Raw genomic sequence first — 56,112 nt, forward strand, 5'->3', positions numbered from 1 at the left:
GCGGGTCTGCGCCTATCACCTCGGTCTGATCGACGAACGCGGTGAGCCGATCAGCGCGGCCAGCGGCAAGATGACCCGCGCCGCGTTGATGACGGTGACGGCGGAAGGTCTCGGGCTGCGGGCCGAGGACGTGCTGCTGCCCGCCGCGGCGTTGGAGTTGCTGCACAACTCCACCCTGATCCACGACGACATCATCGACGCCGACGACCTGCGGCGGGGCCGCCCGGCCGCGTGGAAGGTGTTCGGCGCCGGCCTCGCGATCCTCGCCGGGGACGCGGCGCAGAACCTCAGCATCGAGATCGTCGTCAACGACCCCGGCGCCGGCCGTGCGGAGATCGCCGGCGCGTTCGCCGAGGCCACCCGGCTCGTGCTCGCGGGCCAGTCCCGGGAACTCACCGTGCGGCTGGGCCCGGACACCGGACTCGCCGAGTACGACCGGATCGTCGAGGAGAAGACGTCCGCGCTGCTGGAGTGCGCTCTCGTGACGCCCGCATTGCGTGCGGGCAAAGCAGATCACGTCGTGACGGCGTTGCGCGGCGCGGGCCGGCACCTCGGCCTCGCGTTCCAGATCTCCAACGACGTCGAGGACATCTGGGGCGACCAGGCGGTGACCGGCAAGCCTGTCCGGGGCGACGTCGAACGCCGCAACCCGACCTTCCCCGTGCTGGCGGCGATGGCCTCCGAGAGCCCGGCGAGCGCACGGCTGCGCGAACTGTGGGACTCCGGCGGCACCTCTGCGGCGCACCTGCAGGAGATGGCCGACCTCACCGAGGAGACCGGTGGCCGGGACACGGCCGACAAGCGGTCCCGCGGCCACCTCGACGCAGCCCTGGAGCACCTCGGCCGGGCCGGGCTGACGTCTGCCGCGACCGCCGAGCTGACCTCCCTGTTCCACCGCATCGTCCGCCGCACGGCTTGATCCCCGGAGGTCGTCAGTGAGTACCCCGGTTCAACTGCCTCTCGAGCAGGAGAACGTGCTGGAGCTCGCGCCCGGTGTGCGCGCGCTCCAGTCCCAGGGCTCGGTCCACCGGGTGCGCACGCCCACGGGCGGTGAAGGGTGGCTGGTCACCGGGCACGCCGACGTGCGGCGGTTGCTGGACGACGGCGAGCGGCTGAGCCGCAACAACCCCGACCCTGCGGCAGCGGACGGCGGGGCGGCGTTGCTCGCGAGCCTGCTCGGCGGGTTCGCCACCGACCACGCCCGGATGCGCGCGTTGCTGGAACCGCACTTCTCCGCCGAACGGATGGCGGAACTCCGCCCGTACGTGGAGAAGCAGACCGGTCAGCTGCTGGACTCCCTTGCCGCGCAACGGCCTCCGGTCGACCTGCGCGAAGCCGTGGCCTTGTCGTTGCCGATCCAGGTGATGTGCGAGTGGCTGGGCGTGCCTCCGGAGGACAAGGACCGGTTCGGCGTCTGGACGCAGGACGCCGCGAACGTCGGCGACCCGGTGAAGTCCAAGCAGGGCCTCGGCGGGTTGTTCGGCTACTGCAAGCAACTCGTCGCGGACAAACGCCAGAACCCCGGCGACGACGCCATTTCCCGGCTCTGCGCGGCCGACGGGATCACCGACGACGAGGTGCTCGGGCTGACGGCGTTGCTGCTGTTCGGCGGCTACGAGACCACGGTCGCGCGGATCGGCACGTGCGTGTCGCTGTTGCTGTCCGAACCCGGTCAGTGGCAGGCGCTGGTGGACGACCCCGACCTCGTTCCCGCCGCGGTGGAAGAGACTCTGCGGCGGTCGATGCCGAACCCGCACAACGGCGGCATGCCCCGGTGGGCGGTGACGGACTTCGAGATCGACGGCGTGCGGATCTCCGCCGGCGACTTCGTGATGCTGAACGTCATCGCGGCCAACCACGACGAGTCGGTGTTCGCCGACGCGGGCCGGGTCGACATCGCGCGCGACACCTCCGGCAGCCTCGCGTTCGGGTACGGGGCGCACCACTGCGTGGGCGCGGCGTTGGCGCGGATGCAGTTGCAGGTGGTGCTCACCCAGCTCGTCACGCGGTTCCCGTCCTTGCGCCTGGCCGTCGGTGTGGACGAGCTGAGGTTGCGGCACGAGACGTTGATCGGCGGTCTGTTCGAACTCCCGGTGACCTGGTGATGGGGAACTGATGCTGCACAAGATATCCGCGGGCGTCGTCACGAAGAGCCCGGACTCGATCCGCTCGTACCTGCTGCTGATGCGGCTGGACAGGCCGACGGGGTACATGCTGTACCTGTTGCCCGGTCTGTGGGCCACCGTCTTCGCCTTCCAGGACTCGTCGGACCTGATCGCGGTGGTGGCGGTCGCCATCGCGGCCGTGCTGATCCGGGGTTTCGCCTGCGCCAGCAACGACGTGACCGACGTGGAGATCGACCGGCGGGTCGCCCGCACCGTCGGCAGGCCGGTCGCGGCGGGCACGATCAGCGTCCGCAACGGCGTGCTCTGGGCCGCCGCGCAGGCCGGGGCCGCGTTGCTGGTGCTGGCGGTGGCGAACTGGGAGACGGTGCTGGTCGCGCTGGCCACCTACCCGTTGATCGTCGCCTACCCGTTCATGAAGCGGTTCTTCGTCTGGCCGTCGGCGTTCCTCGGGCTGGTGATGAGCACGTACGTGTTCGTCGGCTGGACGGCGGCGACCGGCAACGCCGACTACCCGCCGCAGGTGTACGGCCTGTACGCGGCCGGGACGTTCTGGACGATGATCCACGACGCGATCTACTCCCACCAGGACAAGGAGTACGACCGCAAGATCGGGGTCAAGTCGTCGGCGCTGCTGTTCGGCAACTCCACCAAGATGTGGCTCGCGTTCTTCGGCCTGCTCAGCCTCACGGGCGTGATCTGGGCGGCGTCGCTGACGACGATCGGGTGGGCGTTCTACGTGGTCGTCGTGCTCGCCGCGGCGTACCTGGGCTACCTGATCAAGCGGGTGGACCTCGACGACCCGAAGGCGTGCTGGGACACGTTCTGCGCCAACACGAACTACGGCTGGCTCGTGCTCGCCGCCCTGATCGCCGGGCAGCTGACGTGACGGGCCATTGGCAGGGCGAGGGTGTCGACCTCGACGCATACCTTGCGCGCGTTGGGTTTGACGGTGAGGTGGCCGCCGACCTCACGACGTTGCGGGGCCTGCACACCGCGCACGTGGACGCGATCCCGTTCGACAACCTCGACGCGCTGCTCGGGCGGACCGAGGTGCCGCTGGACATCGCCCGCGTCCAGGACAAGATCGTGCGGCAGGGTCGCGGCGGCTGGTGCCTGGAGCAGGTCGTGCTGATGGCGGCCGTGCTGGACCGCATCGGGTTCACGTTCACCGCGTTCGCCGGGCGGACCCGGATCCGCACCGGCAACCCGTTCGGGCCCGCGCTGCACGTCGCTCTGGCCGTGCAGGTCGAGGGCGAAACCTGGCTCCACGACGTGAGTTTCGGTGCGCACGGGCTGCACGAGCCGATCCTGCTCGCGGAGGGCGCGCGGCTGGACGGGGACTTCTCGTTCGAGGTGGCCCGCGAGTCCTCCGGCGAGTTCGTGCTGCGGTTCCTGCGTCCGGAAGGGCCGGCGGAGCTGTACGGCTTCACCACGGATGCGCGGTACCCGTCGGACTTCGAGCTGCTGAACCACTTCTGCCTCACGCACCCGCGGTCGCCGTTCAACCACCGGATGATCCTGCAGCGCACGCGGGCGAAGGTCCGGCACCTGCTGGCCGGCACCACGTTGCTGGAGATCCGGGCGGGCGAGACCTCGTCCCGCGAACTCGACGGGGCCGAGGCGCTGGCCGTCATCGAGGAGATCTTCGGGATCACGCTGGCGCCGGACGACGTCCAGACTCTGCGGAAGACCTTGGCCGGCCCATGACGCGAACACTCCTGGTGGACAACTACGACTCCTACACCTTCAACCTGTTCCAGCTGATCGCCGAGATCAACGGCTGCGAGCCGACGGTCGTGGTCAACGACGACCCGGCGTTGCTGGACCTGAGGCTGGAGGACTTCGACAACGTCGTCGTGTCCCCCGGCCCCGGTCGCCCGCAGAACTCGCGCGACATCGGTCTCGTCGGGGAACTGTTGCGGCGCACGACGTTGCCGGTGCTCGGGGTGTGCCTCGGGCACCAGATCATCGGGCACCTGGCGGGCGCCACCGTGGCCGCCGCGCCCGAACCCCGGCACGGGCACCTCGCCAAGGTCTCGCACGAGGGCGATCCGCTGTTCGCGGGCGTGCCGCAGGAGTTCGTGGCGGTGCGGTACCACTCCTTGAGCGTGCAGGAACCTCTGCCCGCCGAGCTCGTGCCGATCGCGTGGGCGGACGACGGGGTGCTGATGGCGTTGCGGCACCGGGACCGGCCGCAGTGGGGTGTGCAGTTCCACCCCGAGTCGGTGGCGTCCGGGTACGGCCGGGAGATCCTGCGCAACTTCGCCGAGCTGACCCGGCAGGCTCAGACTCCCCCGCTGGACCTCGCCCCGGCCGCCGAGCTGGGCCTGGTCAGCGCGGTGGTTCCGGTCGCCGACGCCGAGTCGATCTTCCTGTCGCTGTTCGGCGACAGCGAGCACTGCTTCTGGCTCGACAGCAGCCGGGTCGAGCGCGGGCTGTCGCGGTTCTCGTTCCTGGGCGACACCTCCGGGCCGCTCAGCGAGGTCGTGACCTACCGCACCGGCAGCGGGGTCGTGTCGGTGCGCGACCGCGACGGGGCCCGCGAGGTACCGGGCAGCGTGTTCGACTTCCTCGAGCAACGGCTGCGTGAGCGGCGGATTCCTCCGACGTCGCTGCCGTTCGACCTGACCGGCGGGTACGTCGGCTACTTCGGCTACGAGCTGCGGGCCGAGTGCGGCGCTCCGGTCCGGCACCGGGCCGAGACACCGGACGCGGCCTGGCTGTTCGCCGACCGGATCGTCGCGGTCGACCACCAGGAGGGGCTCACCTACCTGGTGGCCGTGCACGACGTTGACGGCAAGGACGACGCTCAGGCGTGGGTGGATCGGACGGCGGCCGTCCTCAGTGGACTGCTTCCGGCCGACGAGCCTGTCGCTGTGTCCGGTGCGCCGGTGGACGCCGAGGAGTTCCTCGTCCGCGATCGGGACCAGTACCTGGCCGATATCGAGGAGTGCCAGCGGCAGCTCCGGCTGGGCGAGAGCTACGAGATCTGCCTGACGAACAAGCTGCACCTGCCGTTCCGCGACGACGACACGGACTTCTACCTCAGGCTGCGGCGAGCCAACCCGGCCCCGTACGCGGCGTTGCTGCGCCTGGGCGACGTGTCGGTGTTCTGCTCGTCGCCGGAACGGTTCCTGCGCATCGAGCGGGACCGCTCGGTGACCAGCAAGCCGATCAAGGGCACGGCTCCCCGCGACGCCGACCCGGTGCGGGACGCGGAGATCGCGGCCACGCTGGCGTCGAGCGCGAAGACGCAGGCCGAGAACCTGATGATCGTCGACCTGCTGCGCAACGACCTCGGCCGGGTGTGCGAGGTGGGCAGCATCGACGTCGACCCGTACCTCGCCGTCGAGAGCTACCAGACCGTGCACCAGCTGGTGTCCACTGTGCACGGACGGCTCAAGGACGACGTCAGCGCGATGGACTGCGTCCGGCAGTGCTTCCCCGGTGGCTCGATGACGGGTGCGCCGAAGCTGCGGACGATGGAGATCATCGACGGCCTGGAGACCGAGGCCCGTGGTGTGTACTCGGGGACTCTGGGGTACTTCGGGCTGTCCGGCGGCACGGACCTGAACATCGTGATCCGCACGGCCGTCCGGGTCGGTGACCGGCTGTCGATCGGCGCGGGTGGGGCGATCGTGCTCGGGTCGGAGGCCCAGGAGGAGTACGAGGAGATGCTGCTCAAGGCGGCGGCGTCGTTGCGGGCGTGGCGGGCGCCGGCCGTGTCGGACGTGGGTGGTCCGCCGCGATGAGCCGACGGTGGTGGGATGACGGGTGGTCGGACGCCGACGACTCCGGGGTGGTGCGGGTCATCGACTCGTGGCTGGTGGAGGAAGGGCGGGTGCGGGGGTTCGACCTGCACGCCCGGCGTTTCACCGACGCGTGTTCGCGGTTCGCGATCCGGACCGACGCGTTCCTGCACGCCGTGACCGAGGCCCTGCCCACCAGCGGCCGTTGGTTTCCCCGTGTCGAACTCGTCGATTCACGCCTGCGGTTGTGGCTGCGTCCCGCTCCCCCGCGCACGACGACCGTCCGGCTGTGGAACTCGGGCCCCGACCGCCGCACCCGGCCGACGGTCAAAGGCCCCGACCTCGACCACCTGGCCGCCCTCCGCGCCTCCGCCATCGCAGCCGACGCGGACGAGGCGCTCCTGCTGTCCTCGGAGGGACACGTGCTCGAAGGTTCCACGACGAGCATCGTCTGGTGGCGCGGCGACACGCTCTGCGGACCGCCTCTGGACGCTGTGCTGCCCGGCGTGACCCGCGCCCTGCTCGGCCCGGTCGCGGAAGAACTCGCCACCCCCGCCGATCTCGCGGACGTTCCCGTGTGGACGGTCAACGCCCTGCACGGCATCAGGCCGGTGACCGCGGGCCTCGGCGGCGAACCGGACCTGGCACTGGCGCGGCAGTGGCAGGACCGTCTCGAAGCACTCGTCTCCGTGCCGATCTCGTGAAGGAGGTTCCACCCGATGTCCGCTGACTTCGAGCGCGACCTGCTGGTCCAGTTGACCGAGCGCTGGGGCAAGCGGGTGGCCGTCAAGAAGGACGAGCTCGACCTGGACGGGCACTTCGACCCAAGCCTGCCGGACTTCCCCGAACACCTCGTGCCGGTGCTCGCGTTGCCCGGTGCGGAGAAGCTCGACCGCGACGCCCGCGAGCGGATCCTGTCCGCCGCGTGGATCGCCTACAACGCCAAGACTGCGGCCATCGAGGACGAGATCATCCTGCCCGCGTGCCGGTTGATGCTCCAGGAACGGATCCCGGTGCGCCGGGACGACGTCGCCGTGGACGCGCTGCACCAGACGATCATCGACGAGCACTACCACATTCTGATGTGCCACAACGCTGTCGGCGTGACGCGGCGGAGGCGGGACATGGCCGACGTGCGGTTCTCACCGGGAGTCTGGTCGGTGGTGCAGGGGCGGGAAGCGGCGCGGGCCGGGCTGTCCGGGTTCGATCGTGACGTCGTCGACATCGCGTTCTCGCTGGCGGCGGAGACGACGATCAGCGGGTTCCTCTCGACGTTGTCGACGGCGCAGGACATCCAGCCGATGAACCGGATCACCACCGACATGCACCGGCGGGACGAGAGCGGGCACGCGGTGGTGTTCCGCGAGTTGTGCGGGTCGCTCTACCGCAGTCTCGACGGCACGCAGAAGCAGATGTTCCGCGAGGCGCTCGTGGACGGGCTGACGGCGTTCCGGTCGGCCGACCTGGAGCCGTGGGTGACGGTGGCGGCGCAGGGCGGGTTCGAGATCGGCACCGACCAACTGCGCGAGTGGGCGGCGGCGCGGCCGGTGCCGAAGCGGGACACCGGGCCGTTGCAACTCCTGCTCGACGACCTGGGCATCAGCCACGACCTCGTCAAGACGTGAGGACCCATGAGCGACGGCACGGTCGAAACGATCCCGGACTGGCGGACGCTCGTCGCCCGGCAGCGGCCGCCGTGGCCGGACGAGGCACGACTCGGCGAGGTGGTGGCGGGTCTCGCGGCCCTGCCTCCACTCGTCACTCCTGAAGAGTGCGACGCGCTCACCTCCGACCTGGCACGGGTCGCCGCGGGCAGGGCTTTCCTGCTGCAGGGCGGTGACTGCGCCGAACGGCTCGACGACGTGTCCGTGCCCGCGATCGAACGCAAGCTCGGGCTGCTGCGGAAGATGGCCGCGATCCTCGGGCTCCCGGTCGTGACGGTGGGCCGGATCGCCGGTCAGTACGCCAAGCCGCGGTCGTGGCCGACCGAGACCGTCGACGAGCGCACGCTGCCGGTGTACCGGGGTGACGCGGTGAACGGCAGTGGGTTCAGCGAGGCCGAACGGCGGCCCGACCCGGAGCGGTTGCGGCGCGTGTACGACGCGTCCAAGTACACAGTGGACGTTCTGCGCGGCGGGATGTTCGTGAGCCACGAGGGTTTGCTGCTCGACTACGAGGAGGCGCTGACCCGGCGTGATCCGCGCACCGGCAGGCGGTACGCGGGCAGCGGGCACCTGCTGTGGATCGGTGATCGCACCCGGCAGCTCGACGGCGCGCACGTCGCCTACTTCGCGTCGATCGCGAACCCGATCGCGGTGAAGCTCGGGCCGACCGCGACGGCGGAGCACGCGCTGGCGTTGATCGACCGGCTCGACCCCGACCGCACGCCCGGCAGGCTGACGTTCGTGGTGCGCCTCGGTGCCCGCCGGGTGAGGGACCTGCTGCCGGAGCTGGTGGAGAAGGTCAACGCCTCGGGCGCGTCCGTGTGCTGGGTGAGCGATCCCATGCACGGCAACACGTTCCAGGCGCCGAGCCGGCACAAGACGCGGCGGTTCGAGGACGTGCTCGCCGAGATCGCCGGGTTCCTGGAGGTGCACCGGGCGCTCGGGACGCACGCGGGCGGCCTGCACGTGGAACTCACTGGCGAGGACGTCACCGAGTGCGTCGGCGGCGGTCTCGCGTTCGAGGACCTGCACCGCAACTACACCTCGCCCTGCGACCCTCGGCTCAACACCGGTCAGGCGCTCGAGCTGGCGTTCCTGGTCGCCGACATGCTGCGCTGAGCACGGCTCGATTTCGTCGCAACGACGTTTATCAAAAAGCCTAAACCGCGTCTCGATCGGCGTGACTGCCTCTGAGCTGCTGTTACCGTGCAGGATTACCGAAGGTGTTCTCACGCGGAGACAACATTGCGACTTGCGCAGGTAATGGCGGACGTCTTCGAACGCTTCGGCGACCGGCCCGCTCTGGGTGAGCGCGCGCGGGAGTTCGTGCCGGATCCGGCGACCGGGCGGGTGACGTCCCGGCTACTCCCCCGCTACGAGACGATCAGCTACACCGAGTTGTGGGGCCGGGTTCGCGCCGTGGCGGCCGAGTGGCCCGTCGTCGCCGGGGATCGGGTGGCGCTGCTCGGGTTCACCAGCGCCGACTACGCGACGCTCGGATTGGTGTGCGGGTATCTGGGCGCGGTCAGCGTGCCGCTGCAGACCGGGGCGTCGGTGGACGTGTTGGCCTCGATCGCCGCCGAGACCGAGCCGGTGCTGGTGTGTGCGAGCGTCGAACGGCTGGACGTGGCCCGGGAACTGGTGTGGCGCACGCCTTCGGTGCGGCGGCTGCTGGTGTTCGACTACCACCCGCGCGACTCCGATCATGCCGCGCGGTTCGCCGCCTGCGCCGACCTGGGTGTGGAAGTCGTTGCGCTGGAAGAGGTCGTGGAGCGCGGGGCCGCACTGCCCGAGGTCGCTCCGCACCTCGCGGCCGACGGCGAGGACCCGTTGGCGATGCTCCTGTACACGTCCGGCAGCACCGGCACGCCCAAGGGCGCGATCTACACCGAGCGGCTCGCCACGGTCGTGTGGGAGGACCGGGCGAAGCGGGACGGCCTGGTGAGCTTCAACTACGCGCCGCTGAGCCACATCGGCGGCCACTACACGCTGATGAACGGCCTGGCGCGCGGCGGGATGAACTGCTTCACGGCCGGGAGCGACCTGTCGACGTTCTTCGAGGACATCGCGCTGGTGCGGCCGACCGAGGTGTCGCTGGTGCCGCGCGTGTGCGAGATGCTGCACCAGCGGTACCAGAGCGAGCTGGAGCGCACCGACTCCGCCACGGCGTTGACGCGGCTGCGCACCGACCTGCTGGGCGGGCGGATCGTGTTCGCCACCTGTGGTTCCGCGCCGCTCTCGGCCGCGCTGACGTCGTTCGTCGAGTCGTTGCTCGACGTGCCGCTGTTCGACATGTACGGCTCGACCGAGGTCGCGGGCATGGCGGTCAACGGGATGTTGATGGACCCGCCGGTGCTCGACTACAAGATCGTCGACGTGCCGGAGCTGGGCTACTTCCGCACCGACACCCCGCATCCGCGCGGAGAGCTGCGGGTCAAGGCGGACTGGAGTCCCGGCTACTACCGGCAACCCGAGCTGACGGCGGAGCTCTTCGACGAGGACGGCTTCTACCGGACCGGCGACATCGTCGCGGAGCTCGGGCCGCGCCGCATCACCGTGGTGGACCGGCTCAAGAGCGTGCTGAAGCTGTCGCAGGGCGAGTTCGTGGCGCTGGCCCGGCTGGAGTCGGTGTTCGCCGCCAGTCCGCTCGTGCAGCAGATCTTCCTGTACGGCAACAGTGAGCGCTCCCACCTGGTCGCGGTCGTCGTGCCCACCGCGGAGGCGTTGGGGCGGGAGGGCCTGCCGGAGCTGCTGGCCGAGTCGTTCCGGGAGATCGCGCGGGCCGAAGGGCTCCAGTCGTACGAGGTCCCGCGCGGCCTGCTGGTCGAGCCCGAACCGTTCAGCCAGGCCAACGGTCTCCTGTCGGACCAGCGCAAGTTGTTGTCCCCCAAGCTGGTAGAACGCTACGGCCCGCGCCTGGAAGAGCTCTACGCCGAGATCGCGGACCGCGAGGCTCAGGAGCTGCTCGACGTTGCCCGCACCGGCCGCGACCGCCCGGTGGTGGAGACCGTCCAACGGGCCGTGCGCGCGTTGCTGGCGGTGGACGTGCTGCCCTCCGCGCGGTTCCGCGACCTGGGCGGCGACTCGCTGTCGGCGGTGTCGCTGTCGACCCTGCTGCACGACACGTTCGGCGTCCGCGTGCCGGTCGACGTGATCATCAGTCCGGCCAACGACTTGGCGGCGCTGGCGGGCTACGTCGAGGCCAAGGTGGGGTCGGGCGCGACGCGTCCCGCGTTCGCGTCGGTGCACGGCGCCGATGCCGTGTCGGTGAGCGCGGCGGATCTCACCCTGGACCGCTTCCTGGACACCGTCGAGGAGGTCCCTGCCGCTGCCGGTGAACCGCGCTGCGTGCTGCTGACCGGCGCGAGCGGTTACCTGGGCCGGTTCCTGACGTTGGAGTGGCTCCAGCGGCTGGCACCGCTGGGCGGCAAGGTGATCGCGGTCGTGCGGGGCCAGGACCCGGTCTCCGCCCGGCAACGCCTCGTGGACGCGTTCGGCACCGCCGACCCCGAGCTGACGCGGACGTTCGAGAAGCTGGCCGCCTCGCACCTGGAGGTGGTGGCGGGTGACATAGCCGAGCCGCGCCTGGGTCTTTCGTCGGCGATCTGGGACCGCCTGGTGTCCGAAGTGGACCTGATCGTGCACGCGGGCGCTCTGGTGAACCACGTGCTGCCGTACAGCCATCTCTTCGACGCCAACGTGCTGGGCACCGCCGAGTTGATCCGGCTGGCCCTGACCTCCCGGCTCAAGCCGGTCACGTACGTCTCCAGCGTGGCCGTCTCCCACGCGGCGGACGGCGCTCCGCTGGACGAGGACGCCGACGTGCGTTCGCTGCCCCCGCAGCCCGTGGACGCCGGGTACGCGAGCGGGTACACGACGAGCAAGTGGGCGGGCGAGGTCCTGCTGCGCGAGGCCCACGACCGGTACGGCCTGCCGGTGACGGTGTTCCGCTCGACCATGATCCTCGCGCACTCGTCGTACGCCGGTCAGCACAACGCGCAGGACATGTTCAGCCGTCTGCTGTTCAGCCTCCGGGCGTCCGGCGTGGCGCCGCGCTCGTTCTACCGCTCGCCCGGCGCCCACTACGACGGCCTTCCCGTCGACTTCACGGCGTCGTCGATCGTGCGGCTCGGCGACGGCGCGGGCTACCGGACATTCAACCTGGTCAACCCGCACGACGACGGCGTCTCGCTCGACACGTTCGTCGGCTGGCTGATCGAGGACGGCCACCCGATCGAGCTGATCGACGACTACGCGGACTGGCTGGTCCGCGTCGAGGCGGCCCTGCGCGGCCTGCCCGAGTCGCAGCGCCAGCACACGATCCTCCCACTGCTGCACGGTTTCCAGGAACCGGTTCCGTCCGGCTCCCCCGTCCCGTCCGCCCGCTTCCACGAGGCCGTCGGCGACATCCCGCACCTGACCCGATCCCTGCTCCGCCAGTACTCACGAGGTCCCGAACTTGACTGACTACGACTACATCGTCGTGGGTGGCGGCAGCGCGGGTTGCGTGGTCGCTGCCCGCCTCGCCGCGCACTCGTCCGTCCTGCTGCTGGAAGCGGGCAGCGCCACCCCGCCCACGGCCACGCCCGGCACCTGGCTGTCGCTGCTCGGTTCCTCGGCGGACTGGCAGGACACGACCCTGCCGGAACCCGAACTCGGCCGCTCTCTCGCGTGGCCCCGGGGCAAGGCCCTGGGCGGCTCGTCCGCGATCAACGGCATGATCTTCCTGCGCGGCCACCGCTCCAGCTACGACTGGGGCAAGGGCTGGGAGTTCGACGACCTGCTGCCGTTCTTCCGGCGCAGCGAACACGCCCCGACCCGCGACCCGTCCCTGCGCGGCGTCGGCGGCCCGCTCGTCGTAACCCCGGCCACGCACCAACATCCGATGGCGGCGGCGTTCCTGGACGCGGCTGTCGAAACGGGCCACACCCTCGCTTCGGACATCAGCGGCGGCCTGGAGGAGGGCGTCGGCTGGGTCGACCTGAGCATCGTCGACGGCGTCCGGCAAACCACCGCCGACGCCTATCTCACCGCCGGCCTCTCGCTGACCGTGGTGACGGACGCGCTGGTCCGGCAGGTGGTTCCCGGCCGACCGGCGAGCGTCGCGTACACCGTTGGCGGACAACAACTCCACGCCTCGGCGACCGAGGTGATCCTGTGCGCGGGCACCGTCGGCACCGCCGAGCTGATGCTGCGCAGCGGCCTGGGCCCGGCAGACCACCTGCGCTCTCACGACGTCGCCGTCGTCGCCGACCTCCCCGGCGTGGGCGAGAACCTGCACGACCACCCGCTCACGTACGCGATGTACTCCGGCGCCCAGCCGATCCCGCCCGGTTCCTACAACAACATCGAGGTCCTCGGGTTGTTCCGGAGCAACCCCGGCCTGACCGCCGGGGACCTCCAGATCGGTCTCTCCGCACCGGCCGGCGACAACCACTACGTCATGCCGCTGTCGCTGATGACTCCTCATAGCCGCGGCTCGCTCCGGCTGTCCGGTGACGGAATCTCGCTCGCCCCGCACTACCTGACCGACCCGCGCGACCTGACCGCGATGGTCGACGGCATGGACCTGCTGCGCGAGATCGCCGCGACGAACGCGTTGAAGCCTTGGCGTGGCGAGGAGGTGCTCGGGGGCGGCGAGGAGCACATCAGGGCGACCGTCGGCCCGTACTACCACTACGTCGGCACCTGCAAGCTCGGTGAGGACGAGATGTCGGTGGTGGACCGGGATCTGCGGGTGCACGGCGTCGAGGGTGTGCGGATCGCGGACGCCTCGGTGATCCCGCGGATTCCGTCGGCCAACACGTACGCGACGGTGATCGCGATCGCGGAACGGGCGGCGAGCCTCATCGGCGGGGAGTGATCGGGCGGGCTACCCGGAGATCTGCTGGAGGCAGTACAGAACGCCGTACTCCGTCATGTGATAAGTGTGCGTGACCGCCAGCCCCTCGCACGTCTTGGAGATGGCGAAGCCCATGCCGAGCACCCGCCAGACCTCCACGTCCCTGAGGTCGCAGGGAATCTCCTCGATGACCGCGTCGAGTCCTCCCTCGTGGCGCACGTTGACGCAGTCGCCGATCTCGATGCGGTCCTCCGGAGGAGTGGGCGGGAGCGGCGGCAGGGACGGAAGAGTCGCGGTCGGGACAGGAGCCATCGGCGTCGTGGTCGTTGTCATCGTCGTGGTCGTCGTGCTCACCATCGGGGCTGTCGTGCTGGTCGTCACCGGCAGGGACGAGCTCATCTCCGGCTTGGTCAGCTCGATCGCCGCCAGGACGCCGACGAGAACCACCGGCGTGAGCACCACCCCCGCACCCACCCACCACCCGCGACTCGGACTCACCGGCTGCATTCTGCGCGAGTCAGCCGGGACCGGTCCCTGCCGTGTCGACGAACACATCGCACGCGGCCGCGTCTCGTGTGACACTTTGTTCAGGAAGTGACAGTTCGTCCACACGGAGGGTTCGTCGTGTCCCACCCCAGCAACACCGCCGACGCGGTGTTCGCCGCCCTCGCCCCCGTGGTCGAGGCCATCGCGGCGACGTTCGGCCGCAGTTGCGAGGTCGTGCTGCACGACTACCGCGACCAGGAACGGTCGGTCGTCGCGGTCGCGGGTTCCGTCACGGGGCGGCAGGCCGGGGACGCGATGAGCGAGATCGGGTTGCGCGTCCTCGCCGCCGGGGACGACGCCCGCACCGAGGTCGGGTACGTGACGCGCGCGCAGGACGGGCGGGTGCTGCGGTGCACGACCGTGCCGTTGCGGGACGGCGACGGGACGTTGATCGGGGCGTTGTGCATCAACATCGACGTTTCCGCCATCAACCGGGCCACCGGGGTGCTCGCGGACCTGCTCGGGCTGGCGCCGCAGGAGAAGCCTGTCGCTTCCACCAACTTCTCCGGTGATCTGGACCAGGTCGTCGACTCGCTGATCGAACGGGCTGAGCGCGCGCACGCGGTGCCGGTGGCGTCGTTGGGGCGCGAGGAGCGGTTGAGGCTCGTCCGGGAGTTGAACGACGCCGGGGTGTTCGCGTTGCGCGGGGCTCCGGGGCGGGTGGCGCAACGGCTGGGCATCTCCCGCACCGGGCTGTACAACGACCTCGCCGAACTCAAGAAGGACGCGTCATGACCACCTTGCTGACGGAGGCCGAGACGGCCGCCCTCGTCGACGACGATCTCGCGCTCGGTGCCGCGCGGGAGGCCTTTCTGGCCGCTGCCGGTGGGTTCACGTTCCCGGTGGTGATCGGGCGTTCGTCCACACCGGACACCCGGTTCACGCTCAAGTCCGGGTCGGCGGGTGAGCTCGTGGGCGTGAAGATCGGCAGCTTCTGGCCCGGCAACGTCGAGTTGCCCCGGCACAGTTCGACGATCGTGCTGCTCGATCCCGCCACCGGACGGCTGAGCGCGGTGGTCGAGGCCGCGGCGGCGAACGCGTACCGGACGGCGGCGGCCAACGCGCTCGCCGTGCAGGCGTTGGCGCGGAAAGACTCGCGCACGCTGACTGTGATCGGGACGGGCCATCAGGCGCTGCACGAGGTTCGGGCGGTCAGCCGGGTTCGGCCGATCGAACGGGTTCTCGTCGTCGGTCGTCGTGCCGATGCCGCAACGGCTTTCGCCGCGCGGGTGACCGACGTGACCGGGTTGCCCGCCGAGACCGTCGACGTGCGGACCGGGGTGGCGGAGGCGGACGTGCTCGTGACGGCCACGACCGCGCGCGAGCCCTTGTTCGACGCCGCCTGGGTGGCGCCGGGCACGCACATCTCCGCGATGGGCGCGGACGGGCCGGGCAAGCAGGAACTGCCGGTGGAGATCTACGCGAGCGCGCTGTTGTTCTGCGACTTGCCGGACCAGTCCACCGCCATCGGCGAGTTCCAGCACGCGCGAGGAGTCACGCCGATCGCACTCGGCGCCGTGCTCGCGGGCGAGGCCGGAAGGACCTCACCGGGAGACGTGACGGTGTTCGACAGTTCCGGTTTCGCCCTGCAGGACCTCACTCTCGCCGCCGCGCTGTTGCGTCGCGCCGCTTCCGCAGGAGACTCCGAATGACCACTTTGGACACACCGGACACGCCGTTCGCCGTCGTCGACGCCGACCGGGTGGACCGCAACGCGGCGCGGTTGCGTGAACGACTGGACGGGCTCGGGGTGCCGTTGCGCTTGCACGTCAAGACGTGCAAGTCGGTCGACGTGGCCGCACGGGTGCGGGAGGGCGGGCCGATCACGGTGTCGACGCTCGCCGAGGCCGAGCACTTCGCCGACGCGGGCTACCGGGACGTCCTGTACGCGGTCGGACTCGACCCGCACAAGCTTCCGCGCGTCGCCGCCCTGACGCGCCGGGGCGTCACGCTCACGGTCCTGCTCGACAGCCTCGCCCAGGCCGAGGCGCTGCAGGGGTTCGCGGCCGAGGAGAACCTCCGCGTGCCCGCCCTGATCGAGATCGACTGCGACGGGCACCGGGGTGGTGTGCAGGTCGACGATCCCGTGCTCGTTCAGATCGGCCGGGCGCTCGGCGCCAATCTGGCGGGGGTGCTCACCCACGCCGGTGAGTCGTACTTCGCGTACACCCCGGAGGCGTTGCGACAGGCAGCGCAGCACGAGCGGGACGTCGCCGTTGCCGCTGCGGAAGCGTTGCGCACCAACGGACTCTCCTGCGGAATCGTCAGCGTCGGCTCGACGCCCACCGCGCACGCGGCGACCGATCTGAGCGGTGTCACCGAGGTCCGCGCCGGGAACTACGTCTTCTTCGACCTCGTCATGGCGGGAATCGGGGTGTGCGGCACGGACGACCTCGCGCTCTCCGTCGTCGTCACGGTGATCGGGCATCGGCCGGACCAGAACTGGGTGCTGACCGACGGCGGGTGGATGGCCACCTCGCGGGACCGGGGCACACAGGCGCAGGCCGTCGACCAGGGGTACGGGCTGGTGGCGGACGTGCACGGTGAACTCATCGCCGGCCTGCTCATGACCGGCGCGAGTCAGGAGCACGGCGTGCTGAGCACGAGGGACGGCAGCCCGGTGCCGGACCTGCCGATCGGGACCCGGTTGCGGATCCTGCCGAACCACGCCTGCGCCACGGCCGCGCAGCACGACCGGTACCAGGTCGTGCGAGGTTCGGACGAGATCGAGGCGGTCTGGCCCCGGCTGCGCGGGTGGTGAGCGCTCAGCCCGGTTCGCGGCGCAGGTCTTCCAGGCCGCCACGCACGTCGTCCATCGCGATCTGCTCAGCGGCAGCCGAATCCCCCGCCCGCAGAGCACGCACGAGCGCGCGGTGCCCGGTGTAGCGGTCGAGGCCGAACTCGTGGTTCTCGTGCACCCGTTCCAGCAGCAGGCTCCTGCGTTCGGCGCGGGTGAACACCCTGGTCTGCTCCAGCAGCCGGACCAGCACGGCGTTGCCCGCGCACGCCGCCACCGCGTCGTTGAAGCGCTGCATGGTGTCCAGCAGGGCGTTGAGGTGCTTGTCGACCGGGCGGCCCTCGGCGTCGCGCTGCTTGATGACGATCAGCAGGTCGTCCGCGTCGTCGAGCACGGCGTCCAACGCGTCGAGCTGGGCGGTGCTCGCGCGGCGGGCAGCGAAGCGGGCGATGAGTCCGCGCAACGCGATCTCCACCTCGGCGAGATCCTCCACGGCCGCGGCGCCGATGTCCGCGACGACGACGGTGCGCGGGCCGGTCCTGGTGATCAGGCCGTCCTGTTCGAGGCGGCGGATCGCCTCGCGGACCGGGGTGGGGCTCATCTCCAGGCGTTCGGCCAGGCCGCGTTCGGTGATCTTCTCGCCGGGAGCCAGCTCACCTGCGCCGATGGCCTCCTGGACCGCGCGGTAGGCGCGGCCGGCCAGCGTGTCGGACTGCGCGTCCTTGTCGACCATCACGAGCGCCGATACTACGACAAACCTCGAAGCTATTGCTTGCGCATTTTGCTATAGCATCCTAACTTGGGCACGCCGCGACGTTCCCGAGCCAACGGAGGCTTCCGATGTCGTCACTCGCCGCGCCGGCCGAAAGGCGGCTCACCAGGCGCATCACGTTCTTCGTCGCGCTCGCCGTGTTCGCGCAGGAGGCGACCTGGGACTTCTACGACGCCCAGGTACCGCCGCTACTGCGCGAACACATCGCCAGCACCGCGCTCGTCGGCCTGCTCATGGGCATGGACAACCTGCTCGGCATCTTCGTGCAGCCCTGGATCGCGCACCGCTCGGACAACACCCGCACGCGCTGGGGCCGCCGGATCCCCTACCTCGCGGTGGGCATGCCGCTCGCGGCCGTGCTGTTCACGCTCATCCCGCTGGCCACGGCGTTGCCGGCGCTGATCGCGCTGATCTTCGTGTACTCGTTGGTGGGCAACAGCTTCAAGCCGATCGCCCAGGCGTTGCTGCCGGACTTCATCGAGCCCGAACGCCGGGGCAGGGCCAACGCGGTCGTGAAGATCGCCTCCGGACTGACGGTCGTGGTGTCCGCGTTGATCAGCGCGGTGCTGGTGGACGACCACCCGAAGCTCGCGTTCACCGTGCCCGCGCTGCTCATGCTGGTGTGCACGGCGGTGCTCGTGTCGCGCGTGCGGGACAACACGTCGAGGGCGTACCAACTCGCGCTCACCGAGGACACCACGAGCGAGGCCCCGCAACGACTCCGCGACCTCGCCAAGGACATCCTGCGCGACCACGACCGCAGCCGGTTGCTCGTCGTCACGGCGGTGCTGCTGTTCGCCTCCGCGTGGTTCTCGTCGCGGTCGCTGTTCACCCCGTACGGCATGGAAACCCTGGGCCTGTCCCGGGGTGCGGCGGGCTCGCTCACGTTCCCGAGCGGCATCGCGTTCCTCGTCGCCGCCTACCCCGCCGCGCTGCTCGCCGAACGGATCGGGCGCATCCGGACGATGACGATCGGCATGACCGTGTTCGGCACCTCGCTCGCCCTCGGCACCCTCGTGCCGACGCCTACCGTCACCGTCGTTTCGTTCTGCGTCGCGGCGGCCGGAGCGTCCGGGTTCCTGATCAACGCCGCCGTCGTGCTGTGGAACCTGGCGCCGTCCGCCCGCGTGATCGGCGTCTACACCGGCCTCTACACGGTGAGCTGGGCCGCGGGCGGGTTCGTCGGGCCAGGCGTCGTCGGCGCCATGGTCGACATCACCGGCTGGCGCTACATGCTCCTCGACATCGCCGTCGTCACCGCGCTCGCCACCGCCGTGATCCTGCGGGTCGCCGTGCTGAACCGCCGCAACGCCGTCTCGCTGTAGGCCCTGTCCTGCAGGTCTGTCGGCCGCCACTGCCGCCCGACAGACCTGCAGGACAGGGCCTAGAACCGTTCCACCGGAAGGGAAAACCATGAGCGCTCCTGATGGAGCCGTGCGCGTCCTGACGCCCACCGGCATGCTCGGCGCCGGCTTCACCGAGTCCTCAGTGGACAGAGGGCTGGAGCTCGGCGCCGACGTCATCGCCGTCGACGGCGGCTCGACCGACTCGGGCCCGCACTACCTCGGTTCGGGCACCGCCAAGACCACCGCCGCGGCCGTCGCCCGCGACCTGCGGATCCTGCTGCGCGCCGCCGCCCGCGCACGCATCCCGTTGATCGTCGGGTCCTGCGGCACCAGCGGCACCGACTCCGGCGTCGCCTGGGTGGCCGGGATCGTCGAGGACATCTTGTGCGAGGAGAAGCTCGACCTGTCCGTCGCGACGATCTTCAGCGAGCAGACCGCGGACTTCGTCAAAACCCGCCTGCGCGACCGCGCGGTGCACCCGCTCGCCCCCAGCAGTGGGCTGGACGAATCCACCGTGGACGATTGCACGCACATCGTCGGCATGATGGGCCACGAACCCATCGTGGAGGCCCTGCGCGCAGGCGCCGACGTGGTGCTCGCGGGCCGGGCGACCGACACCGCGCTCGCCGCCGCCGTGCCGTTGTTGCGGGGCCTGCCCGCCGGACCTGCCTGGCACGCCGCGAAAATCGTCGAGTGCGGCGGCCAGTGCACGACGAACCCACGCGCCGGCGGTGTTCTCGCCACGATCGACCACACCGGGTTCACCATCGAACCGCTCGACCCCGAGGCCGCGTGCACGCCGATCTCCGTTGCGGCGCACATGCTCTACGAGACGGTGAACCCGTTCCGCATGCGCGAACCCGCGGGCGAACTCGACGTCACCGACGCGGTGTACACGGCCCTCGACGCCCGGCGCGTGCGCGTCGAAGGCTCCCGCTTCCACCCCGCCCGGCACACGATCAAGCTGGAGGGCGCCCGGATCACCGGCTACGAGACGATGTCGTTCACGGCCATCCGCGACGAGCACATCCTCGCGAACATCGAGGAGTGGACCGACCTGTTCGTCAAGGTCTTCACCGGCCGCGTCGCCCAGACCCTCGGCCTCGACACCGCCGACTACGCCTTCGACCTGCGTCGCTACGGCTACGACGCGATCCTCGGTTCGCTCGACCCGGCCACCCGCCCACCGCGCGAGGTGGGCGTGATGCTGCTGGTCCGCGCGGCGACCCAGGAACTGGCGACGGCCGTCGCGAAGGTCGCGAACCCGTTGATGCTGCACCTGCCGACCCCGGACATGGACTACCTGCCGAGCCTCGCGTTCGCCACCTCCCCCGCCGAGACCGAACGCGGCGCGGTCTACGAGTTCGCGCTGCACCACGTCGTCGACACCCGCACCCCCACCGAGATGTTCCGCACCGAGCACCGGAAGGCCGTCACCCATGACTGAGCAGCGCACGTTGGGCGACCTCGCCCTGGAGGTCAGGTCCAAGAACGCCGGACCGTTCTGGGTGACGATGGAACTGTTCCTGCGCGACGAGGCGGGCTACGCGCTGGCGGCGGAGATCGTCGACGAGGACCTCGTCGCGTCCCTGCACGAGGTGCGGGCGCAGGACGTGCAGATCTTCCGCATCCCGGCGCTGAACGTCGTCAAGATCTCGTTCCCGCGCCCGGCGCCGCAGGGCGGGCTGCACGACCGCGACGTGCACGCCGGACAGCACCACGTCCCGCTGGCGTCGGTACCAGCCCACCCGCGCGGCTAGCCGGGACGGAACCGCGCGGCAGCCACCGCGCGGTTCCGCCGGACCGTCAGTTGATGCCCAGCAGACCGCGGATTCGTCGCCTCGGTCCGGCACGCCGCCGACCGCGGGCCGCGCGCGATGGCGTGGCGCCTGACCGACGCGTTGCGCGGCTACTTCTGGCTCCAGACCAACGGCACCGACTGGGCGACGGCCGCCGAAGCTGGCCTGCGCGCTGCCGTGGCCCTGGACGACCCGGTGGCCCGCGTCCACATGCACCACAGCCTCGGCACCCTGCACGCGAGCTTCAGCGAACACGACCGGGCGTTGACCGAGTACCACCGCTCCCTGGCCCTGGCCCACGACCACGCGCTGCTGCCCGCCGTCGCCGCGTCCTGGAACAACATCGGCATCGTCCGCCAGGACCAGGGTTCGCCCGACCTCGCCGTGCAGGCCCACGAGAACGCCCTGACCGCCGCGCGTTCCGACGCCGCGGCCGAGGCCACGATCCGGGTCAACCTCGGCTCCGCGCACTGGGAGATGGGATCCCTGACGTGCGCCCGCGCGCTCTTCGAGTCGGCTCTGCTCGCGTTGCGCGACGTCGAGGCGCACCAGGCCCGCGTGGAGGTGCAGGACAGCCTCGCCCGCATCTGCCTGGACCTCGGCGAACTCGACCGCGCGGCCACGTACGCCGCCGCCCTCGAACTGGCCCGCCGCTCGGGCCACCCCTGCACCCTCGCCGAGGCCCACAACACCCTCGGCGCCACCTGCACGCAACGCGGCGACCTCACCTCCGCGGTCATGCACCACGAACACGCGCTGCAGCTGGCCGTCGACGTGGGACACCGCCGAGCCGAGGTCGCCTCCCTGCTCGGCCTGGCCGCCGCCACCTCCGACGCCGAGGCCGCCCTGTCCTACTGCGAACGCGCCTACTTCGTGGTGGTGGACGCCGGCCTGAGATCGCGGTTCGGACGGGTGCAGACGGCGCTCGCCCAGGTGCGGCTGCGGCTCAGGAACCACCTCGCGGCCGTCGAGGACGCGACAGCCGCGGTGGAGGCTCATCGCCTGACCGGGCACCGGCTGGGTGAGGCGCGGGCGTTGTGCGTGCTCGGGGATGCGGTGGAGGTGCTGTCCGGGGTGGAGGCGGCTCGGGCGCACCGGGAGCCGGCGTCGGAGATCTTCGCCGAACTCGGGGCGGCCGAACCACAACCGCTGAGCGTCACCTGACCTGTTTTCCACCTACCGGGGAATTCCAACACCATCGATCTAGGCACGAATTCCATTTCGTCAGTGCGCAAAACAACCGCGATTACCACCGGAAAGAGCAGCAGGACAAGAGCTTTTCCACTGACCGGAAATAGCGCCTCGTTGTCATTGTGCACCTGATCCGCTTGACTGACGTGCAAAGATGCTCACGCAACTCCGGATCAATCGCCGAATCCCGAGTCGACCACGACACCGAACGACGGAATTCATTGCGTCGTCCGGTGTGATCCGCGCGCCTCTCGGATCGGGCATCTTTCCACGCCACTTGGAGAAAGCACATGATTCGCAGGCATCGAATCGCGCGGCTCCTGGCGACCGCGTGCGTGGCCGCGGCGGTCGCCGGCTGCGGCCTGACCGGGGACGACCAGCCCACCGTCGCCGCACCGCCGCCGGTCGAGAAAGCCAGGGTCAAGATCGGGGTGCTGCCGGTCGTCGACGTCGCGCCACTGCACATCGCGATCAAGAACGGGTATTTCGAGAACGAGGGTCTGGAAGTCGAGACGGTGACCGTCCAGGGTGGCGCCGCCGCCATTCCCAGCCTGATCCAGGGCGGCCTCGACATCACGTTCGGCAACTGGGTCTCGTTCCTCGCCACGGAGTCCAAAGGAGACGCGAAGGGCGTCGGCGGGATCAAGCTGATCAACGACGGCTACCAGGCGAAGCCCGGCATGTTCCTGATCCTCGTCAAGGGGAACGGCACCATCAAGACAATGCAGGACCTGATCGGCAAGAGGATCGCGATCAACACCCTGAACAACATTTCCGAGCTGACCACGAAAGCGGTGCTGGAGGCGCACGACATCGACCCGAAGCGGGTCACGCTCCTCGCGATGCCGATGCCCGACATGGAGGCGGCGATCGAGCGCAACTCCGTCGACGCCGGGTTCATGAGCGAGCCGTTCATCTCGAAGGCGCAGCGCAACTCCGGCCAGCTCGCGATCCTCGACGCGGCGTCGGGCCCCACCGACGCCATCCCCATCGCGGGCTACGGCACGACCGGTGACTTCGCCCGGCAGCACCCGAACACGATCGCGGCGTTCCAGCGCGCGATGGCCAAGGGGCAGCGCGACGCCTCGGACCGCGCCACCGTCCAGGCCCTGCTGCCGGACTACGCGGGCGTGGACCGCGACACGGCGCGACTGGTGCACCTCGGCGAGTTCCCGACCTCGCTCGACCCCAAGCGCCTCCAGCGGGTGGCCACCCTGATGAAGACGTACGGCCTCCTGCAGGCCGACCTCGACGTCGCGCCGATGCTGGTGCGCAGCGGGGACAGGTGACGCCTGTCCCCGTCGGACCGGGCGGGCTCGGCGATCGCGGCGCCGATCACCAACGCGGTGCGCTGACGGTCAGGCGCCCGCGCCGCCGTCGACCGGCACGATCGCACCGTTCACCATCGACGCCCGGTCGCTCAGCAGCCAGGCCGCCACCTCGGCGACCTCGCGCGGCTGCGCCATCCGTCCGGCCGGGCTCGTCGACGTGATCATCGCGACGACGCCGGGGGTCGCGGCCTCCCACTGGTCGATCATCGCCGTCGCGGTGCCGCCGGGCGTGATGCCGTTGACCCTGATCCCCTGCCCGCCCCACGTGACGGCGGCGGACTCGGTGAGGCTGTTCAACGCGCGCTTCATCGCGCCGTACGCCGGGAGCACCGGGTTCGCGCGGCGGCTGCCGATGCTCGACGTGTTCACGATCGCGCCGCCACCGGAGCGGCGCATGAGAGCGGCCTCGGCGGTCATGGCGGTCCAGTGGCCGCGGAAGTTCACCGCGAACTGCTCGTCGATCTCGTCGTCGGCCGTGGTGTCGAGCGGGCCGGGCTGCTGGACGACGGCACCGTTGTTGAACGCGCCGTCGAGACGTCCGTGCAGGGCCTCGACCTGGTCCACGGCCGCCCGCACGCTCGCCCGGTCGCCGAGGTCCATCGTGATCGCGTCCGCCGTGCCCCCGGCGGCCCGGATCTCGGTGACGACCTGGGCCAGCGCGTCGGTGCCGCGGGCGGCGAGCACAACGGCCGCGCCCTCGTCGGCGAAGAGGCGGGCCGCCGCCTCGCCGATGCCCCTGCTGGCGCCGGTGACCAGCACGACCTTGCCGTTCAGAAGTCCAGAAGTGTTCATGACGACCAGCGTCGGCGGGATCGGGCACCGGAGGCAGGCACAGGCTGTACCAGGCTCGGCACCCCTCGGCCGCGCATACTCGGGGTATGGACAAGCAGCAGCTCGGAGCGTTCCTGCGCAGCCGCCGCGAACGGCTCCTCCCGCAGGACGTCGGGCTGACGGCGGGTCCGCGCCGCCGCACGTCCGGGCTGCGCCGCGAGGAGGTGGCCGTCCTCGCGCACATCTCCACCGAGTACTACGTCCGCCTCGAACAAGGGAGGGCGCCGCGGCCGTCGGCGGAGGTGCTGGCCGGGATCGCGGGCGCGCTCAAGCTCACCGACGCCGAGTCCGACCACCTGCACGTGCTCGCGGGCACGGCACCGAGCCGCACCCGGCGGCACAGCCGGGACGTCCGGCCGAGCGTTCTCGCGTTGCTGCACCGACTTCCGCAGACCGCGGGCTTCGTCACGTCCGCGATCTTCGAGGTGCTGGCGTGCAACGACCTCGCGGCCGCGTTGATGGAGGACTTCCGCGAACTGCCGCCACCGCAACGCAATCTGGCACGCCGGGCGTTCCTCGGGCCGCCGTCGCTGTACGGGGTGTCGGACGTGACGGAGTTCCGCCACCACGTCGTGATGGAACTGCGGGCCACCCTCGCGCGGTACCCGTCCGATCCCGAGGTGGCAGGCCTCGTCGAGGAACTGCGCGCCGGCAGCCCCGACTTCGCCCGGCTGTGGGAACGGCACGACGTGCAGGGCGGGACCATGCTCACCAAGACGTTCCGGCACCCGCTCGTCGGGGAGATCACCGTCGACTGCGACTCGCTCGCGCTGACCGAGAGCGACCAGCACCTGGTCCTCTACAGCGCACCGCCCGGATCGCGCGACGCCGAGGCGCTCGCGTTGCTGAGCGTGGTGGGAACACAGGGTTTCGACACCGCGGAGAGGCGTCCGGGCACATTTCGGTGATCGAGGGTTCCAGGGTGCTCTCGGGTGCCCGACGGCGGTCCGGGGCCGTGCCAAGATCGTTCTGATCCCCGCACCGTCCTGAGAGGACGTTCATGGCCTCGTCGCCCGCCGCTGTTTTCGCACGCATCAGCGACAAGCGCACCCCCACCGCCGGTCCGGTCCTGATGAAGACGGCCGTCGTGCTCGGCGGGAGCGTGGCGGGACTGCTCGCGGCGCGCGTGCTGGCCGACCACGCCGACGAGGTGATCGTCGTCGAGCGCGACGACCCCGGCACGAGCACGCGGCCCAGGCCCGGGGTGCCGCACGGCGCGCAGGCGCACGTGCTGCTGCCCGCGGGACTCGCGCAGCTCGAGCGGTTCTTCCCCGGCTTCGCCGACGAGGGCGTGGCGGCGGGCGGACGGCTCGCCCCGGCGTCGCACCGCCACACGTTCTCCGACGGCGTGCTCAAGGTGCCAGGCCGCGCCGACGCGGTGATGCTGTGCGGCAGCAGGCCGTTCCTGGAGGCGTTGATCAGGAAGCGGACGCTCGCGCTGCCGAACGTCCGCGCGCTCACGGCACGGGTCACCGGCCTGGAGTTCGCCCCCGACGCGGTCAGCGGTGTGCGGTACGAGAGCGACGGCGCGAAGTCGGTGCTGAAGGCCGACTTCGTGGTCGACGCGACGGGCAGGGCGAGCCGCCTCGGCGACTGGCTCGAGAAGGCAGGGTGGGACAAGCCCGCGCTGACCCGCGTCGAGATCGACCTCAACTACGCCACCGCCATCGCCCGCCGCACGCCCAACCAGCCGGGCATCGAGGTCGGCCTGGCCACGTACTCCCCCGGCTCGGTCACCGAGGGCGTCGCGGCCGGGGCGTTCTGCTCGATCGAGGACGAGCGCTGGATGGTCCTGCTGTCCGGCTACGTCGCCGACAAACCCGGCCGCACGCCCGAAGACCTGGTGCGGCTCTGCAAGGCCTCGATGCCCGAGGACTTCGGCGCCATCGTCACCGCCGGGATCGACAGCCTCGCCACCTACCACCTGGCGGACGCGCGGCGCCGCAACTTCCACGACCTGGCCCGCGTCCCGGCCCGGCTCGTGGCGCTCGGCGACTCGGTGGCGTCGATGAACCCGATCTACGCGCAGGGCATGACGAGCGCGGCGCTCCAGGCGTCCGCGCTGTCGGAGTTCCTGCGCGCCAAGCCTTCCCTGGACGTGCCCGCCCGCGAGTTCTTCGCGTTGCAGAAGGTCGTCGTGGACGCGCCGTGGGACGTCGCCACCGGTGCCGACCTCAGCCTGCCGCACGTGCGGGGGCCGCGCCCGTCCGGATACGCGGTGAAGAACTGGGCCAGCAAGCAGGTCGTGGCGGCGTCGGTGCGGGACTCCGAGATCAACCGGCGGTTCGAGAGCGTGATCTTCCTGCTGGAGCACCCGTCGATCCTCGCGACGCCGGGCACGCTGCTGCGCTCGTTGCGCGTGAACAGGCGGGCCCGGCGCGGCTGACGGACCTCAGCACCTCACCCAGTAGTTCGGCGCGGTCTGCCGGAGACTGGTGGTGGTGTAGATGTTCCACAGGCCGAGGGCCTGGTTGGAGCCGAGCGCGTAGGTCTGGCCGAGCGTCACGTACGCCCGTGCGGCCACGGTGTGGGCGTAGTTGCTGGCCGTCACGCACCCCGACGGCGGGTTCGTGGTGGTGGTGATGGTTGTTGTAGTCGTGGTCGTCGTGGGTGGCGGGCCGCCGTTGCTCAACGCCTTGACCATGTTCACGACCGCGGTCATCTGCGGACCTGACTTGAGCGCGTAGCTCGACGACTGGTAGCCCCACCAGTCCCAGCAACCGCGCGGGTTGGCCGTGGACGTGGTGGCCTGCGGGTAGAGCACGATCATGCCGTTGGTGTCGGCGTACTCGTTGAGATAAGCCTTGTCCATCAACGCGTTGCCGATCTGGCCGTACGTCTGCTGACAGCCGTGCAGGGTGACCATCAGCTTGCACGGCCCGGTCTCGCACGCCTTGGGCACGTAGGCGAACCCCTCGCGGCCCAGGGTGATCGCCGACGCGCTGCCGCCGGGCGCGTAGGTGTTCTGGTCGAACTGCACGAGCTTGCCGGTCAACGTCGACGCGGCGGAGTTCACCGATCCGAAGAGGTGGCTCAGCATCTCGCGCACGACGTCGGCAGAGCACTTGTTGACGTAGGGCGAAGCCGTTGTGCCGCAGGCGTTCGAACCGATCGGGCTGATCCACGCGTGTCCGGCCGCGGTCGTGTTGTTGTAGACCACGCGGGAGCCGAAGTCGCGGTAGTAGGTGGCCAGGTCGTTGTTCACGGCGGCGTCCACGGTGTCGTCGGCGGTGCCGTGGAACAGCCACACCGGGTCGCCGGACAGGTTCTGCGGCGGGTCGAGGGTGCCCGCCGCCGCCCGGTCGCGGGTCAGCTGTTCGAGCTGGGCCGGGGTCTTGCGGGCCTGGAACGTGTCCATGCACGCGAGCAGCGCGGTGTTCACGTTGTTCTGCGCGCAGTCGTAGGCGCCGGCGGAGAAGATCCCCGCGCCCTGGAACACGTTGGAGTAGGCCACGTGCAGCTGGTTCGCCATGTAGCCGCCGGACGAGATCCCGCTGACGTAGGTGCCGGTGATGTCGTACTTGGTGAGCGTCCCGGACTGGGGTGGCGGGACCGCCGCGAGCGAGATCGACAGGGTTGCCGCGGTCAGGCCGAGGGCTGCGGCCAGGACTGCGAGCGCGTTCCTCAATCGCATGTGTTTCGCCTCCGTCGTTGCAGGCAGGAGTTGCAGGTTAAGAGCGGGTAACTGGTCGGCACCACGTGTCGGGCCGCCACCTCTCGCGCGCTCCGGGCGTGGACCGGCACCATTGACGGATGCGGAGGTTCAGCCAGGTAGACGTGTTCACCGACGAGTTCACGAAGGGCAACGCGCTCGCGGTCGTGCACGACGCGGAGGGCCTGTCCACGGAGGAGATGGCGGCGTTCGCGAACTGGACGAACCTCTCCGAGACCACCTTCCTGCTGCCGCCAGAGGACCCCGCCGCCGACTACCGCGTGCGGATCTTCACGACCAGCCGCGAACTGCCGTTCGCGGGGCATCCGACGCTCGGCTCTGCCCGCGCGTGGCTCGACGCCGGGAACACCCCGCGCGAACCGGGACGGCTGGTGCAGGAGTGCGGGGCCGGGCTCGTCGAGGTGCGTCGTGACGGCGCGCGGCTGGCGTTCGCCGCGCCGCCGCTGGTGCGCAGCGGGCCGGTCGAGAACGTCGACGGGCTGGCCGCCGCGCTCGCGATCAGGCCGGACGAGATCGTGCAGGCGCGGTGGGCCGACAACGGGCCGGGATGGGTGGCGGTGCTGCTGCACTCCGCCGAGGCCGTGCTGGCGGTGCGGCCGGACTACACCCGGTTCGGTGAATTCACCGACATCGGTGTCGTCGGTCCTCATCGGGCCGGCGGGGACGCGGCGTTCGAGGTGCGGGCGTTCGTCGACGAGGGTGGTGTGTTCGGGGAGGACCCGGTGACGGGCAGCCTCAACGCGTCGATCGCGCAGTGGCTGATCCCGGCGGAAATCGCGCAACCCCAGTACGTCGCGGCTCAGGGCACGGTGCTCGGCCGGCGGGGCCGGGTCCACCTGTCCCTGGCCGGCGGACAGGTCTGGGTCGGCGGCGACACCGTGGTCGGGATCACCGGAACGGTGACGCTGCAACCAGTCCGTTGAGGACTGCTACCCACTCCTGACCAGGTTCAAACGTTGTTCTTGATCGGGTTCGGATGAAACAATCGGCTCGTGGTCACGGTCTCCAGCTGGCTGCGTTCTCCGTGCCCCGCGCTCGTGGTCGACACCGCAGGTGCCGTGCACGGCATGAACGACGCAGCCAGGTCACTGCTCCCGCACGAGGTCTTGCCGTCCGAGTGGCAGCACGGCGAATCCGTGCACCTCGCGGAACGCAGCTACGCCGCGCACCGGGTCGACAACGAGGACGGCTCGGTCACCTGGTGGCTGCTCGACCAGACCGACCTGCTGCTGGAACGGGACCGGGCCGCGCTCCTGACCCGCATGTCCAGCGCCCTCATGACCTCGCTCAACCCCGAACGGTGCATGACCGTCGTGGCCGAACTGGCCGCCGCGCACCTCGCGGACGAGGCGCTGGTCATCGCGCCGCCGTCGAGCTCCGGTCACCCCGTCACGCGCTGCCGTCGCGGCGAGTCGCCGACGTACGAACTGCAACAGGTCGACGTCGAGGAGGTCGTCGGGCTCGGCGAGGCGCTGCGCGGGTTCCCGCCGGTGCCGTCGCGGTGGATCGACCCGGCCGCGGCACCGGAGTGGCTCGCGCGCGACGGCGTGTCGATCGTGGTGACACCGCTGCCGGGCCACGGCGTGCCGGCCGGTGCGTTGATCCTCATCCGGCGGGACAGGGGGTTCAGCGACGACGAGGAGGCGTTCGCTCGGCTCTTCGCGTCCAGGGCGGGCGTGGCGATCTCGGCGGCGAGCCTGTTCACCCAGCAGGCCGTGATCACCGAACGGCTGACCCGCGACCTGCTGCCGCCGGTGCTGCGCCGCTACCCCCACGTCGAGCTGGCCGGGCGCTACCGGGCGGCCGCGGACACCGAACGCGTCGGCGGCGACTTCTACGACGTGCACGAACTGCCGGACGAACAGCTGTTCGTCGTGCTCGGCGACGTCTGCGGCAAGGGCCTCAACGCGGCCGCGCAGACCGGCAAGGTCCGCACGGCGGTGCACGCGCTGCTCCAGGTCGTGACCGATCACGACAAGATGCTCGCCGCGTTGAACCAGGCGTTGCTGACGACCGACGAGTCCCGTTTCATCACCACGGTCGTGGGCACCGTGCGTCCCGTGGAGGCCGGTCTGCACGTGCGGCTGACATCGGGCGGGCACCTGCCTCCGTTGATCGTGCGGGTGGACGGCACGGTGGAGGCGGCCGCGACCAGGGGCACGCTCGTCGGCATCCTGCCGGAGATCGTGACGGCGACGGACGAGATCGTGCTCGCGCCGGGCGACTCGTGCCTGCTCTACACCGACGGCATCACCGAGGCGCACGGCGGCCCGCTGGGCGACGAGGAGTTCGGCGAGGACCGCCTGCGCCGCGCCCTCACCGCGTGCGGCGGCATGCCGGCCGAGGCGCTCGTCGAACACGTGCACATGCTCGCCGCGCAGTGGGTGGGTGGCGGCGAGCACGACGACATGGCGACCCTGGCGATCACAGCGCCGCGCAGGAGGCCTTAGTGGAGGCCGTCGACCTCCTGTGGGAGGCGGTCCTCGAAGGTGACGAGCACCGCGCGACCGACGTGGTGCTGGCCGCCGCCGAGGACCACGGCCACGAGACCGTCCTGCTGGACGTGATCGGCGGCGTGCAGCACCGAGTCGGCCGCGAGTGGGCGTCGAACCGCATCAGCGTCGCCCAGGAGCACGCCATCACCGCGATCAACGACCGCGCGGTCACCGCGTTGTCGATCACCCGCCCACGCCGCAGCCCGGTGCACGGCCGCGTCACGGTGGCGTGCGTGGACGGCGAGTGGCACGCGCTCCCCGCCCGCCTGTTGTCAGAAGTGCTGGCGCTGCGCGGCTTCGCCGTCGACTACCTCGGCGCCCAGGTCCCCACCCCGCACCTCATCACGTACCTGCACCGCACCGGCCCGGACGTCGTGGCGCTCTCGAGTTCGATCGCGACCCGACTGCCCACCGCCCACGCCACGATGACGGCGTGCCAGGCGGCAGGTGTGCCGGTGATGGTGGGAGGCGCCGCCTTCGGCACCGACGGAGCCCACGCCCGTCGCTTCGGCGCGAACGCGTGGGCAGCCGACGCCCGTTCCGCCGCGGACATGCTGCTGTCGCAGACGTTGCCGGTCCCGGGCCGCCCGCACCAGCCGGTGGACGACCTCCCCCACCTCGCCGACCAGGAGTACACACTGGTCACCCGGAGCGCCCGAGACCTCGTTCGGTCGGTCTACCGAGGACTCGAAGACCGTGTCCCCGCAATGCGGTCCTACAGCGACGAACAACGCCAGCACACCGCACAGGACCTCGCGCACATCGTCGAGTTCCTCGGTACCGCGCTGTACGTGGACGATGACTCCCTGTTCACCACGTTCCTCTCCTGGACCGGTGAAGTGCTGAACGCCCGAGGCGTCCCCACTCGCGTCCTGGAGCCCACATTGGACCTTCTGGGCGCACAGCTTCGCGACTTCCCGCGAGCACAACGAATGCTCCGTTTGCGAGCACGCGCAGACGCACAGTAGTCCTATCTGGACAGACGCACCGAGTGCCCGCCCGATCGCCCTTCGTATTCGTGAAGTCCTTTGTTGGCAACGGACTTGTGCCACATAGATTCGAAATGTTTTCATCTCGACCATGGAGATGGGGACATACACGCCGCTCGCCGCCTACGCCGTAGCCGTGCTCGGCTCCATCCTCGGACTCTTGTCCACGGAACGTGCCCGGCACGCCACGCGCACGACCCGAAACTGGTGGATCGGCGTGGCCGCCGTCTCCATCGGCGGCCTGGGCATCTGGGGCATGCACTTCACCGCCATGCTCGGCACCTGGATGGGCGCCAACGTCTCCTACGACATCCCGATCACGTTGCTCAGCATGGTCGTCGCCATCCTCGTGGTGGCCGCGGGCCTGTTCCTCGTCCGCCGCTACGGCATCGACGGCGACACCCGCTTCTGGCCCCTGGCCGCGGGCGGCCTCGTCACCGGCCTGGGCGTGGCCGCCATGCACTACACCGGCATGGCCGCCATCGTGATCAACGCCGACGTCTCCTACAACTTCGGCCTCGTGGCCCTCTCGGTCGTCATCGCCGTGGTCGCCTCCACCGTCGCACTCTGGTTCACCCGCAAGGTGAGCGGCTTCGCGGCCGTGATCGGCGCGGCCCTCGTCATGGGCGTGGCCGTGACCGGCATGCACTACACCGGCATGTACGCGATGACCATGGCCCACGACCACAGCGCGTCCGTCGTCGTAGGCAACTCCGAAGAGCTCATCACGTCGCTCATCATCGGCGGCGCGGGCGTCAGCGTGCTCATCATCTTCCTGCTGGCCCTCACCTCGGCCGACGAGGACCGCGAGGAAGCCGAACTCCTCGACCGCGTGATGCGCCGCACCAGCCAGGGCTGACCCTTCTTGCTCGGCCTTGCGGCAGAATGTCGGCGTGCCCGACAAGCTGACCGTGGACCTGCACCCGATCTTCCGCAGCGACCAGGACATCGCCCAGGCGGTGCGCACGGCACTGTTCCGCGCGGCGGGCCAGAAGGTCCCCGTCGTCGAGATCATCACGGGCAAGGGCTCCGGCACGTTGCGGACCCGCGTGCTCGCGATGCTCAAGCAGCCGCACGTGAAGAAGCTCTACAAGCGGGTAGAGGTGGCGCCGGGCAACGACGGCATGGTGCTGGTGCACCTGCGGTAGGCACCGACGAACTCAGGCCGTGGCCTCAAGAACGCGCCGGATCAACAAACCCGCCCCGTCGACGAACGGCCCGATGGTCACCCGACTCCCATCGACCAGCGTGATCTGACACCGGACGTCCACGCCCAAAGCCTTGGCCAGAAAGGTCTTCTTACCAAGGTCGACCGCAGCGGCAACGTCCGTCCACAACGCAACAGTGCGGCGATCGCCCCACGAGTGCACAAGCCCACCTTCGTGCAGAACGAACCGCTCCCCCACACGCGTAACAGCCTGCACAGCAAGGATCGTCCCCAGCACGACGACACCGAGCCCGCCGCCGATCATGATGCCGACGACGAACATGACGGCCCCCGCCCGCCCCACGTCGAGAGCCAGGACCAAGAACACCCCGAACGCCAACGCCGGTGTGCCGACGAGAATCTCCACCACACCCCGAACCGCACGGCGCCGGTTGTCGACGTCGTACCGTTCCACCTCTTCACCCAGTTCCGCCACGACGAGCGACGCTAGGTTCAGGCCAACGGGACCGGTCCCACACCAGAAGCCCCGCCAACGCACCCACAGCAATCACAGCGGACGCCACCAACGCGGCATCGGACAACGAAAACGCTTGCGCCATAACGGGTCCCGCCACCGAACCCACCAACGTGGCCAATGCCTCGGCCGCCAGGAACACCGCACTGATCCGCCCCAGAGCCTCGTTGGGAACAGCCCGCTGAAGCGCGGTCTGCGGCGTGATGAGCGTCATCGACCCGAACGTCCCGATCGCCACAGCCGCCACCAGCGCGGTCGGCAACGCGGTCGAGGCGAAGAGCGCGTAGAGGGAGACGGCGGTGGCCAGCTGGGTCGCGGCCAGCAAGACGCGCGGGCGCACCCGATCGACGAGCCGGCGAATCGCCACCGCACCAACCAGGAATCCGACCCCCAACGCCGACATCACCAATCCGACCTGTGAGGTCCCACCGAGACGTTGGATCCCGAACGGCACGATGAGCGCGCTCAGTGACGCGTTGGCTGCCAGGAAGACCGCGGTCAACGGCAGCAGCGCGCGGGCGGTCGGCGAGTCCCGCAGCACCTTCCACCCATCCGCGAGGCCGGGCCGAGAAGGACCCACCCCGTTCGACCGTCGGGCAGTGAGCACGATCGCCAGCGCAGACGCCAGATAGCTCGCCGCGTCGATCAGCACAAGCGTCGGGAAACTCGTCAACGCCAAGATCGCCGCGCCGAGAGGCGGACCGACGAGCCGCACGACACCGTCGGTGACGGCGTTCACCGAGTTGGCGCTGCTGAGCCCGGTGCCGACGCCCACAACCGAAGGAACGTGCGCCTGCGCTGCCGGACGGAACAACACGGCACCGGCGCTCTCGGCGACCAGAGCCGCGTAGATCCACCGATGGTCTGCGGCTGCGGCCAGCATCAGCAGCACAGCGCCCGCCCGGAACAGATCTGCGGCGATCATGACGCGCCGACGGTCCCACCGGTCGGTCAACACCCCCGCGACCGGCCCCGACAGCAGTGGCGGCAGGTACTCGAAGGCCAGCGTCAGCCCCGTCGCCAGCAGCGACCCGGTCAACACGTAGACGTGTGCCGGAACAGCGATGACCAACAGCCACGACCCCAACGAGCTGATCGCACGCCCCGTCCAGAGCAGTCGAAAATCGCGACTGCGCAGTGCTTCCACCACCGACCCACCCCCAGGTAGAGTCCTGTCAGAATAAGAGCGTCACCACAAGTGTTCTGTCAAGACAGGAGAGAAGTGCCGAACGAGCCCATCGGCCCCCGGCTGCGCGCACTGAGGCAGGCGTCCGGCCGAACCGTCGCCTCGGTGGCGGCCGACGCCGGTCTGTCCGTTCCCTACATCGCCAACCTGGAGAACGGCCGGGGAAACCCTACGACGGGTGCGCTGGACCGGCTGGCCACGGCACTGGGCACGGAGCTGTCGATCAGCTTCACGTCAGGCACCCCGGAAGTGGCCGCAGCAGTGCCGCCGAACGTGGTGAAGCTGAGCCGCAGCAAGCGTTTCCGGGCAACGGTCGGCGCCCTGGCCAACCAGTCCGGACAGGACGAACAAGAAGTGGCCGCACGACTCATAACCGCATGCGCACACCTCGCCCTGGCACTCGGCGACCCGAGCGAGCACGACTGGTGGCGGCTGCTGGACGCGGCGCTGCTCATGGCCGAGCACCCGGCTCACTGACTGCTGATGCTCGCGACCAGGTTGATCGTCGTAGCCAGCACACCAGTGCCGAACAGATACGACAACAAGGCGTGCTTCAACGCCGTCCGCCGCATCTCCCGCCCCGACAGGCTCGTGTCGGACACCTGGAACGTCATCCCGATGCTGAACGCCACGTAAGCGAAGTCCCCGTAGTCCGGCGGCTCCGACTGGTTGAAGTCGATCCCACCATCAGCGCCGTAGTAGTAGAGCCGCGCGTACCGCAACGTGAAGATCGTGTGCACGACCATCCACGACAACACGACGGACAACACACCAAGACCGACTCGCAGCAGCTCGGACCCACCAGAGGTGTGCGCCGCACGAGCCAACACAAACCCCACGGACACGAGGCTGGCCAACGCGGCTACAAGCAGCAGCACCTCGGCCACGCGACGTGTGGGGTCGTTGCGCACGGCGTGCTGTGCGGTCGACTCGGCGTCCATCGGCCAGATGACCATCCACGCGCGTACGAGGTACACGAGCGTGGCGATGTCCCAACCAACCAAGAAGCCGAACTCGCCGTGACCGGAGAAGGTCACGGCGAGCCCGCTGACCAAGCCGCAGGAGACCGCGACGACGACCTTGGTGCGGTCGAGCACGAACCCGTCCGGCAACGGCCGGGACGGCAGATCAGGCACGGAGCGCCGCGTCCAGGTCGACGTACAGCTCCAGGGTCTCGTTCAGCGTCGTGGCCTTCAAAGCGCGCAGCACGCTGCCTCGCGGCGACACCAGGCGCAGGGCGGTGCCGCGTTCCTCGCCGCGCTGGTGGTACTCGACGAGCACGGAGAGGCCGACGGAGGCGAAGAACTCGACTCCGCTGAGGTCGAGCACGATCGGCAGGCCCGCGCCGTACGCCTCGGAGAGCTTGTCCCGCAACAGTTCCGCGGTGTACGAGTCGACCTCGCCCTCCGCTCGCAGCACCACGACCTCGGTAAGCCGTTCCGACTCGACCTTCAACAGCGCGTCGTCCATGTCACGCCTCCCAAGCCTGCGTCAGCGCTCGCCCGAACAGCTCTACCGGCTGGGCACCCGCGACGGCAAGCCGCCCGTCGAGTGCCACGAAAGGCACACCGGACACGCCGATGTCGCGCGCACGGGACTCGTCGGCCCGCACCTCGTCGGCGTACGCGGAGGGGTCCTCCAGGACGGTCTTCACGTCGGCGCCGTCGAGACCGGCCTCGACGGCGATCTCCGTCAGCGACTCGGCCGTGAACAACGACCGGGCCTGGCCGAAGTTGGCCCGCAGCACGGCGTCGAGGACCTGCGGCTGCACGCCCCGCTCCCCCGCCAGGTGCAGCACGCGGTGCACGTCGAACGTGTTGCCGACCTCGCGGTCCAGCCGGTACTCGAGCCCCTCGTCGCGGGCGAGCTGCGCGACGGAGTCCTCCATCTCGGCGGCGCGCGACCCGAACTTGGCGGCCAGCATGTCCTGCACGGACTCCACACCCTCCTTGGTGGGGTCCAGCTCGAACGCGCGGTGCACCACGGTGACCTCGGCACGGTGCTCGAACGCGGCGAGCGCCTTCTCGAAGCGCGCCTTGCCGATGTAGCACCACGGACAGATGACGTCAGCCCAGAACTCGACCTGCATCGTTCGATCATGTCACGACCAGGGCCGCGCGTCCGTTCAGAAACGATAATCGTTGTCATGTAGGCTGCGGGCATGGCAGCACGGGTCGTATTGGTAGCCGGGTTCACGCAGCACGACGTCGCGGACGAGCTGTGGCGGGCGTCGCCGGAGTCGTCGCTGGTCAGGCACGATCTGAGCGGCCTGGCCGAGGGTGTGGTGCGGCGGTGGAGGGACGGCACGCTCACCGTGCTGGAACTCGCGCACGGCTGCGTCTCGTGCACGTTGCGGCTCGACCTCGTCCCGTTGCTCGAAGGCATCGACGGCCGCGTGATCGTGCACCTCGACCCGATGCTCGAACCGGAGGCGGTCTGCTTCGCGCTCGCGGAGACCGAGGTGGAGGTCGAGGCCGTGGTGACGGTGGTCGACACCGCCACCTGGCTCGACGACGCGACCGGCACCGACTCGCTCGCCGACCGCGGCATGCGCGCGGCCGAGAACGACGAGCGGACCGTCGCGCAGGTCGTGGTCGGCCAAGCGGAGTTCGCGGACGCCCTGGTGCTGACCGGCGAGCCCGGCCCGGTGCTCACCGCGGTGCTCGATCGCCTCTCCCCCACCGCACCCCGCCGGCTCGCCACCGACGACGTCGCCGCACTGCTCCACGCCCTCCCCCCGAGCGCGCGGCGGGGCGAGCTCGACGACGGGTTCGGCTCGCTGCTGTTCGGGCGGCCGCCGCTGGAACCGGCGCACGGCGTGTCCGTCGTCCACTTCACCGACCGGCGCCCGTTCCACCCGATGCGCCTGCACGACTGCATCGGCGTGCTGCTCGAAGGCGTCGTCCGGGTGCGCGGCCGGGTGTGGATCGCGAGCCAGCCCGACGCGGCGCTGTGGCTCGAGTCCGCGGGCGGCGGGCTGCGCGTGGGCAACCTCGGGCCGTGGGAGGGCGAGCAGGACCAGGAGGTCGTCGTGATCACGCAGTCCGCCGACCCGGCGCACATCACCGCGGCCCTGCGCTCGGCGCTGGTCACCGACGAGGAACTGGGCCTGATCACCGAACTCGACTTCGCCGACCCGTTCACCGACTGGCACGAGGAACTGGAACTCTGATGCGCACCCCCGTGACCGTGCTGTCCGGCTTCCTGGGCGCCGGCAAGACGACACTGCTCAACCACGTGCTCGCGAACCGCGACAACCGCCGGGTCGCGGTGATCGTGAACGACATGAGCGAGGTCAACATCGACGCGGCGCTGATCGACCGCTCCACCGAACGGCTGGTCGAACTCACCAACGGCTGCATCTGCTGCACGTTGCGCGAGGACCTGCTCGACAGCGTCGGCGACCTGGCCCGCTCCGGCCGGTTCGACACGATCCTGGTCGAGTCGACGGGCATCTCCGAGCCGATGCCGGTGGCGGCGACGTTCGACTGGACCTTCGAGGACGGCACGAGCCTCTCCGACCACGCCCGACTCGACACCATGGTCACGCTCGTGGACGCCTCGGGCTTCCTGCGCGAGATGGCCGCGGGCGACGTCTCGGACCTGCTGGTGGACCAGGTGGAGTTCGCGAACGTCCTGCTGGTCAACAAGACCGACCTCGCCCAGGACCTGCCAAAGCTCGACGCCTTGCTGCGCCGCCTGAACCCGTCCGCCCGTGTGCTGCACACGAGCCGAGGCGTCGTCGACCTCGCGGACGTGCTGGACACCGGCCTCTACGACCCGATCACGGCCGCGCAGACACCGGGCTGGGCCGCCGAACTCGCGGGTGGCCACACCCCGGAGACCGAGGAGTACGGCATCCGATCGGTCACCTACCGCGCTGCCCGGCCGTTCCACCCGGCCCGGCTCGTCGACGCTCTGAGCGACTGGAAAGGTGTGTTGCGCAGCAAGGGTTTCTGCCACATCGCGTCCCGGCCGGACGTGCTGGCGGTGTGGTCGCAGGCCGGTCCGAACCTCGTCATCGAACCGGGCGAGCTGCTAGCCGGCACGCAGGCGCGACAGGAGCTGGTGTTCATCGGGGTGGACCTCGACGTCACCGAACCCGCCCGGCGGCTGGATCCCGCGCTGCTCACCGACGCGGAACTCGAGGCGGGCCCCGAGGTGTGGCGACGGTTCGAGGATCCGTTGCCGGAGTGGGACTTCAGCGATCTGCACGACCACGCGCACCCGTGACCGCGAGGGTGACGAGGGCGAGCGCCGGGTACACCCAGCCGAGCAGGGCGAGCGGCCACGGCCTGGGGATCTCCCAGATCGACGGCTGCAGGTTGATCAGGACGGTGATCACGTCCGACAGCACCGCGACCGCCCACACGCCCGCGAGCACCAGGTTCCGCCGCGCGTAGACCAGCCACAAGACCAGAGGAATCACCCACAACCAGTGGTGGCTCCACGAAATCGGCGACACCAGCAACCCGAACAGCTGCACGGTGATCACGGCTGACAAGGTGTCGCCCGCGCGCACGGCGGCCCGCAACGCGAACCCCGTCACCACAGCGGACACGACCACCGCGAGCAGCCACGGCCACGACATCTCCACGTCGTACCCGAGCGACCGGGACAACGCGCCGCGCAACGACTGGTTGATCACCGAGCCGACCGGTCCGACCCGATCGGCCGCGCCGAGCAGTTCGAACCAGTACCGCCACGAGTCCTGTGCGGACACGGCGAACCCCAGCGCGACGGTGATCAGGAAGCCGCCGATCGACCACAGCGCGGCCTTCCACCGGCGGGTGACCAGGAAGTACAGCCCGGAGATGGCCGGCGTCAGCTTCAGGCCCGCCGCGACGCCGACGCCGAGCCCCGCCACCACCTGGCGGGTCGCGAGCATCGCCGCGAACACCCCGGCGACCAGCACGAGGTTGATCTGTCCGAAGTCGAGGGTCTTGCGCACCGGTTCGAACCACAGCGCGATCGCCGTCCACAGCAGGGCACGGCGACGCCACGTCTCGTCGAACTCGCCGTCGTTCAACGCCTTCAACGCCGTGCGGACGAGCCACCACAGGCAGATCAGCGACAGCACCTGCCACACGACCCGTGCGGCGGTCCAGGGCAGCGCCGAGAGGGGCAGGAACACCGCCGCGGCGAACGGCGGGTAGGTGAAGGGCAGCGGGAAGTCCGCCGTGAACGGCATGTCGATCGAGTAGAGCTGATCGGTCAGCACGTTCGGCGCGAGGGTCCAGTAGACCTTGAGGTCGATCATCCCCCAGTTCGCCGTCGCCGCGTAGACCACCAGCGACACGCACAGCAGCAGCGGCGCGAACCTCAGCACGCGCTGTTCGATCACCAGGCTCCTCCCGAGGACGTACGTCGATCTCATCCTAAAAGCTGGTTTAGAACGTCCGGCGCAACGCCCTCCCCGAACACCACGTCCCCTGATCATGAGCTGGAAAGCACTGAGCGCGTCCGGACTGGTCCTGGCGGCGGCCCTCGTGGCGGCCCCGGCGCAGGCAGCGGAATCGGGCCAGGTGGTGACCAGAGTGTCCGAACAGGACCGTTCGGCAGCACTCGCCCACTGGACACCGGAACGGATGAAATCGGTCGGCGACGGCGACCTGCCGCCCGCCGAGCAGATCTCGCAGCCGCACGGCCAGGTGCCGGGCGTGGGCAGGTTGTTCATGTCCACGTCGACCGGGCAGGACCACTCCTGCACCGCGACGGTCGTGCCCAGCGAGACGAAGGACGTCGTGCTGACGGCCGGGCACTGCGTCAACGGCGGCTTCGACCGGTGGGACAACCCGATCAAGATCCTGAACGTGGTCTTCGCGCCCGGTTACGACCGCGGTGCGAAGAACGGGGTGTTCGCGGCGCGCGCGTTCGCGTGGTCCGACACGTACACCGGACCCACCAGCGGGCTGGACGACGACGCGGTGATCGCGCTCGACCCCGTGGACGGCAGGCACGTGCAGGACGTAACCGGCGCGCAGGACGTGTCGTTCGACACGGTCGCGAGCCCGGTGGACACCACGATCCTGGGGTACCCGGTCTCCCAGTTGGCGAAGGGGGAGGCACTCCTGTCGTGCGTGCGACCGGCCACGTTGAAGGTCAACTCGGTCATGAGCGCGTGGGAGACGGACTGCGACCTCGCCGGTGGCGCGAGTGGTGGCCCCTGGCTGCGCGGGTTCGACCCGTCGACCGGGAGGGGAACGATCTTCTCGGTCACCAGCAGGGGAAGCATGAACGGCGACCTGGTCACGACCGACCTGAGCGGAGCCGCGTTCTCCGAGGCCGTCGAGACGCTGTACGTCAGCGCCAACGATCTCTGATGAGGGAAGGATTGACGATGAACACCAAGTACAAGTCGGTCGCAGCCGCAGGGCTGCTCGCCGCGGCCGCGACGGCGCTGCTGACCGGAGCCGCGTCGGCCAACCCGTCCGACCAGCCGTGCGACGTCGACGACCTCGCCGTCTCGGTCACCCAGGACCCGTACTCCTCGGCGGGCCAGCAGGCGTTCGTCATCCACTACGACGCCGCGAACGAGCACACGAACTGCAAGCTGCAGGGCGCGCCATCGCACGTCACGTTCACCAAGGGCAGCGGCCACGGCGAGGGCGACGGCAGCGGCATCGAGGTCGTCCTCGACAACCCCAACGGCGGTGCGCCGCCGGTGAACGTCCAGCCGGGCAAGGCCGCCGTGTCGCGCATCCTGATGGAGTCGCAGGCGCCGGTGACCTTCCAGCCGTCCGTGGTGAACCTGGACCTGCCCGCCGAGAACGGCCACACCGTCACGGTGTCGTGGCCGGACGGACAGCCGCTGAAGGGCTCGTCGGTCGAACTGACGGACGTGTCACCTGCCTGAAAGCCAGGCCTCCCAACGTGATCGCGGTCAGCCACACGTAGGTGTCGAACTCGTGCAGGCGCGTCACGAACACGAGGAACACCGCGCCCGCGAGCCAGAAGTGGCGCCGCAGCAAGAGGAACACCAGCACCGGCACGCACCAGACCCAGTGGTGCAGCCAAGAAACCGGTGAGGCCAGCAGCCCGGCGGCCGCGATGACGAACAGAGCGACGAAGTCATCGCGCGTCCGCCGGGCCACGACCAGTGCCGTCACGACCACGAGACCCGCGAACGCCACCCACAGCAGGGTTTCGAAGCCCGGCGCGAGACCGAGCCCGCGCAGCACACCGCGAATCGACTGGTTCGTCGAGAGCGACATGTCCCCGATCCGGTCCGGGTTGAGCAGCGAGTGCAGCCAGTACCGCGCCGAATCCGTTGGGGCGGCGAGGAATCCGACGGCCGCCAGACCCAGGAACGTCACGACGGACGTCGCCGCCGCCCGCCAGTCACGTCGGGCCAGGAAGTAGAGCACGAAGATCGCGGGCGTCAGCTTGATCGCCGCGGCCACACCGATCAGCACCCCGCGCCACCGCGGATCCGTCACCAGCAGGACGTCGATCACGACCAGCGCCAGCAGGTACAGGTTGATCTGCCCGTAGCCGTAGGTCATCCACACGGGGTCCAGGGCCAGCGCGCCGATCGGCGCCAGCAACCCGGCCGTCCAGGTGAGACGCGGGTTCACCTTCCCCGCCACCGCGACGCACACCGCCGTCAGAGCGACGAACCCGGACACGACCATCAACGGGAACAGCAACGGCGACGGCACGAAGCTGAGCCCGCTGAACAGCATCGCGGCAGCGGGCGGGTAGGTGAAGGGCAGCTGCGGGTCGAGCGGCGGCCCGGTGAACCCGGTGTAGAGCGACCTGCCCTCGAGCCAGGCGAGCCCGCCGAGCCGGTACACGTCGAGGTCGATCGGGTAGTGACCCGACCAGGTGAAAAGCAGCCACGCCAGCGCCGCACACCAGGCCGCACCAGCGAGAACGGGGAAGAATCCGCGCGGAACCAGAACGGTTTTCCGCGTCGACGACACGATTGACACCTATTCGAAATTATCCACGACAACACCGGTTCACCTTGCTGAACAACCGGCAGAACCACCGGAAGAAGTGCTCTCGCCAGCAACGACGGACGGGCTCGGGCGTCTAACAGAACACATAATGCGCAAGAACCAGGGGGGCGCGCAGTGGGCACGACGGCGTTCGGAGACTTTCTCCGCTTTTACCGATCGCGTGTTCCGCTGACCCAGGAAGAACTCGCCGAACGCACAGGGCTGAGCACTCGCGCGATCAGCGACATGGAACGCGGCCGCACGCTCAGCCCCCAGTTCCGCACCGTGCAACTCCTCGTCCAGGGCCTGGCGCTGCTCGAGGAGGAAGCGGCCGAGTTCACCGCCCTGGCCCGGGCCAGCCGGGTGGTCGCGGCCCAGGAACGCCCCGAGACCCCGTTCACCGTGACGTCCTGCTCGCTGCCGCCGGTGCTGATCGACCTCACCGGCCGCGAGGCCGAGAAGAAGCTCCTGACCGGGTTCGCCGCCGACGCGGCCTCGTCGTCACGTCTCCAGATCGCCGTGGTGCACGGCGCTCCCGGCTCCGGCAAGACCGCGCTGGCCGTGGACGCGGGCCACCGCCTGGGCGCGCGGTTCGCCGACGGGTGCGTGTTCCTGGACCTGCGCGGCACGGACCCCGAACCCCTCACCCCCGACAAGGCCGCCCACCGGTTGCTGCGGTCGTTCGGCGTCGACGAACGCCAGATCCCGGCCGACCCGGAGGACAAGCTCTCGCTCTACCGCTCACAACTGCGCGACCGCACCGTGTTGCTGGTGCTGGACAACGCCGCGAACGAGGCCCAGGTGCGGCCGTTGCTGGCTTCCAGTCCCGGCACGCTGGTGCTGCTGACGAGCCGCCGCACCCTGACCGGCCTGGACGCCCGGCACCGCCTGCCGCTGGAGTTGTTGCCGCTCAACCACTCCGTCGAACTGCTGCGCGCCGTCACCGGACCGGACCGGCTGGACGCCGAACCGCAGGCAGCCGAACGGGTCGCGGAACTGTGCGGGGGCATGCCGCTGGCGTTGCTCATCGCGGGCAACCGGCTGACGAGCAGACCACAGTGGACGATCAGTCACCTCGCCGAGCAGCTGGAGGACGAGGGCCGCCGACTGTCCGTGCTGCGCGCGGGCGACCTCCAGGTGCGGGCCGCGTTCGAACTCTCCTACCACCAGCTCAGCCCCGCCGCCGCGACGTTGTTCCGCAGACTGGCGCTGATCCCGGGCCCCGACACGAGCGCGCCGCTGGCGTCCGTGCTGATCGACGACGCCGAGGAGGCGTTGGAGGAACTGGCCGACGCGAGCCTGCTGGGCATCGGCGAGACCCCGGGCCGCTACACCCGCCACGACCTGTTGCACGTCTTCGCCTTCGAACGCCTGGAGCTCGACGACACCCCGCAGACCGTCCACAAGGCCAGAACCCGGCTGCGCCACTGGCTTCTCGACGTGGCCACGCGCGCGGCCCGCTTCTTCGACCACGACGTCCCCGCCGAACGCGCGGGCCCCGTGCACGACAAGGACTCCGCGGCGAAGTGGCTCGACCGGGAGCTGGAGAACTGGCGCGGCGCACTGCGCGAGGCCACCGAAGCCGGTGAGCACGGCCGCGTTCTCGCGCTGGCGCAGGCGATGCACTGGTACTCGGACATGCACGGCGTCGGCGAACTGTGGCGCGAGGTCTTCGCGGCGGGCGCCCACGCGGCCCGGCAGCTGCACGCCCCGGAGGACGCCGCCGAACAGCTGAACTACCTGTCCTGGGCGCTCTACGCGTTGTGCGGCAGGCCCCAGGAAGCCCTGGCCGTGCACGACCAGGCAGCGGCGATCCCGGTGGGCACCCTCACCGAGGCCTGGACCTGCTACTACGGCTCGGCGATCCGGCGGCGGGTCGGCGACCCGGACAAGGCCGTCCAGCTGGGCCGCAGTTCCGTGGACCTCTTCGACCAGGCCCGCTACCCGATCGGCGAGAACCTCGCGTTGTCGTTGCTGGGCCTCATGTTGCACACGACGGGCAACCTCGGCGAGGCCGTCGAGGTGCAGCAACGCGCCGTCGACCAGCACCGCGCGGCCGCGGGCGACGACGAACTGCTGTCCATGATGCTGATCCGGCTCGCCACCACCAGAGCCGCCGCGGGCGAGATCACCGCCGCGCTGCACCTCCTCGACGAGGCGGAGTCGTTGTTCCGCAAACACTCCAACACCGCCGGCACCGCCCGCGTGCAGCACAACCGCGGCCTGGTGCTGATGGACGCGGGCCGGTTCCCCGAGGCACGCCGGCAACTCCTGGCCGCGCTCGACGAGGCGCGCCTGTCCGACCACCGGGTCGAGATCATGGCACGTCTCGCCGACCTGGCCGACGCCGCGGGAGAGGCGGCGCAGGCCCGTGAACTGCGGGTGCGCGCGTTGGCCGAGTGCGACCGCTACGACACACCTGCCGTGCGGATCACGGCGGCGCAGCTGGTGAACGCCCTGAGGTGACGCACAGTTCCAGGACCGGGCTCGGCTGAACGGCCGTCCTCCGGTTGGGGCGCCGCACAAACGAAAAACGGGTGGAGTCTCCTCTGTTCGAGGAGGCTCCACCCGTTTCGGGGGACTAGATCATTCCTTGCACTTGCGCCCTTCGTTCACGCACTTCACGATCTTGCCCATCGTCTGCTCGGAGTTGACGTTGGCGAAGTCGTTGTGGTCGGAGAAGGGGTTGTGCTCCTCCTCCGGGAACGCGTCGAGCTGGTACTGCCCCTTCTGCTGAACGTCGCGAGCGATGTTGTAGAGGATGCTGATCCGCAGCTGCGGGATCGCCTTGAAGCCCTGCGGGCAGGCGCCGGTCTGCTTGTCGGCGAACCGGACGTGGTCGCGGTGGTTCGCGCTGTCCGCGTTCTGACCGTCCCAGCAACCCGCGAAGTCGTGCACTCGCATGACCTTGCTGCCGTTGGGGCAGATCACGTACTTGTCCGACAGGCGGTCTTCGAAGCCGCTGCAGGTCCACGTCGCGCGGGCGTTGGCCGGACCACGGCTGGTCGGCTTGGCGTCACCGGTGACCATCTTCAGGAACAGCGGCATGCCCGTGACCTTGCTGGTCGCGTTGCCGCGGTACTCGAGCTTCACCTCGGCCGGGCGGACGATCTTGCCGACGTTGCCGACCAGTTCGTTGTTCTTGCCGGTGGGGGCGGCGAGCGGCGGAGCCGGCGGGGCGGTGGTGGTGTTGGCAGGCGGGGCAGTGGTGGTCGCGCCACCGTTGTTGCCGTTGTTGTTACCGCCGTTGTTGTTGCCGTTCCCGTTGTTCCCGTTGTTGTTGCCGCCGTTGTTGTTCTCGCCGCCGGCGTTGCCCTCGTCCTCGTTGAGACCGCACTTGGCGAGGCCGCCCAGGTTCTGCGGCTTCTCGGCGTTGCGGCCGATCGCGATGGCGATCCGGTCCAGCGTCGCGGCCCGCTTGTCCTTCAGCGGCCCGAGAATCGCGTTGTCGACGAAGTTCGCCCCGCCCTGGCCCTTGCTCTTCACCAGGCGCTGGTTGGCTTCGGCGATCTGCTTGTCCAGCTGGTTGAGGTTGTCGTCGACCTCGTCCAGGGCCTGGTCCGGCACGCCGGGCAGCGCCTCACGTGCCGACGGGCACTTGATGGTCGGCGTCGCGGCGTCCTGCAGGTTGCGTTCCTGCGGTTCGTTGTTCTGCTCGGCCTGCTGGAAGATGCCTTCAGCGGCGAACTTCTTCGGCTTCGAGTGTCCACTGTGGCCACTGCCGCCGCCACCGTGACCCCAACGCAGGTCGCAGTCGGCCAGCGACTTCAGGTTCGGCTTGCGCCCCTGGCGGGCCAGGGCGTTCGCCATGCTCTCGAGGGTGGCGGCGCGCTTGGCGCGCAACGGGCCCAGGACGGTGTTGTTGACGAAGTTCGGGTCGGCCGGGTTCTGGGCCTTGGCCACGCGGTCGTTGGCTTCGCGGAGCTGCTGGGCGAGCTGCTGGAGGCTGCGGATCATCTGGTCGCGCAGGCGCTGCGGTACGGCGGGCAGCCTGGTCGCGACACCGGGGCAGGCGACCTCGCCCGGTCCCATGTCCTTGATCTTGTCCGGGTTCGAGCCGACGTTCTGCGGGTTGGCAGCGGGGTTGATGCGCACGACAGGCCAGAAGTACGACGACTGATCGCCGTTGCGGCAACTCGTCTCCGCGTCGAGCAGGCTCTCGTCGGTCGACTCCGCGCTGATGCCCTGGTTGCCCACGAAGTCGTGCACGTGCTGGGCACCGTGCTTCAGACCTGGCTGGGCGACAGGGTTGTCGGCGCTGAACTTGCCTTCTTCGTTGGTACCGCAATCGACTCTGAACACGCCACTGGCGCCGTTCTTGCCGACCTTGGGCTCGACGACGTTCTTGGCCACCTTCTCGATGGCCACGAACGCGCTGAGCGGCGCAGGTTCGCCGTTCTTGGCGGCGAACGCGTACGTCGCGGTGCCCGCAGCGACCACGGCCACCGCAGACAACGATGCGATCAGGCGAAACTTCCGTCTGTCCGTCACGCGGTGCGTCATACGGACTCCTCGTTCAAGCGGCGCATGACCGGGAGTACGTACGTGAGGCTTCATCGGCTCAATCAAATTGTTACCGGGATTTTGGAACCTGCGCCCCCACCGTCTGAACAGGAGGTTCGCTCAGGGAGCGATGACCCTGTGCACGCTCTCACGCAGCAACGCGCGCCGCTGGTCATGCACCTCGCCGGGCTCGTCGGCGGTCGCGGCGTAGACGTTGCTGACCGGCGACCACGCCATCGACATCGCAATAACCATTGCCATCAAATCGAATGGATCGCCGGGCCGAACCAGACCGGCTGCCTGCGCGTCGGCGATGGCGCTCAGCTTGGTCGCGTCCATCCGGTCGCCGTCCGCGACGAGGTACCCCGCCGGGCGGCGTTCGAGACGGGTCCAGGTGGCGAGCCGGATGAGGTCCGGGCGACGCAGGTACTCGTCGTAGAGCCGGACCGCCCAGTCCGCGAGGTCGGTCGCGTCGATCGGGACGACCGTCATGATCCGTTCCAGCGACGCGAAGAAGATCTCGTCGAACAGACCTTCCTTGCTGCCGAAGTACGCGTAGAGCTGGGCCTTGTTGGTGCGGGCCGTCTCCACGACGCGTTCGATGCGGGCACCCGCGATGCCGTGGCGGGCGAACTCGTCGGTCGCCGCCTCGATGATGCGGTCCCACGTCGCGGCTCCGCGCGCGGTCAGGGGCTTCTCGGCCATGCGCGCGACCCTAGCAACAGAACAGTCGGTTTGCTTTGCCCGGAGATCGGAGTACCGTCGAACGAAACAAACCGACTGTTCTGTTTGGGAGAGCGATGCGCACCACCACCGGCTGGCAGGCCACCCGTGACGGCCTGCGCCCGACCCCGATCGAACGCCGCGACCTGCGCCCGGACGACGTCGCGGTGCGGGTGGACTTCTGCGGCGTCTGCCACACCGACCTGCACGCCCTCAACGCCCACGACGGCGGCCCGCTGGTCCCCGGCCACGAGTTCACCGGCGTCGTCACGGAGGTCGGCCCCGCCGTCACGCGGTTCGCCGCCGGAGATCCCGTGGCGGTAGGCAACATCGTCGACTCGTGCGGCAAGTGCGTGATGTGCTTGGGAGATCAGGAGAACTACTGCGCCGAGTTCCCGACCCTCACCTACGGCGGCACCGACCGCCACGACGGCACGACGACCCTCGGCGGCTACTCCCGGGAGTACGTGGTGCGTGAGGACTTCGCCTACCCGCTGCCCTTGGGCCTGGACCCGGCGGCCGCCGCGCCGTTGCTGTGCGCGGGCATCACGGTGTGGGAACCGTTGCGCGCGTTGAACGTCGGCGCCGGCACACGGGTCGCGGTGGCGGGCCTGGGCGGGCTCGGACACCTGGCCGTCAAGTTCGCCGTCGCGCTCGGCGCCGAGGTGACGGTGCTCAGCCGCACGCCGGACAAGGCGGCGGACACGCGGAAGCTCGGTGCCGTCGACCTGCTGGTGACGACGGACGAACAGCAACTCTCCGCCGCGGCACACCGGTTCGACGTGCTGATCGACACCATCGCCGTGCCGCACGACCTCAAGCCGTACCTCGGGGTCGTGGCCGTGGACGGCACGCTCAGCCACGTCGGCGACCTCGGCACCGTCACCGTGGACGTGATGGACCTGTTGCCGGGCAGGAAGAAGCTCAGTTCGTCCGGCAGCGGCGGACGAGCGCAGACCGCGGCGATGCTGGAGTTCTGCGGCGAGCACGGCATCACGGCGGACGTCGAGGTGCTGCCGTCCCGCGAGGTCGGCACCGCACTGGAACGGCTGGCGCGCAACGACGTGCGCTACCGCTTCGTGCTGGATCTGTCCGATCTGGACGGCTGACCCGCGGGTCCGGTGGCGAGATCGCCGCGGACCGCGAGAATGGGGGTGTGCCGCTCACACATCCGTCCGACCCGCGCCGCCACACCAGGGGCCACGTCGAGGCGAACCCCGTGTTCCTCCGCGAGCCCGGGGGCATCCCCCGCGACCGGATGCCCCTGGGTGAACTGGACGCGGACACCGCCTACCAGGTGGTGCACGACGAACTGATGCTCGACGGCAACTCCCGGCTCAACCTGGCCACCTTCGTGACCACGTGGATGGAGCCCCAGGCCGCGAGGCTGATGGCCGACTGCGCCGACAAGAACATGATCGACAAGGACGAGTACCCGCGGACCGCCGAGCTGGAACAGCGGTGCGTGCGCATGCTCGCCGCGCTCTGGCACGCGCCCGACGCGGACCAGCCGACCGGTTGTTCCACCACGGGGTCCAGCGAGGCGTGCATGCTCGCCGGCCTCGCGCTGAAACGCCGCTGGCAACACCGGCGCCGCGCGGCCTCGCTGCCCACCGACCGGCCGAACCTGGTCATGGGCGTCAACGTCCAGGTCTGCTGGGAGAAGTTCGCGAACTACTGGGACGTCGAGTGCCGGCTGGTGCCGATGGAGGGCGACCGGTTCCACCTCACCGCGGACCAGGTCGCCGAGCACTGCGACGAGAACACCATCGGCGTGGTCGCCGTCCTCGGGTCGACCTTCGACGGCAGCTACGAACCCGTCGCCGAGATCTGCGCGGTGCTGGACGCACTGCGATCCGAACGCGGCTGGGACATCCCGGTGCACGTCGACGGCGCTTCCGGCGCGATGATCGCACCGTTCTGCGACCCCGGACTGGAGTGGGACTTCCGGCTGCCGCGCGTCGCTTCGATCAACACCTCCGGCCACAAGTACGGGCTCGTCTACCCCGGCGTCGGCTGGGTGCTCTGGCGCAACGCCGCCGCGCTGCCGGAGGACCTCGTCTTCCACGTCAACTACCTCGGCGGCGACATGCCCACGTTCGCCCTCAACTTCTCCCGCCCCGGCGCCCAGGTGGCCGCCCAGTACTACTCGTTCCTGCGGCTCGGGGTCGACGGCTACACCCGCGTCCAGAACTACAGCCGGGACGTCGCGACGAGCCTCGCCGACCGCATCGCCGCGCTCGGCCCGTTCCGGCTGCTCACCAGAGGGGACCAGCTTCCCGTCTTCGCCTTCACGGTCGCCGACGACGAGACCCGGTTCTCCGTGTTCGACGTCTCGGCCGCCTTGCGGGAACGCGGCTGGCTCGTCCCCGCCTACACCTTCCCCGCCCACCGCGAGGACCTGGCCGTGCTCCGGATCGTCGTGCGCAACGGGTTCACCCACGACCTCGCCGACCTCCTGATCGACGACCTCAGCCGCAGCCTGCCCGTCCTGCAGGCCCAGCGACAGCCGCGCCACGACGAGAGTTCCGCCGCGTTCGCCCACGGCACCGACACCCGCGCGTCCTGACGGTCGTGTGAGGAAGGCCGGTCGCCTCGAAGGAGCGACCGGCCGTTGCCTCACGACTTCGTGAGCGTCTCCTGCAACAGGGCGAGTGCCTGCTTGGCGCGGACGTTGAACATGCCCATCGTGGTGTCCCGTTCGCCGAGCACGACCAGCAACGTGTCCTCGTCGACGCCGAACACGCCTACCTGGCCGGACTCCCCCTCGAAGAACACGGCGCGGGGACTGCCGACCCTGGCCTGCGAGGTGAACTGGGTCGCGAGTCCCGCGGCCGCGGCGGCCATCGCGGCCACGCCGTCGTCCTCGATGTCGCGCGTGATCCCGCACAGCACCAGGCCGTCCCGCGTCGCGACCAGCACCCCGTTGATCGAGGCGGTGTCGATGTCGTCCTGGATCGTCTTGAGCGCCTCGGTCATCCTCCTGGCGTTGTGGCCTGCTCCCTGCCGCGCGATCGCCGGTGCCGGCTGTGCCGCACCGCGCCTGCGCAGGGGCAGCGCGCCGGAGTTCTGCGCTGCCTGGGTGGACATCGCGGTCACACCGTCAGGTCGGCTTCGATGGCCTTGAGACTGTGCCTGGCCAGTGCGAGGTTCGCGCGCTCGCGGTCCAGGACGAGGTAGAGGAACAGGGAGTTGCCGCGCTTGCCCCCGGTGAGCAGGCGGATCAGGTGGTACTGGCGGTGCAACGTGATGAGGATGTCCTCGATCTCGTCGTTCAGGTCGAGCGCCGAGATCACCCGCTGCTTGGACCGGACGACCTCGGTGTTGCCGGCCGCGGCCACCTCCAGGTTCAGCCAGTCACCCCCGCCGAGCGAACCGAGCGACATGCCGCTGTCGTAGTCCACGAGCGCGACACCCACCGCTCCCGTGATGGTCATCGCCTCTTTGAGCGCCGTTTCGATGTTCATCCGAATGCTTCTCCTCGTGCGCGCCTCGTCACACGCGGTTGCGATTTCATTGATGCCCCACCGAAAACCGCAGGCAGACCGCGTGATCACGTCACCCTACGTCGCCATCGCGGGGGTGATAGGACTGTTCGGAGCAACCCGGTCCGTTGAGGACCGAACGAAGCTCCTGTCAGGACAGTCCACACCGGTCGTTCGGGACCGGTACCGGGCCGGTTCTGCCAGGCTGACCGCATGAGTCGACGGTTCGTCTGCGCGTTGCTCGTCACGGGACTGATCAGCGCGTGCGGCAGCGCTCCCACACCGCCACCGGAGAGCCCTGCGCCCACCACGACCACGACCACAGCCGCGAAGACCGAGATCGTGCTGGAGGTGACGGGCACGGCCACGATCACCACGCTGACGCTGACCGTCGACGGGACCGCCACCGAGGAGAAGAACGTGGCGTTGCCGTGGAACAAGACGCTGGAGTTCCCGCAGAAGAGCGGCAAGCACGAGTGGAAGCTGGAGATGTCCTACGACGGCGGCACCGTGCACGCCAAGGGCGTCTCGGCCGGACGCCTGCTCACCCAGACCAGCGGCAGCGGCTCGCCGGGCAGCACGAACTCCGCCAGGCTGTCGGGCAGCATCTCCGACTGAATCCCGGAAGGAACTCCATGAGCCTCCCCGACGACCTACGCGGCGCGGCCTTCACCGACGTGAGCCTGCGCGGCGCCCGGTTCACCCGCGTGAACTTCTCCGGCGTGGTCATGCGGGCGGTCGAGGTCGGCGGCACGGACATCGACGCGCCGTGGCTGCTCGACCGTGGGAGCGCGCTCCTCGTCAACGGCGTGGACGTCACGCCGTACGTCGACGCCGAACTCGACCGCCGCTTCCCCGGCCGTTCCGAACGCCGCGCGCAGGACCCGGACGGGCTGCGCGCGGCGTGGGCGAAGGTCGAGACCGCCTGGGCCGCAGCCGTGCAACGGGTGCCGGAGGGCGCGCAGGACGTCTCGGTCGACGGCGAGTGGTCGTTCGCCCAGACTCTCCGGCACCTGGTCATGGCCACCGACACCTGGTTGCGCGGGCCCGTTCTCGGCGTCGAGAAGCCCTACCACCCGCTGGGCATGCCGAACGCCGAGTACGAGACCGACGGCTACGACATGGCCGTCTTCACGTTCGGCACCCCGCCCTACGCCGAGGTGCTGGACGCCCGGGCCGACCGGGTGGCGATGGTCCGCGACTTCCTCACCACCGTCACCGAAGCCGACCTGGCCGTCCCCCGCGCCAACCCGTGGGAGCCGAGCCGCCAGGAGTCGACCCTCTCCTGCCTGCACACGATCTTCGAGGAGGAGTGGGAGCACCTGCGCTACGCCACCCGCGACCTCGAGGCGATCGCTACTTCGTAGACCCGGCCAGCACGCCCTGCACGAAGTACTTCTGGAACACCAGGAACACCGTCAGCGGCACGATCATCGACAGGAACGCGCCCGTCGACAGCATGTCGATGTTGGTGCCGAACTGGCGGAGCTGCGCCCGCAGCGCCACCGTGATCGGCGCCGAGTCCTGGTCCGCGAACACCAGCGCCACCAGCAGGTCGTTCCACACCCAGAGGAACTGGAAGATCGTCAGCGACGCGATCGCCGGCTTGGCCACCGGCAGGATCACCCGCTGGAAGATCACCCACTCCGTCGCGCCGTCCATCCGCGCGGCCTCGATCAGGTCGCGCGGGATGCCGGTGAAGAAGTTGCGCAACAGGAAGATGGCGAACGGCAGGCCGAACGCGACATGGAACAGCACCACGCCCGCGATCGTGCCGAACAACCCGACCGCCCCGAACAGCTTCGCCACCGGGATCAACGCGACCTGAATCGGCATCACCAGCAGCCCGACCACGACGACCGTCACCACCTCGCGGCCCGGGAACTCGATCCACGCCAGCGCGTACGACGCCAGCGACGCCATCACCACGACCAGAACCGTTGCGGGCACGGCGATGTAGAAGGTGTTGAGGAACGACTGCCACACCGTCCTGTCCGCGACGAGGTCGGCGTAGTTCGCCAGGGTCAGCTCGGCGGGCTTGGTGAGGACGGTCCACCAGCCGCTCGCGGTGTTCGCCGACGCGTCCCGCAGCGACGCGAGCAGCAGGCCGACCACCGGCACCAGCCAGAACACCGCCACCAGCGCCAGCAAGACCTGCACGACACCGTTGCCCAGCCGGGAAACGAGCCTCGTCAGCACACCTCTGCGCGGCGTGCCGGACACCGGCACGTCGATGCGGACCTCGTCGGTCACAGCAGTCACGACCGCTCCCGTCGGAATCGGCGGATGTTGAACAGCATCGCCGGCGCCACCAGCAGGAACAGGATCACCGCGAGCGCGCTGCCCGCCCCCTGGTCGCCGCCGGTGCCGAACGACACCTGCCACATCTGCAACGCCAGCACGTTCGCCTCGCCCTGCACCGATCCCGGCGCGATGACGAACACCAGCTCGAAGATCTTCAACACGTTGATCACCAGCGTCACGAACACCACCAGCAGGACCGGTGACAGCAGAGGAATCGTCACCCGGCGGAACACCTGCCACTCGGTCGCGCCATCGACCCGCGCGGCCTCCAGCGCGTCCCGGGGAATCGCCGAGAGCCCCGCCGCGATGAACGTGATCGCGAAGCCCGTCATGATCCAGATCCAGGACGAGATGATCACCGGGGTGATCAGCGTCGAACCCAGCCAGGTCAAGCCGCGGAACGGCAGCGCGAAGTTCTCCTTCGCCAGCCGCACGGTCACCTCCCCCGCGCCGAGGTCGGGGAACGTGAACCGGCCGTCGTCGCCGCTCGTCGTGCGGCCCACGACCTTCCCGTCCCGCACGGCCTCCACGGTGATGCCGGGCAGTCCGCGTTCGGTCGGGTCGACGGTGCCCGCCCTGCCGCCGAGCGACACGTCGAGCCACAACACCCCGCGCAGTTCACCCTCGCCGGCGGCCGGCGGCGACGGTGGCAACGCCTGCGCGGGCACGTCCTGCGGCGGATACCCGATGAGCGGCACCGAGATCGTGTCACCCGCCTGCGCCGGCCGGATGGACGCGAACCCGGCTTCCGTTGCGGCGTAACCACCTCGCGGCCGCGCGCCGGGGTACTGCGAGGCCGGGCTGAAGACGTCGTGCACGCCGACGACGGCCGCGTTCACGACGCCCTCTCCCGGATTCTCCTCGTACACCAACCGGAAGATGACCCCGGAGGCGAACAGCGAGATCGCCATCGGCATGAACAGCACCAACCGGAACGCCGTCGCCCACCTGATCCGTTCGGTCAGCACGGCGAGGATCAGGCCGAGCCCGGTGACGGCCGCCGGGGCGACCACGACCCAGATCACGTTGTTGCGGAACGCCGTCAGCGTCCGGGTGTCGGTGAACGTGTCGACGTAGTTGCGCACGCCGACGAACTCGTCCCCGCTGGCGTCGTAGAAGCTGCGGATCACCGAGAACATCAGCGGGTACAGCACCAGCGCCGCGAGCACCACCAGTGCGGGGAGCAGGAACGGGATCGCCTGCCGGGGCGAACGCCCCGGCGCGGCGTCCACGCTCGCGCGGAAACTCCGCTTTCCGGGCGTCATTTGCCGTAGGCCTTGGCCGCGTTGGCTTCCAGGCGTTGCATGATGCCGCCGACGTTCTTCGGGTCGGCGAGGAAGTCCTGGAGGTCCTTCCACTCCCCCGCGCCCTTCGTGCCGCCGAACGCGGCCGGCGCCAGGTCGGACATGTCGAACCGGACGTTGTCGCCCGCGTCGACGATCCGGCGCGCGAGGTCCTGCGTGACCTCGTCGGGGTAGGAGCTTTCCGGAATGTTCCTGTTGGGCGAGAGGAACCCGCCGAGCTCGGCCCAGATCTCGCCGGACTCGGGTGAAGCCAGGAACTTCATCAGCTCGGTCGTCGCCTCGTCGTCCTTGAACTGCACGGCCATGTCACCACCGGCGACCACGGCGTCCTCGCTGCCCGCGACCGACGGGAACGGGAAGAACTTCGCGTCCTCCCCCACCTTCGCCCGCGTGTTGGTGGTGATCACGCTCGCGACGAAGTCCGCCTCGAACACCATCGCGGCGCTCGAAGGCTCGCCGAAGACGTTGATGACGGACTTGGTGAACTCGGTCTGCAACGCGCTCGGGGCGATCAGCGTCGGGTCGCCCCAGAGCTTCGCCAGTTCCTCCAACGCCTTCCTCACCGTCGGGTCGGTCCACGGGATCTCGTGCTTCGCGAGCTTGTCGTAGTTGTCCGGCCCCGCCGTGCGCAGGTAGACGTTCTCGAACCAGTCGGTGAGCGTCCAGCCGTCCGCGCCGCCGATCGACACCGGCGCGAGTCCGGTCTCGGCGATCGCCTGGCTCACCGTGATCAGGTCGTCCCACGTGGCGGGTGGCGTCGCACCGACCTGCCGGAAGGCCTTCGCGCTGTACCAGAACGCGGACTTGTTGGCGGCCTTGAAGGTGATGCCGTAGAGCGTGCCGTCGACGCTGCCGAGTCGCTTCCACACCCCGGCGTTGTGCTCGGTGATGGCCTTCTCGACTTCGGCGCCCAGCGGCTTGAGGGACCCGGCCTTCGCGAACTGGGCGACCAGGCCGGGCTGGGCGACCAGAGCGATGTTCGGTGGTCTGCCCCCGGAGATTCTGGTCTGCACCAGGGTCGGCAGTTCGTCACCGGCGGGTGTGTACCTCACCTCGGCGCCGGTCCGGTCGGCGAACGCCTGGAGGACCTGCTCGAAGTTCTTCTGCTCGTCCCCGGTCCACGGCCCGAAGACCTCGACGGTCTGACCCGAGATGTCGCCTCCGGTCGCCGTCGCACCCCCGGAGCACGCGGCGGCGGCCAGGGCGAGCAACGCGATCCACTGCATCCTCATCGAAGCCCTACTTCCAGATGGAGGACCCGGTGGCCAGGTCGAAGAAGTGCAGCCGGGACGTGTCCACCCAGGCGGCGACGGGTTGTCCTTCGTAGATGCGGGTGCGCGGGCTGAACCGGCCGACCAGCACGGTTCCCCTGCCGCCGGACGTCAGGTCGCCGGTGCCGGCGTCCCGCGCCAGCTCCCGGGTGTCGTCGGTGACGACCGGCGGGGCGTCGACCGGGAAGTGCACGAGCACGTCCGATCCCATGGCCTCGACCAGGTCCGCGATCGAGTGAAGGATCTCGCCCTCCCGCGCGTCGGCCAGGGCCGTGTCCTCCATGTCCTCCGGCCGGATGCCGACCACGACGTCGCGGCCGACGTACTGCTTCAACCGGGGACGTTGCCGCAGCACGAACTCCGGCAGCAGCAACGCGTCCGAGTCGAGCGAGACCCACAACCGGCCGTCGGCGTCCTCGGTGAGCTTCGCGGACACCAGGTTCATGCCGGGCGAGCCGATGAACCCGGCGACGAACAGGTTGACCGGCCGGTCGTAGAGCTCCTGGGGCGGCCCGACCTGTTGCAGCACACCGCGGCGCATCACGGCCACCCGGTCGCCCAAAGTCATGGCCTCGGTCTGGTCGTGCGTGACGTACACCGTGGTCACACCGATCTCCCGT

Annotated in this window: 54 protein-coding genes (2 of these 54 running past the window's edge); 35 read left to right on the forward strand and 19 right to left on the reverse strand. The window is 69.8% G+C overall.

Translation table 11 applies throughout. The annotated features are described in order from the left end of the window. The 10 genes from JNUCC0626_RS16470 to JNUCC0626_RS16515 form a co-directional block, all read left to right on the forward strand. Positions 1 to 919, forward strand: the 3' portion of a protein-coding gene (locus JNUCC0626_RS16470; RefSeq protein WP_394620637.1) for a polyprenyl synthetase family protein. The gene continues 110 nt to the left of window position 1, outside the view; 919 of the gene's 1,029 nt are visible here — the last part of the coding sequence; the start codon falls outside the window, past its left edge; the stop codon is at positions 917 to 919. 16 nt (positions 920 to 935) lie between these two features. Then, entirely contained in the window at positions 936 to 2,105 is a 1,170-nt protein-coding gene (locus tag JNUCC0626_RS16475; RefSeq protein ID WP_394620638.1) for a cytochrome P450, read from the forward strand. Between the two features lie 10 nt (positions 2,106 to 2,115). Beyond that, positions 2,116 to 3,012, forward strand: coding sequence for a UbiA family prenyltransferase (locus JNUCC0626_RS16480; protein ID WP_394620639.1), 897 nt, complete (start codon positions 2,116 to 2,118; stop codon positions 3,010 to 3,012). A 68-nt stretch (positions 3,013 to 3,080) separates the two neighbouring features. Further along, positions 3,081 to 3,833 carry an arylamine N-acetyltransferase family protein gene (locus JNUCC0626_RS16485; protein ID WP_394620640.1) on the forward strand — a complete coding sequence of 251 codons (753 nt, stop codon included), beginning with the start codon at positions 3,081 to 3,083 and terminating at the stop codon, positions 3,831 to 3,833. Then, on the forward strand, positions 3,830 to 5,878 hold the full coding sequence (gene pabB, locus JNUCC0626_RS16490; protein ID WP_394620641.1) for an aminodeoxychorismate synthase component I: 2,049 nt from the start codon (positions 3,830 to 3,832) through the stop codon (positions 5,876 to 5,878). Before JNUCC0626_RS16485 ends, pabB begins: the two co-directional genes overlap by 4 nt. Beyond that, positions 5,875 to 6,579, forward strand: coding sequence for an aminotransferase class IV (locus JNUCC0626_RS16495; RefSeq protein WP_394620642.1), 705 nt, complete (start codon positions 5,875 to 5,877; stop codon positions 6,577 to 6,579). The genes pabB and JNUCC0626_RS16495 overlap by 4 nt, the downstream gene beginning before the upstream one ends. A gap of 15 nt (positions 6,580 to 6,594) precedes the next feature. Then, entirely contained in the window at positions 6,595 to 7,500 is a 906-nt protein-coding gene (locus JNUCC0626_RS16500) for an AurF N-oxygenase family protein (RefSeq protein ID WP_394620643.1), read from the forward strand. 6 nt (positions 7,501 to 7,506) lie between these two features. Beyond that, positions 7,507 to 8,658 carry a 3-deoxy-7-phosphoheptulonate synthase class II gene (locus tag JNUCC0626_RS16505; protein ID WP_394620644.1) on the forward strand — a complete coding sequence of 384 codons (1,152 nt, stop codon included), beginning with the start codon at positions 7,507 to 7,509 and terminating at the stop codon, positions 8,656 to 8,658. Between the two features lie 87 nt (positions 8,659 to 8,745). Next, positions 8,746 to 12,006 carry a carboxylic acid reductase gene (gene car / locus JNUCC0626_RS16510; RefSeq protein ID WP_394620645.1) on the forward strand — a complete coding sequence of 1,087 codons (3,261 nt, stop codon included), beginning with the start codon at positions 8,746 to 8,748 and terminating at the stop codon, positions 12,004 to 12,006. After that, positions 11,999 to 13,402 (forward strand): GMC family oxidoreductase, encoded by a 1,404-nt coding sequence (locus JNUCC0626_RS16515; protein ID WP_394620646.1) that lies wholly within the window; start codon positions 11,999 to 12,001, stop codon positions 13,400 to 13,402. The genes car and JNUCC0626_RS16515 overlap by 8 nt, the downstream gene beginning before the upstream one ends. 9 nt (positions 13,403 to 13,411) lie before the next feature. On the opposite strand, the gene JNUCC0626_RS16520 is transcribed toward JNUCC0626_RS16515, so the two are convergent. Then, positions 13,412 to 13,879 (reverse strand): hypothetical protein, encoded by a 468-nt coding sequence (locus JNUCC0626_RS16520; protein ID WP_394620647.1) that lies wholly within the window; start codon positions 13,877 to 13,879, stop codon positions 13,412 to 13,414. A 126-nt stretch (positions 13,880 to 14,005) separates the two neighbouring features. Here JNUCC0626_RS16520 and JNUCC0626_RS16525 point away from each other — a divergent pair, with 126 nt between their 5' ends. Genes JNUCC0626_RS16525 through JNUCC0626_RS16535 form a run of 3 tightly spaced genes read left to right on the forward strand, consistent with a single transcriptional unit; the run spans position 14,006 to position 16,688 of the window. After that, positions 14,006 to 14,662, forward strand: a complete 657-nt coding sequence (locus JNUCC0626_RS16525) for a helix-turn-helix transcriptional regulator (RefSeq protein WP_394620648.1) — start codon at positions 14,006 to 14,008, stop codon at positions 14,660 to 14,662. Continuing rightward, positions 14,659 to 15,579 carry an ornithine cyclodeaminase family protein gene (locus tag JNUCC0626_RS16530; RefSeq protein ID WP_394620649.1) on the forward strand — a complete coding sequence of 307 codons (921 nt, stop codon included), beginning with the start codon at positions 14,659 to 14,661 and terminating at the stop codon, positions 15,577 to 15,579. Before JNUCC0626_RS16525 ends, JNUCC0626_RS16530 begins: the two co-directional genes overlap by 4 nt. Next, positions 15,576 to 16,688, forward strand: a complete 1,113-nt coding sequence (locus JNUCC0626_RS16535; RefSeq protein ID WP_394620650.1) for an alanine racemase — start codon at positions 15,576 to 15,578, stop codon at positions 16,686 to 16,688. Before JNUCC0626_RS16530 ends, JNUCC0626_RS16535 begins: the two co-directional genes overlap by 4 nt. Before the next feature lie 4 nt (positions 16,689 to 16,692). Here JNUCC0626_RS16535 and JNUCC0626_RS16540 read toward each other — a convergent pair whose 3' ends face one another. Then, positions 16,693 to 17,397 (reverse strand): GntR family transcriptional regulator, encoded by a 705-nt coding sequence (locus tag JNUCC0626_RS16540; RefSeq protein ID WP_394622044.1) that lies wholly within the window; start codon positions 17,395 to 17,397, stop codon positions 16,693 to 16,695. 107 nt (positions 17,398 to 17,504) lie between these two features. Between JNUCC0626_RS16540 and JNUCC0626_RS16545 the strand changes: the two genes are divergently transcribed. From JNUCC0626_RS16545 to JNUCC0626_RS16565, 5 genes are all read left to right on the forward strand, one after another. Continuing rightward, positions 17,505 to 18,761 (forward strand): MFS transporter, encoded by a 1,257-nt coding sequence (locus JNUCC0626_RS16545; protein ID WP_394620651.1) that lies wholly within the window; start codon positions 17,505 to 17,507, stop codon positions 18,759 to 18,761. An 88-nt stretch (positions 18,762 to 18,849) separates the two neighbouring features. After that, positions 18,850 to 20,229 (forward strand): acyclic terpene utilization AtuA family protein, encoded by a 1,380-nt coding sequence (locus JNUCC0626_RS16550; RefSeq protein WP_394620652.1) that lies wholly within the window; start codon positions 18,850 to 18,852, stop codon positions 20,227 to 20,229. Continuing rightward, positions 20,222 to 20,542, forward strand: coding sequence for a DUF4387 domain-containing protein (locus tag JNUCC0626_RS16555; protein ID WP_394620653.1), 321 nt, complete (start codon positions 20,222 to 20,224; stop codon positions 20,540 to 20,542). The genes JNUCC0626_RS16550 and JNUCC0626_RS16555 overlap by 8 nt, the downstream gene beginning before the upstream one ends. A gap of 117 nt (positions 20,543 to 20,659) precedes the next feature. Then, a complete protein-coding gene (locus JNUCC0626_RS16560; protein WP_394620654.1) occupies positions 20,660 to 21,745 on the forward strand; it encodes a tetratricopeptide repeat protein in 1,086 nt (361 codons plus the stop codon). A gap of 317 nt (positions 21,746 to 22,062) precedes the next feature. Beyond that, positions 22,063 to 23,061, forward strand: coding sequence for an ABC transporter substrate-binding protein (locus JNUCC0626_RS16565; RefSeq protein ID WP_394620655.1), 999 nt, complete (start codon positions 22,063 to 22,065; stop codon positions 23,059 to 23,061). A 69-nt stretch (positions 23,062 to 23,130) separates the two neighbouring features. Here the strand turns inward: JNUCC0626_RS16565 and JNUCC0626_RS16570 are convergent, their stop codons facing one another. Further along, positions 23,131 to 23,895, reverse strand: a complete 765-nt coding sequence (locus JNUCC0626_RS16570; protein ID WP_394620656.1) for an SDR family NAD(P)-dependent oxidoreductase — start codon at positions 23,893 to 23,895, stop codon at positions 23,131 to 23,133. A gap of 86 nt (positions 23,896 to 23,981) precedes the next feature. Between JNUCC0626_RS16570 and JNUCC0626_RS16575 the strand changes: the two genes are divergently transcribed. Both JNUCC0626_RS16575 and JNUCC0626_RS16580 read left to right on the forward strand, forming a co-directional pair. Then, positions 23,982 to 24,842, forward strand: coding sequence for a helix-turn-helix transcriptional regulator (locus tag JNUCC0626_RS16575; protein WP_394620657.1), 861 nt, complete (start codon positions 23,982 to 23,984; stop codon positions 24,840 to 24,842). Positions 24,843 to 24,934: 92 nt separating this feature from the next. Continuing rightward, positions 24,935 to 26,320: an FAD-dependent oxidoreductase gene (locus tag JNUCC0626_RS16580; protein ID WP_394620658.1), complete on the forward strand. Its 1,386-nt coding sequence runs from the start codon at positions 24,935 to 24,937 to the stop codon at positions 26,318 to 26,320. Between the two features lie 6 nt (positions 26,321 to 26,326). Here the strand turns inward: JNUCC0626_RS16580 and JNUCC0626_RS16585 are convergent, their stop codons facing one another. Beyond that, a complete protein-coding gene (locus JNUCC0626_RS16585; RefSeq protein WP_394620659.1) occupies positions 26,327 to 27,568 on the reverse strand; it encodes an extracellular catalytic domain type 2 short-chain-length polyhydroxyalkanoate depolymerase in 1,242 nt (413 codons plus the stop codon). Positions 27,569 to 27,687: 119 nt separating this feature from the next. Here JNUCC0626_RS16585 and JNUCC0626_RS16590 point away from each other — a divergent pair, with 119 nt between their 5' ends. The 5 genes from JNUCC0626_RS16590 (at position 27,688) to JNUCC0626_RS16610 (ending at position 32,239) form a co-directional block, all read left to right on the forward strand. After that, the gene (locus JNUCC0626_RS16590) at positions 27,688 to 28,530 is read left to right on the forward strand and encodes a PhzF family phenazine biosynthesis protein (protein ID WP_394620660.1); all 843 of its coding nucleotides are present in this window, start codon (positions 27,688 to 27,690) and stop codon (positions 28,528 to 28,530) included. Between the two features lie 69 nt (positions 28,531 to 28,599). Beyond that, positions 28,600 to 30,057: a PP2C family protein-serine/threonine phosphatase gene (locus JNUCC0626_RS16595; protein ID WP_394620661.1), complete on the forward strand. Its 1,458-nt coding sequence runs from the start codon at positions 28,600 to 28,602 to the stop codon at positions 30,055 to 30,057. After that, the gene (locus JNUCC0626_RS16600) at positions 30,057 to 31,070 is read left to right on the forward strand and encodes a cobalamin B12-binding domain-containing protein (RefSeq protein ID WP_394620662.1); all 1,014 of its coding nucleotides are present in this window, start codon (positions 30,057 to 30,059) and stop codon (positions 31,068 to 31,070) included. The genes JNUCC0626_RS16595 and JNUCC0626_RS16600 overlap by 1 nt, the downstream gene beginning before the upstream one ends. A gap of 112 nt (positions 31,071 to 31,182) precedes the next feature. After that, positions 31,183 to 31,950 carry an MHYT domain-containing protein gene (locus tag JNUCC0626_RS16605; RefSeq protein ID WP_394620663.1) on the forward strand — a complete coding sequence of 256 codons (768 nt, stop codon included), beginning with the start codon at positions 31,183 to 31,185 and terminating at the stop codon, positions 31,948 to 31,950. A gap of 34 nt (positions 31,951 to 31,984) precedes the next feature. After that, positions 31,985 to 32,239 carry a Smr/MutS family protein gene (locus JNUCC0626_RS16610; RefSeq protein ID WP_394620664.1) on the forward strand — a complete coding sequence of 85 codons (255 nt, stop codon included), beginning with the start codon at positions 31,985 to 31,987 and terminating at the stop codon, positions 32,237 to 32,239. Positions 32,240 to 32,251: 12 nt separating this feature from the next. Here JNUCC0626_RS16610 and JNUCC0626_RS16615 read toward each other — a convergent pair whose 3' ends face one another. Both JNUCC0626_RS16615 and JNUCC0626_RS16620 read right to left on the reverse strand, forming a co-directional pair. Further along, positions 32,252 to 32,734, reverse strand: coding sequence for a hypothetical protein (locus JNUCC0626_RS16615; protein ID WP_394620665.1), 483 nt, complete (start codon positions 32,732 to 32,734; stop codon positions 32,252 to 32,254). Further along, entirely contained in the window at positions 32,718 to 33,923 is a 1,206-nt protein-coding gene (locus tag JNUCC0626_RS16620) for an MFS transporter (protein WP_394620666.1), read from the reverse strand. The genes JNUCC0626_RS16615 and JNUCC0626_RS16620 overlap by 17 nt, the downstream gene beginning before the upstream one ends. Positions 33,924 to 33,995: 72 nt before the next feature. Between JNUCC0626_RS16620 and JNUCC0626_RS16625 the strand changes: the two genes are divergently transcribed. Then, a complete protein-coding gene (locus JNUCC0626_RS16625; RefSeq protein ID WP_394620667.1) occupies positions 33,996 to 34,436 on the forward strand; it encodes a helix-turn-helix domain-containing protein in 441 nt (146 codons plus the stop codon). Here JNUCC0626_RS16625 and JNUCC0626_RS16630 read toward each other — a convergent pair. Genes JNUCC0626_RS16630 through JNUCC0626_RS16640 form a run of 3 tightly spaced genes read right to left on the reverse strand, consistent with a single transcriptional unit; the run spans position 34,430 to position 36,048 of the window. Then, positions 34,430 to 35,095 carry a DUF1345 domain-containing protein gene (locus JNUCC0626_RS16630; RefSeq protein WP_394620668.1) on the reverse strand — a complete coding sequence of 222 codons (666 nt, stop codon included), beginning with the start codon at positions 35,093 to 35,095 and terminating at the stop codon, positions 34,430 to 34,432. The two genes, JNUCC0626_RS16625 and JNUCC0626_RS16630, sit on opposite strands and share 7 nt — an antisense overlap. Then, complete coding sequence (locus tag JNUCC0626_RS16635; RefSeq protein ID WP_394620669.1) at positions 35,088 to 35,429, reverse strand: STAS domain-containing protein; 342 nt, start codon at positions 35,427 to 35,429, stop codon at positions 35,088 to 35,090. Before JNUCC0626_RS16635 ends, JNUCC0626_RS16630 begins: the two co-directional genes overlap by 8 nt. A 1-nt stretch (position 35,430) precedes the next feature. Continuing rightward, positions 35,431 to 36,048, reverse strand: a complete 618-nt coding sequence (locus tag JNUCC0626_RS16640; RefSeq protein WP_394620670.1) for a DsbA family oxidoreductase — start codon at positions 36,046 to 36,048, stop codon at positions 35,431 to 35,433. 72 nt (positions 36,049 to 36,120) lie between these two features. On the opposite strand from JNUCC0626_RS16640, the gene JNUCC0626_RS16645 reads away from it, so the two are divergent. Further along, positions 36,121 to 37,131: a CobW family GTP-binding protein gene (locus JNUCC0626_RS16645; RefSeq protein ID WP_394620671.1), complete on the forward strand. Its 1,011-nt coding sequence runs from the start codon at positions 36,121 to 36,123 to the stop codon at positions 37,129 to 37,131. Next, positions 37,131 to 38,192: a GTP-binding protein gene (locus JNUCC0626_RS16650; protein WP_394620672.1), complete on the forward strand. Its 1,062-nt coding sequence runs from the start codon at positions 37,131 to 37,133 to the stop codon at positions 38,190 to 38,192. The genes JNUCC0626_RS16645 and JNUCC0626_RS16650 overlap by 1 nt, the downstream gene beginning before the upstream one ends. Here the strand turns inward: JNUCC0626_RS16650 and JNUCC0626_RS16655 are convergent. Then, entirely contained in the window at positions 38,161 to 39,303 is a 1,143-nt protein-coding gene (locus JNUCC0626_RS16655; protein ID WP_394620673.1) for a mannosyltransferase, read from the reverse strand. The two genes, JNUCC0626_RS16650 and JNUCC0626_RS16655, sit on opposite strands and share 32 nt — an antisense overlap. A 94-nt stretch (positions 39,304 to 39,397) precedes the next feature. Between JNUCC0626_RS16655 and JNUCC0626_RS16660 the strand changes: the two genes are divergently transcribed. After that, complete coding sequence (locus JNUCC0626_RS16660; protein WP_394620674.1) at positions 39,398 to 40,282, forward strand: trypsin-like serine peptidase; 885 nt, start codon at positions 39,398 to 39,400, stop codon at positions 40,280 to 40,282. Positions 40,283 to 40,299: 17 nt separating this feature from the next. Then, positions 40,300 to 40,815: a DUF4232 domain-containing protein gene (locus JNUCC0626_RS16665; protein ID WP_394620675.1), complete on the forward strand. Its 516-nt coding sequence runs from the start codon at positions 40,300 to 40,302 to the stop codon at positions 40,813 to 40,815. On the opposite strand, the gene JNUCC0626_RS16670 is transcribed toward JNUCC0626_RS16665, so the two are convergent. Then, positions 40,742 to 41,884, reverse strand: a complete 1,143-nt coding sequence (locus JNUCC0626_RS16670; RefSeq protein ID WP_394620676.1) for a glycosyltransferase 87 family protein — start codon at positions 41,882 to 41,884, stop codon at positions 40,742 to 40,744. The genes JNUCC0626_RS16665 and JNUCC0626_RS16670 overlap by 74 nt on opposite strands. 153 nt (positions 41,885 to 42,037) lie before the next feature. On the opposite strand from JNUCC0626_RS16670, the gene JNUCC0626_RS16675 reads away from it, so the two are divergent. After that, entirely contained in the window at positions 42,038 to 44,368 is a 2,331-nt protein-coding gene (locus JNUCC0626_RS16675) for an ATP-binding protein (RefSeq protein WP_394620677.1), read from the forward strand. Positions 44,369 to 44,488: 120 nt separating this feature from the next. On the opposite strand, the gene JNUCC0626_RS16680 is transcribed toward JNUCC0626_RS16675, so the two are convergent. Continuing rightward, the gene (locus tag JNUCC0626_RS16680) at positions 44,489 to 46,348 is read right to left on the reverse strand and encodes a DUF1996 domain-containing protein (protein WP_394620678.1); all 1,860 of its coding nucleotides are present in this window, start codon (positions 46,346 to 46,348) and stop codon (positions 44,489 to 44,491) included. A 177-nt stretch (positions 46,349 to 46,525) separates the two neighbouring features. Next, positions 46,526 to 47,110, reverse strand: a complete 585-nt coding sequence (locus JNUCC0626_RS16685; protein ID WP_394620679.1) for a TetR family transcriptional regulator — start codon at positions 47,108 to 47,110, stop codon at positions 46,526 to 46,528. A 95-nt stretch (positions 47,111 to 47,205) separates the two neighbouring features. Here JNUCC0626_RS16685 and JNUCC0626_RS16690 point away from each other — a divergent pair, with 95 nt between their 5' ends. Both JNUCC0626_RS16690 and JNUCC0626_RS16695 read left to right on the forward strand, forming a co-directional pair. After that, on the forward strand, positions 47,206 to 48,237 hold the full coding sequence (locus JNUCC0626_RS16690; RefSeq protein ID WP_394620680.1) for an NAD(P)-dependent alcohol dehydrogenase: 1,032 nt from the start codon (positions 47,206 to 47,208) through the stop codon (positions 48,235 to 48,237). Between the two features lie 47 nt (positions 48,238 to 48,284). Next, positions 48,285 to 49,697: a glutamate decarboxylase gene (locus JNUCC0626_RS16695; protein WP_394620681.1), complete on the forward strand. Its 1,413-nt coding sequence runs from the start codon at positions 48,285 to 48,287 to the stop codon at positions 49,695 to 49,697. Between the two features lie 50 nt (positions 49,698 to 49,747). Here JNUCC0626_RS16695 and JNUCC0626_RS16700 read toward each other — a convergent pair whose 3' ends face one another. Further along, positions 49,748 to 50,218, reverse strand: a complete 471-nt coding sequence (locus JNUCC0626_RS16700; RefSeq protein ID WP_394620682.1) for a roadblock/LC7 domain-containing protein — start codon at positions 50,216 to 50,218, stop codon at positions 49,748 to 49,750. 5 nt (positions 50,219 to 50,223) lie between these two features. Continuing rightward, on the reverse strand, positions 50,224 to 50,595 hold the full coding sequence (locus tag JNUCC0626_RS16705) for a hypothetical protein (RefSeq protein WP_394620683.1): 372 nt from the start codon (positions 50,593 to 50,595) through the stop codon (positions 50,224 to 50,226). A 231-nt stretch (positions 50,596 to 50,826) separates the two neighbouring features. Here JNUCC0626_RS16705 and JNUCC0626_RS16710 point away from each other — a divergent pair, with 231 nt between their 5' ends. Both JNUCC0626_RS16710 and JNUCC0626_RS16715 read left to right on the forward strand, forming a co-directional pair. Beyond that, positions 50,827 to 51,231 carry a hypothetical protein gene (locus tag JNUCC0626_RS16710; protein ID WP_394620684.1) on the forward strand — a complete coding sequence of 135 codons (405 nt, stop codon included), beginning with the start codon at positions 50,827 to 50,829 and terminating at the stop codon, positions 51,229 to 51,231. Between the two features lie 17 nt (positions 51,232 to 51,248). Then, on the forward strand, positions 51,249 to 51,980 hold the full coding sequence (locus tag JNUCC0626_RS16715; protein ID WP_394620685.1) for a DinB family protein: 732 nt from the start codon (positions 51,249 to 51,251) through the stop codon (positions 51,978 to 51,980). Here the strand turns inward: JNUCC0626_RS16715 and JNUCC0626_RS16720 are convergent. The 4 genes in view from JNUCC0626_RS16720 to JNUCC0626_RS16735 are tightly spaced (at most 7 nt apart) and all read right to left on the reverse strand, a layout consistent with a single transcriptional unit that may run on beyond the window. Then, positions 51,970 to 52,875, reverse strand: coding sequence for a carbohydrate ABC transporter permease (locus tag JNUCC0626_RS16720; protein ID WP_394620686.1), 906 nt, complete (start codon positions 52,873 to 52,875; stop codon positions 51,970 to 51,972). The two genes, JNUCC0626_RS16715 and JNUCC0626_RS16720, sit on opposite strands and share 11 nt — an antisense overlap. Next, a complete protein-coding gene (locus JNUCC0626_RS16725; protein ID WP_394620687.1) occupies positions 52,872 to 54,182 on the reverse strand; it encodes an ABC transporter permease subunit in 1,311 nt (436 codons plus the stop codon). Before JNUCC0626_RS16725 ends, JNUCC0626_RS16720 begins: the two co-directional genes overlap by 4 nt. Then, positions 54,179 to 55,453: an ABC transporter substrate-binding protein gene (locus tag JNUCC0626_RS16730; RefSeq protein WP_394620688.1), complete on the reverse strand. Its 1,275-nt coding sequence runs from the start codon at positions 55,451 to 55,453 to the stop codon at positions 54,179 to 54,181. Before JNUCC0626_RS16730 ends, JNUCC0626_RS16725 begins: the two co-directional genes overlap by 4 nt. Before the next feature lie 7 nt (positions 55,454 to 55,460). Then, on the reverse strand, positions 55,461 to 56,112 hold the 3' portion of the coding sequence (locus JNUCC0626_RS16735; protein ID WP_394620689.1) for an ABC transporter ATP-binding protein. Its footprint extends 542 nt past the window's final position; only the last 652 of its 1,194 coding nucleotides appear in the window; the start codon falls outside the window, past its right edge; its stop codon occupies positions 55,461 to 55,463.

This window comes from Lentzea sp. JNUCC 0626 (assembly GCF_043632865.1).
GTDB lineage: Bacteria > Actinomycetota > Actinomycetes > Mycobacteriales > Pseudonocardiaceae > Lentzea.

Excerpts from the sequence above, each read along its gene's own strand:
- JNUCC0626_RS16635 (WP_394620669.1), bottom strand. The coding sequence starts at position 35,429 with ATGGACGACGCGCTGTTGAAGGTCGAGTCGGAACGGCTTACCGAGGTC.
- JNUCC0626_RS16700 (WP_394620682.1), bottom strand. The coding sequence starts at position 50,218 with ATGTCCACCCAGGCAGCGCAGAACTCCGGCGCGCTGCCCCTGCGCAGG.
- JNUCC0626_RS16725 (WP_394620687.1), bottom strand. The coding sequence starts at position 54,182 with ATGACGCCCGGAAAGCGGAGTTTCCGCGCGAGCGTGGACGCCGCGCCG.
- JNUCC0626_RS16570 (WP_394620656.1), bottom strand. The coding sequence starts at position 23,895 with ATGAACACTTCTGGACTTCTGAACGGCAAGGTCGTGCTGGTCACCGGC.
- JNUCC0626_RS16540 (WP_394622044.1), bottom strand. The coding sequence starts at position 17,397 with ATGGTCGACAAGGACGCGCAGTCCGACACGCTGGCCGGCCGCGCCTAC.
- JNUCC0626_RS16715 (WP_394620685.1), top strand. The coding sequence starts at position 51,249 with ATGAGCCTCCCCGACGACCTACGCGGCGCGGCCTTCACCGACGTGAGC.
- JNUCC0626_RS16500 (WP_394620643.1), top strand. The coding sequence starts at position 6,595 with ATGTCCGCTGACTTCGAGCGCGACCTGCTGGTCCAGTTGACCGAGCGC.
- JNUCC0626_RS16690 (WP_394620680.1), top strand. The coding sequence starts at position 47,206 with ATGCGCACCACCACCGGCTGGCAGGCCACCCGTGACGGCCTGCGCCCG.
- JNUCC0626_RS16705 (WP_394620683.1), bottom strand. The coding sequence starts at position 50,595 with ATGAACATCGAAACGGCGCTCAAAGAGGCGATGACCATCACGGGAGCG.
- JNUCC0626_RS16605 (WP_394620663.1), top strand. The coding sequence starts at position 31,183 with ATGGAGATGGGGACATACACGCCGCTCGCCGCCTACGCCGTAGCCGTG.
- JNUCC0626_RS16550 (WP_394620652.1), top strand. The coding sequence starts at position 18,850 with ATGAGCGCTCCTGATGGAGCCGTGCGCGTCCTGACGCCCACCGGCATG.
- JNUCC0626_RS16505 (WP_394620644.1), top strand. The coding sequence starts at position 7,507 with ATGAGCGACGGCACGGTCGAAACGATCCCGGACTGGCGGACGCTCGTC.
- JNUCC0626_RS16545 (WP_394620651.1), top strand. The coding sequence starts at position 17,505 with ATGTCGTCACTCGCCGCGCCGGCCGAAAGGCGGCTCACCAGGCGCATC.
- JNUCC0626_RS16585 (WP_394620659.1), bottom strand. The coding sequence starts at position 27,568 with ATGCGATTGAGGAACGCGCTCGCAGTCCTGGCCGCAGCCCTCGGCCTG.
- JNUCC0626_RS16660 (WP_394620674.1), top strand. The coding sequence starts at position 39,398 with ATGAGCTGGAAAGCACTGAGCGCGTCCGGACTGGTCCTGGCGGCGGCC.
- JNUCC0626_RS16685 (WP_394620679.1), bottom strand. The coding sequence starts at position 47,110 with ATGGCCGAGAAGCCCCTGACCGCGCGCGGAGCCGCGACGTGGGACCGC.
- JNUCC0626_RS16535 (WP_394620650.1), top strand. The coding sequence starts at position 15,576 with ATGACCACTTTGGACACACCGGACACGCCGTTCGCCGTCGTCGACGCC.
- JNUCC0626_RS16555 (WP_394620653.1), top strand. The coding sequence starts at position 20,222 with ATGACTGAGCAGCGCACGTTGGGCGACCTCGCCCTGGAGGTCAGGTCC.
- pabB (WP_394620641.1), top strand. The coding sequence starts at position 3,830 with ATGACGCGAACACTCCTGGTGGACAACTACGACTCCTACACCTTCAAC.
- JNUCC0626_RS16565 (WP_394620655.1), top strand. The coding sequence starts at position 22,063 with ATGATTCGCAGGCATCGAATCGCGCGGCTCCTGGCGACCGCGTGCGTG.
- JNUCC0626_RS16560 (WP_394620654.1), top strand. The coding sequence starts at position 20,660 with ATGGCGTGGCGCCTGACCGACGCGTTGCGCGGCTACTTCTGGCTCCAG.
- JNUCC0626_RS16640 (WP_394620670.1), bottom strand. The coding sequence starts at position 36,048 with ATGCAGGTCGAGTTCTGGGCTGACGTCATCTGTCCGTGGTGCTACATC.
- JNUCC0626_RS16650 (WP_394620672.1), top strand. The coding sequence starts at position 37,131 with ATGCGCACCCCCGTGACCGTGCTGTCCGGCTTCCTGGGCGCCGGCAAG.
- JNUCC0626_RS16480 (WP_394620639.1), top strand. The coding sequence starts at position 2,116 with ATGCTGCACAAGATATCCGCGGGCGTCGTCACGAAGAGCCCGGACTCG.
- JNUCC0626_RS16580 (WP_394620658.1), top strand. The coding sequence starts at position 24,935 with ATGGCCTCGTCGCCCGCCGCTGTTTTCGCACGCATCAGCGACAAGCGC.
- JNUCC0626_RS16530 (WP_394620649.1), top strand. The coding sequence starts at position 14,659 with ATGACCACCTTGCTGACGGAGGCCGAGACGGCCGCCCTCGTCGACGAC.
- JNUCC0626_RS16575 (WP_394620657.1), top strand. The coding sequence starts at position 23,982 with ATGGACAAGCAGCAGCTCGGAGCGTTCCTGCGCAGCCGCCGCGAACGG.
- JNUCC0626_RS16495 (WP_394620642.1), top strand. The coding sequence starts at position 5,875 with ATGAGCCGACGGTGGTGGGATGACGGGTGGTCGGACGCCGACGACTCC.
- JNUCC0626_RS16730 (WP_394620688.1), bottom strand. The coding sequence starts at position 55,453 with ATGAGGATGCAGTGGATCGCGTTGCTCGCCCTGGCCGCCGCCGCGTGC.
- JNUCC0626_RS16665 (WP_394620675.1), top strand. The coding sequence starts at position 40,300 with ATGAACACCAAGTACAAGTCGGTCGCAGCCGCAGGGCTGCTCGCCGCG.
- JNUCC0626_RS16645 (WP_394620671.1), top strand. The coding sequence starts at position 36,121 with ATGGCAGCACGGGTCGTATTGGTAGCCGGGTTCACGCAGCACGACGTC.
- JNUCC0626_RS16710 (WP_394620684.1), top strand. The coding sequence starts at position 50,827 with ATGAGTCGACGGTTCGTCTGCGCGTTGCTCGTCACGGGACTGATCAGC.
- JNUCC0626_RS16590 (WP_394620660.1), top strand. The coding sequence starts at position 27,688 with ATGCGGAGGTTCAGCCAGGTAGACGTGTTCACCGACGAGTTCACGAAG.